The 57,671-nt window shown below is 38.9% G+C and carries 51 protein-coding genes, 1 tRNA gene and 1 other RNA gene (1 of these 53 only partly in view); 8 read left to right on the forward strand and 45 right to left on the reverse strand.

The features are described from left to right. The first annotated feature begins 99 nt into the window (after window positions 1-99). The 3 genes from ACFSY7_RS01370 (at window position 100) to ACFSY7_RS01380 (ending at window position 2,496) form a co-directional block, all read left to right on the forward strand. A complete protein-coding gene (locus ACFSY7_RS01370) occupies window positions 100-1,086 on the forward strand; it encodes a tRNA dihydrouridine synthase (RefSeq protein ID WP_380146541.1) in 987 nt (328 codons plus the stop codon). Window positions 1,087-1,205: 119 nt separating this feature from the next. After that, a complete protein-coding gene (locus ACFSY7_RS01375) occupies window positions 1,206-1,928 on the forward strand; it encodes a hypothetical protein (protein WP_380146542.1) in 723 nt (240 codons plus the stop codon). Continuing rightward, a complete protein-coding gene (locus ACFSY7_RS01380) occupies window positions 1,906-2,496 on the forward strand; it encodes a hypothetical protein (RefSeq protein ID WP_380146543.1) in 591 nt (196 codons plus the stop codon). Before ACFSY7_RS01375 ends, ACFSY7_RS01380 begins: the two co-directional genes overlap by 23 nt. A gap of 109 nt (window positions 2,497-2,605) precedes the next feature. On the opposite strand, the gene ssrA is transcribed toward ACFSY7_RS01380, so the two are convergent. The 14 genes from ssrA to ACFSY7_RS01450 form a co-directional block, all read right to left on the reverse strand. Next, window positions 2,606-2,961, reverse strand: a transfer-messenger RNA (tmRNA) gene (gene ssrA / locus ACFSY7_RS01385). Window positions 2,962-3,183: 222 nt separating this feature from the next. Beyond that, entirely contained in the window at window positions 3,184-3,816 is a 633-nt protein-coding gene (locus ACFSY7_RS01390) for a hypothetical protein (RefSeq protein WP_380146544.1), read from the reverse strand. A 275-nt stretch (window positions 3,817-4,091) separates the two neighbouring features. Next, window positions 4,092-4,556 (reverse strand): SsrA-binding protein SmpB, encoded by a 465-nt coding sequence (gene smpB, locus ACFSY7_RS01395; protein ID WP_139995528.1) that lies wholly within the window; start codon window positions 4,554-4,556, stop codon window positions 4,092-4,094. Between the two features lie 22 nt (window positions 4,557-4,578). Next, complete coding sequence (gene rnr / locus ACFSY7_RS01400; RefSeq protein WP_380146546.1) at window positions 4,579-6,954, reverse strand: ribonuclease R; 2,376 nt, start codon at window positions 6,952-6,954, stop codon at window positions 4,579-4,581. Between the two features lie 27 nt (window positions 6,955-6,981). Further along, entirely contained in the window at window positions 6,982-7,728 is a 747-nt protein-coding gene (locus tag ACFSY7_RS01405; protein WP_126991283.1) for an alpha/beta hydrolase, read from the reverse strand. Window positions 7,729-7,836: 108 nt separating this feature from the next. Continuing rightward, window positions 7,837-8,064 carry a preprotein translocase subunit SecG gene (secG, locus tag ACFSY7_RS01410; RefSeq protein ID WP_126991282.1) on the reverse strand — a complete coding sequence of 76 codons (228 nt, stop codon included), beginning with the start codon at window positions 8,062-8,064 and terminating at the stop codon, window positions 7,837-7,839. A 204-nt stretch (window positions 8,065-8,268) separates the two neighbouring features. Next, complete coding sequence (gene eno / locus ACFSY7_RS01415) at window positions 8,269-9,564, reverse strand: phosphopyruvate hydratase (RefSeq protein WP_126991281.1); 1,296 nt, start codon at window positions 9,562-9,564, stop codon at window positions 8,269-8,271. Window positions 9,565-9,597: 33 nt separating this feature from the next. Then, window positions 9,598-11,124 carry a 2,3-bisphosphoglycerate-independent phosphoglycerate mutase gene (gene gpmI / locus ACFSY7_RS01420; RefSeq protein ID WP_380146548.1) on the reverse strand — a complete coding sequence of 509 codons (1,527 nt, stop codon included), beginning with the start codon at window positions 11,122-11,124 and terminating at the stop codon, window positions 9,598-9,600. Then, window positions 11,117-11,878 carry a triose-phosphate isomerase gene (gene tpiA, locus ACFSY7_RS01425; RefSeq protein ID WP_126991279.1) on the reverse strand — a complete coding sequence of 254 codons (762 nt, stop codon included), beginning with the start codon at window positions 11,876-11,878 and terminating at the stop codon, window positions 11,117-11,119. Before tpiA ends, gpmI begins: the two co-directional genes overlap by 8 nt. Window positions 11,879-11,903: 25 nt before the next feature. After that, the gene (locus ACFSY7_RS01430; protein ID WP_380146549.1) at window positions 11,904-13,088 is read right to left on the reverse strand and encodes a phosphoglycerate kinase; all 1,185 of its coding nucleotides are present in this window, start codon (window positions 13,086-13,088) and stop codon (window positions 11,904-11,906) included. A 182-nt stretch (window positions 13,089-13,270) separates the two neighbouring features. Then, window positions 13,271-14,278, reverse strand: a complete 1,008-nt coding sequence (gene gap / locus ACFSY7_RS01435; protein ID WP_380146550.1) for a type I glyceraldehyde-3-phosphate dehydrogenase — start codon at window positions 14,276-14,278, stop codon at window positions 13,271-13,273. A gap of 27 nt (window positions 14,279-14,305) precedes the next feature. Further along, window positions 14,306-15,343 (reverse strand): sugar-binding transcriptional regulator, encoded by a 1,038-nt coding sequence (locus tag ACFSY7_RS01440; protein WP_380146552.1) that lies wholly within the window; start codon window positions 15,341-15,343, stop codon window positions 14,306-14,308. Window positions 15,344-15,590: 247 nt separating this feature from the next. After that, the gene (locus ACFSY7_RS01445; RefSeq protein ID WP_126991275.1) at window positions 15,591-15,851 is read right to left on the reverse strand and encodes a glutaredoxin family protein; all 261 of its coding nucleotides are present in this window, start codon (window positions 15,849-15,851) and stop codon (window positions 15,591-15,593) included. Between the two features lie 159 nt (window positions 15,852-16,010). After that, window positions 16,011-17,537, reverse strand: a complete 1,527-nt coding sequence (locus ACFSY7_RS01450) for a DHA2 family efflux MFS transporter permease subunit (RefSeq protein ID WP_380146555.1) — start codon at window positions 17,535-17,537, stop codon at window positions 16,011-16,013. A 228-nt stretch (window positions 17,538-17,765) separates the two neighbouring features. On the opposite strand from ACFSY7_RS01450, the gene ACFSY7_RS01455 reads away from it, so the two are divergent. Further along, window positions 17,766-18,647 (forward strand): TetR/AcrR family transcriptional regulator, encoded by an 882-nt coding sequence (locus tag ACFSY7_RS01455; RefSeq protein WP_380146556.1) that lies wholly within the window; start codon window positions 17,766-17,768, stop codon window positions 18,645-18,647. Window positions 18,648-18,691: 44 nt separating this feature from the next. Here ACFSY7_RS01455 and ACFSY7_RS01460 read toward each other — a convergent pair whose 3' ends face one another. Then, window positions 18,692-20,122: a polysaccharide pyruvyl transferase family protein gene (locus ACFSY7_RS01460; protein WP_380146557.1), complete on the reverse strand. Its 1,431-nt coding sequence runs from the start codon at window positions 20,120-20,122 to the stop codon at window positions 18,692-18,694. Window positions 20,123-20,326: 204 nt separating this feature from the next. Beyond that, a tRNA-Arg gene (locus ACFSY7_RS01465) sits at window positions 20,327-20,398 on the reverse strand. A gap of 164 nt (window positions 20,399-20,562) precedes the next feature. Here ACFSY7_RS01465 and clpP point away from each other — a divergent pair. Both clpP and ACFSY7_RS01475 read left to right on the forward strand, forming a co-directional pair. After that, window positions 20,563-21,153 (forward strand): ATP-dependent Clp endopeptidase proteolytic subunit ClpP, encoded by a 591-nt coding sequence (gene clpP / locus ACFSY7_RS01470; RefSeq protein ID WP_126991271.1) that lies wholly within the window; start codon window positions 20,563-20,565, stop codon window positions 21,151-21,153. A 165-nt stretch (window positions 21,154-21,318) separates the two neighbouring features. Then, window positions 21,319-22,089: a glycerophosphodiester phosphodiesterase family protein gene (locus ACFSY7_RS01475; protein WP_380146558.1), complete on the forward strand. Its 771-nt coding sequence runs from the start codon at window positions 21,319-21,321 to the stop codon at window positions 22,087-22,089. Between the two features lie 122 nt (window positions 22,090-22,211). Here ACFSY7_RS01475 and ACFSY7_RS01480 read toward each other — a convergent pair whose 3' ends face one another. The 25 genes from ACFSY7_RS01480 to ACFSY7_RS01600 form a co-directional block, all read right to left on the reverse strand. Beyond that, window positions 22,212-22,544 carry a hypothetical protein gene (locus ACFSY7_RS01480; RefSeq protein ID WP_126991269.1) on the reverse strand — a complete coding sequence of 111 codons (333 nt, stop codon included), beginning with the start codon at window positions 22,542-22,544 and terminating at the stop codon, window positions 22,212-22,214. Between the two features lie 209 nt (window positions 22,545-22,753). Next, window positions 22,754-29,779 (reverse strand): collagen binding domain-containing protein, encoded by a 7,026-nt coding sequence (locus tag ACFSY7_RS01485; protein ID WP_380146559.1) that lies wholly within the window; start codon window positions 29,777-29,779, stop codon window positions 22,754-22,756. Window positions 29,780-30,223: 444 nt separating this feature from the next. Further along, window positions 30,224-30,478 (reverse strand): HPr family phosphocarrier protein, encoded by a 255-nt coding sequence (locus ACFSY7_RS01490; RefSeq protein ID WP_126991266.1) that lies wholly within the window; start codon window positions 30,476-30,478, stop codon window positions 30,224-30,226. 23 nt (window positions 30,479-30,501) lie between these two features. Further along, window positions 30,502-31,452 (reverse strand): DNA-binding protein WhiA, encoded by a 951-nt coding sequence (whiA, locus tag ACFSY7_RS01495; protein WP_380146560.1) that lies wholly within the window; start codon window positions 31,450-31,452, stop codon window positions 30,502-30,504. 21 nt (window positions 31,453-31,473) lie between these two features. Then, a complete protein-coding gene (locus tag ACFSY7_RS01500; RefSeq protein WP_380146561.1) occupies window positions 31,474-32,439 on the reverse strand; it encodes a gluconeogenesis factor YvcK family protein in 966 nt (321 codons plus the stop codon). A gap of 5 nt (window positions 32,440-32,444) precedes the next feature. Beyond that, a complete protein-coding gene (rapZ, locus tag ACFSY7_RS01505) occupies window positions 32,445-33,323 on the reverse strand; it encodes an RNase adapter RapZ (protein ID WP_126991263.1) in 879 nt (292 codons plus the stop codon). Between the two features lies 1 nt (window position 33,324). Then, entirely contained in the window at window positions 33,325-33,801 is a 477-nt protein-coding gene (locus ACFSY7_RS01510; protein WP_126991262.1) for an NUDIX hydrolase, read from the reverse strand. 275 nt (window positions 33,802-34,076) lie between these two features. Further along, window positions 34,077-35,027, reverse strand: a complete 951-nt coding sequence (gene trxB, locus ACFSY7_RS01515) for a thioredoxin-disulfide reductase (protein WP_126991261.1) — start codon at window positions 35,025-35,027, stop codon at window positions 34,077-34,079. Between the two features lie 74 nt (window positions 35,028-35,101). Then, on the reverse strand, window positions 35,102-36,631 hold the full coding sequence (locus ACFSY7_RS01520; protein WP_380146562.1) for a tetratricopeptide repeat protein: 1,530 nt from the start codon (window positions 36,629-36,631) through the stop codon (window positions 35,102-35,104). Window positions 36,632-36,771: 140 nt separating this feature from the next. Then, window positions 36,772-37,389 (reverse strand): bifunctional phosphoribosyl-AMP cyclohydrolase/phosphoribosyl-ATP diphosphatase HisIE, encoded by a 618-nt coding sequence (gene hisIE, locus ACFSY7_RS01525; RefSeq protein WP_139995505.1) that lies wholly within the window; start codon window positions 37,387-37,389, stop codon window positions 36,772-36,774. Next, entirely contained in the window at window positions 37,386-38,144 is a 759-nt protein-coding gene (gene hisF, locus ACFSY7_RS01530) for an imidazole glycerol phosphate synthase subunit HisF (protein WP_380146563.1), read from the reverse strand. The genes hisIE and hisF overlap by 4 nt, the downstream gene beginning before the upstream one ends. Next, window positions 38,144-38,881 carry a 1-(5-phosphoribosyl)-5-[(5-phosphoribosylamino)methylideneamino]imidazole-4-carboxamide isomerase gene (gene hisA / locus ACFSY7_RS01535; RefSeq protein ID WP_380146564.1) on the reverse strand — a complete coding sequence of 246 codons (738 nt, stop codon included), beginning with the start codon at window positions 38,879-38,881 and terminating at the stop codon, window positions 38,144-38,146. Before hisA ends, hisF begins: the two co-directional genes overlap by 1 nt. A gap of 2 nt (window positions 38,882-38,883) precedes the next feature. Next, a complete protein-coding gene (gene hisH, locus ACFSY7_RS01540; protein ID WP_380146565.1) occupies window positions 38,884-39,528 on the reverse strand; it encodes an imidazole glycerol phosphate synthase subunit HisH in 645 nt (214 codons plus the stop codon). An 11-nt stretch (window positions 39,529-39,539) separates the two neighbouring features. After that, the gene (gene hisB / locus ACFSY7_RS01545) at window positions 39,540-40,130 is read right to left on the reverse strand and encodes an imidazoleglycerol-phosphate dehydratase HisB (RefSeq protein ID WP_126991255.1); all 591 of its coding nucleotides are present in this window, start codon (window positions 40,128-40,130) and stop codon (window positions 39,540-39,542) included. A gap of 2 nt (window positions 40,131-40,132) precedes the next feature. After that, window positions 40,133-41,410, reverse strand: coding sequence for a histidinol dehydrogenase (gene hisD, locus ACFSY7_RS01550; protein WP_380146568.1), 1,278 nt, complete (start codon window positions 41,408-41,410; stop codon window positions 40,133-40,135). Between the two features lie 4 nt (window positions 41,411-41,414). After that, on the reverse strand, window positions 41,415-42,050 hold the full coding sequence (gene hisG, locus ACFSY7_RS01555) for an ATP phosphoribosyltransferase (RefSeq protein ID WP_380146569.1): 636 nt from the start codon (window positions 42,048-42,050) through the stop codon (window positions 41,415-41,417). Beyond that, window positions 42,047-43,213 (reverse strand): ATP phosphoribosyltransferase regulatory subunit, encoded by a 1,167-nt coding sequence (locus ACFSY7_RS01560; RefSeq protein WP_126991252.1) that lies wholly within the window; start codon window positions 43,211-43,213, stop codon window positions 42,047-42,049. The genes hisG and ACFSY7_RS01560 overlap by 4 nt, the downstream gene beginning before the upstream one ends. A gap of 146 nt (window positions 43,214-43,359) precedes the next feature. Then, entirely contained in the window at window positions 43,360-43,866 is a 507-nt protein-coding gene (locus ACFSY7_RS01565) for an acyltransferase (RefSeq protein WP_126991251.1), read from the reverse strand. Further along, window positions 43,859-44,509, reverse strand: coding sequence for a pyrophosphatase PpaX (gene ppaX / locus ACFSY7_RS01570; RefSeq protein WP_380146570.1), 651 nt, complete (start codon window positions 44,507-44,509; stop codon window positions 43,859-43,861). Before ppaX ends, ACFSY7_RS01565 begins: the two co-directional genes overlap by 8 nt. A 76-nt stretch (window positions 44,510-44,585) precedes the next feature. Continuing rightward, window positions 44,586-45,389: a prolipoprotein diacylglyceryl transferase gene (gene lgt / locus ACFSY7_RS01575; RefSeq protein WP_380146571.1), complete on the reverse strand. Its 804-nt coding sequence runs from the start codon at window positions 45,387-45,389 to the stop codon at window positions 44,586-44,588. A 20-nt stretch (window positions 45,390-45,409) separates the two neighbouring features. Next, window positions 45,410-46,339, reverse strand: coding sequence for an HPr(Ser) kinase/phosphatase (gene hprK / locus ACFSY7_RS01580; RefSeq protein ID WP_126991248.1), 930 nt, complete (start codon window positions 46,337-46,339; stop codon window positions 45,410-45,412). A gap of 104 nt (window positions 46,340-46,443) precedes the next feature. Then, window positions 46,444-46,764 (reverse strand): cytochrome c551, encoded by a 321-nt coding sequence (cccB, locus tag ACFSY7_RS01585; RefSeq protein ID WP_126991247.1) that lies wholly within the window; start codon window positions 46,762-46,764, stop codon window positions 46,444-46,446. 60 nt (window positions 46,765-46,824) lie between these two features. Continuing rightward, the gene (locus tag ACFSY7_RS01590) at window positions 46,825-48,051 is read right to left on the reverse strand and encodes an EAL and HDOD domain-containing protein (RefSeq protein ID WP_380146572.1); all 1,227 of its coding nucleotides are present in this window, start codon (window positions 48,049-48,051) and stop codon (window positions 46,825-46,827) included. A 91-nt stretch (window positions 48,052-48,142) separates the two neighbouring features. Next, on the reverse strand, window positions 48,143-48,787 hold the full coding sequence (locus ACFSY7_RS01595) for a VTT domain-containing protein (RefSeq protein ID WP_139995485.1): 645 nt from the start codon (window positions 48,785-48,787) through the stop codon (window positions 48,143-48,145). A gap of 102 nt (window positions 48,788-48,889) precedes the next feature. Beyond that, the gene (locus ACFSY7_RS01600; RefSeq protein ID WP_380146573.1) at window positions 48,890-50,872 is read right to left on the reverse strand and encodes a S9 family peptidase; all 1,983 of its coding nucleotides are present in this window, start codon (window positions 50,870-50,872) and stop codon (window positions 48,890-48,892) included. Between the two features lie 174 nt (window positions 50,873-51,046). Here ACFSY7_RS01600 and ACFSY7_RS01605 point away from each other — a divergent pair, with 174 nt between their 5' ends. Together ACFSY7_RS01605 and ACFSY7_RS01610 are read left to right on the forward strand one after the other, a co-directional pair. Next, window positions 51,047-52,411 carry an amino acid permease gene (locus tag ACFSY7_RS01605; RefSeq protein WP_126991243.1) on the forward strand — a complete coding sequence of 455 codons (1,365 nt, stop codon included), beginning with the start codon at window positions 51,047-51,049 and terminating at the stop codon, window positions 52,409-52,411. A gap of 75 nt (window positions 52,412-52,486) precedes the next feature. Continuing rightward, window positions 52,487-52,771 (forward strand): DUF4293 family protein, encoded by a 285-nt coding sequence (locus tag ACFSY7_RS01610; protein ID WP_380146574.1) that lies wholly within the window; start codon window positions 52,487-52,489, stop codon window positions 52,769-52,771. A 136-nt stretch (window positions 52,772-52,907) separates the two neighbouring features. On the opposite strand, the gene ACFSY7_RS01615 is transcribed toward ACFSY7_RS01610, so the two are convergent. The 4 genes from ACFSY7_RS01615 to ACFSY7_RS01630 all read right to left on the reverse strand — a co-directional run. Beyond that, a complete protein-coding gene (locus tag ACFSY7_RS01615) occupies window positions 52,908-54,317 on the reverse strand; it encodes a long-chain-fatty-acid--CoA ligase (protein ID WP_380146616.1) in 1,410 nt (469 codons plus the stop codon). A 71-nt stretch (window positions 54,318-54,388) separates the two neighbouring features. Next, window positions 54,389-56,326, reverse strand: a complete 1,938-nt coding sequence (locus ACFSY7_RS01620; RefSeq protein ID WP_380146575.1) for an FtsX-like permease family protein — start codon at window positions 56,324-56,326, stop codon at window positions 54,389-54,391. Beyond that, window positions 56,292-57,065 carry an ABC transporter ATP-binding protein gene (locus ACFSY7_RS01625; protein WP_139995479.1) on the reverse strand — a complete coding sequence of 258 codons (774 nt, stop codon included), beginning with the start codon at window positions 57,063-57,065 and terminating at the stop codon, window positions 56,292-56,294. Before ACFSY7_RS01625 ends, ACFSY7_RS01620 begins: the two co-directional genes overlap by 35 nt. Before the next feature lie 15 nt (window positions 57,066-57,080). After that, window positions 57,081-57,671, reverse strand: partial view of a sensor histidine kinase gene (locus tag ACFSY7_RS01630; protein ID WP_380146576.1) — the 3' portion only. It continues 399 nt past the right edge of the window; 591 of the gene's 990 nt are visible here — the last part of the coding sequence; the start codon falls outside the window, past its right edge — the gene reads right to left on this strand; the stop codon is at window positions 57,081-57,083.

The raw sequence follows: 57,671 nt of genomic DNA on the forward strand, positions 1-57,671 counted from the left end.
CGTTTTGAAATTTAAAACTGTGCAACTACTCGCTAGAAATGATACTATTTAGGATGTGAAAAATTTTATCGAGTACTATAGATACAAGGAGCATACGCAATGAATAATCAAGATAACTTTTGGCAAGAACTACCGAAGCCATTTTTTATATTAGCACCAATGGAAGATGTAACGGACGTTGTGTTCCGTCACGTCGTAAGTGAAGCTGGACGTCCTGATGTCTTCTTCACTGAATTTACAAATACAGAGAGCTTCTGCCACCCTGAAGGCATTTACAGCGTGCGCGGTCGCCTAACATTTACGGAAGACGAGCAACCACTTGTGGCACACATTTGGGGCAACAAGCCCGAAATGTTTAAAGAAATGGCAATCGGCATGAAAGAAATGGGCTTCCGTGGCGTCGATATCAACATGGGCTGCCCTGTTGCGAACGTAGCTTCACGCGGTAAAGGCTCTGGCCTAATCAACCACCCAGAAAATGCTGCTGAAATCATTCAAGCCGCAAAAGAAGGCGGATTACCAATCAGCGTCAAAACACGCTTAGGCTACACAGACGTGAATGAATGGCGCGAATGGTTAACACATATTTTAAAACAAGATATCGCAAACCTAACCATCCACCTACGCACACGTAAAGAAATGAGTAAAGTCGATGCCCACTGGGAATTGATTCCTGAAATCAAACAACTACGTGATGAAATCGCACCAAACACATTACTAACAATTAACGGCGACATTCCAAACCGCCAAGTCGGCCAAGAACTAGCGGACAAATACGGCATCGACGGCGTTATGATCGGCCGCGGTATCTTCACAAACCCCTTCGCCTTCTCAGAAGACCCACGCGAACGCAGCGTTGAAGAATACCTAAACCTACTATTATTACAATTAGAGCTATACGAAAAATATGCAGACGAAACAAAACGCCCATACAACCACCTACACCGCTTCTTTAAAATCTATGTACGTGGCTTCGGCGGCGCAGCAGAATTACGCAATGCTCTCATGAACACAAAATCTGTGGAAGAATCACGCGGTATGGTCAATGACGTACTTGCGAAGTTGAAAGCAGAAGAAGTGAAATAGAGAGATAGAGCTTCCTTTTCTAGGAAGCTTTTTCTTTTGCATCATCAAAATCTTTTTACTTATTATATTTCCTTTTTTATACATTAGTTATATACTACTAAATAGAAAGGAGTAATTTTATGTTAGCTGAAATTCATGGGAAAATTAGTCGACAAGGGCGTAATTTAAGTGACCGCTTAGAAGACAATTTAACTGGTAATGTCTTCGGTGCTCTCCGCTATTTGCCCTTTAGTAAAGGATTAGGTCATATTTTGAAACAAACGCTAAAATCAAACGCAGCACTCCTCGAAAATTTAGAGGATGACTGGGCTCCTTATATTCGTTTCTGGCCCTATCATGCCGAAGGAGAAATTGATATTTTAATTCATTTCCCTGCATGTATCATTGGCATTGAAGTGAAGCTTTTTAGTGGATTAAGCTCGGTGGACGAATCTACTGATGCTGAAATAAGTTGTAATCAATTATCTCGTGAGGCACGAATTCTACATTCATTAGCACCTGAAAAAGAAAAGCTATTGATTTTCCTTGCCCCGGACTCCTTATGCAAAAATGTAGATGCACCTATTTTATCCACTGTAGCATTTGAAAAAATAAGTTGGGAGGACTTCCTTCAAGCCACACAAACAATACAAGCTGAAAATCCTTATATGACAACACTTCTTACAGATATTACACAACTTTTAATACGCAAAGGTTTTGAGCGCTTTAAAACGATGAAGATAGCTACACCTATCGTTCATGCGTCAGATTATTTTTCATTCAAAAATCCAAGCGTACATTTTAGAATTCAAACAACGCCTATTGAAAAGGAGTATTTTTATGACTTCAACAAATATTTATAATGCATTTTACGTCGTTAAAAAAACGTATGATAACATCCATAAGTTAATGGAATATTGCGCTGCAAATGGGCAAACAGAAAGCCATTACGTACAAGCTGTTCCTAAATTTTTACGCTATAAATCAGATAATGATGTACAGGGCTGGTTTATTAAAAACTTCATTATGCTGTTCCAAGATGTTCAGGACCCAGAACTTGAAAATGGGTGGCGTAACGGTTCTGTTTATATACTTGAAATCGAATTATATGATGAAGAATGCACAGACCTTCCCCTAGTGTACCTTTCAAAATATGATTATAAAGATATTGAAAACTGGTCAGCTGGTTGTAGTCCAACAAACCATTGGCGTTTTTCAGATCCACGCCACAATCATGATGCCCTACATATAAAAGAAAAAGATGACTATTTGTACGCTACCGCGAAAAACATGGAAACATGTGACCAAAGTTACTGGGGACTGCGCACGATTAGAAGCACCCATTTTTCATTACTAGACCTTGCAAGTAATAATGCAATCGAGAAAGTATTTGGTGGATTTGAAAAACTGGACAAAAAAGAAGCATTATAAAATAAAACCCCTGTAGGAGATGAATTCCTACAGGGGTTTAGATTGAAAAAGCGCCAAAACCCTTTTATATCAAGGATTTTGACACTCTATGAAACCGTATGATTTCGTCTTATGGAGACGGCGGGAGTCGAACCCGCGTCCAGAAACTCCAGTACTTAAGCCACTACGTGTGTAGTCTATCTACTTACGTTTCGCACTGCATTATGCCGACAGACAGGCGTCTTGAGCGCTAACCTACTAATCTCTTCTTACAGACTCAGGTTGCACCTGTAAGCGTATCCCACTAAAGTTGGGCCTCAGTCACTACTACATGGGCGATAGAGCGGTGAGGCAGTTGCAGAACTAGGCTGCAGCTAATTGATTGTTTGTTTTGCCAGTTATTATATAACTTCCGTTGGTAACGAAGCCGAGGCCTCCGACACGCGACTTAAGCCCAGACATCCCTGTCGAATCCGTAACGTCCCCCTATTCACTATGACAAAGAGCATGGAGCCACATGAGCTCGTACTAGCTGTCTGAATTGGGTAAGTTCGGAAATCGCGCGGTGGCGATAAACGAGACTGGCTTAAATCTAGTACTATTATAGCGCAATACTGTGGACGTCGCAACTAAAAGACCTGGACATAAGACAAAAAAGGCACGGCACAGTTATCATGCCTTGCCCTTTTCATATCACGCGACGATTAATTAATCGTTGTCGTTATCGTCATCTTGATCATCATCGTCATCTTGATCATCGTCGTCATCTTGATCATCGTCGTCATCTTGATCATCGTCGTCATCTTGGTCTTTATCTTCGTCGTCCTGATCGTCGTCATCGTCACAGTCCGCTTTTTTAGGTTTGTCATGTTTTTTATCAAGCTGTTTTTTTACGTCTTTCAAAGCTTCTTGTAGTTTTTCCATATCCGCCTTGATTTGCGCTTCTAGCTGTGTGATTTGTGCTAGTAGTGCTGTGTATTCTTCTTTTGTTAAGGCATCTTTTTTGTTAAGTGCTTTTAAATGCTTTTTAACTGCTTTTGCTTCGTTTAATTTTTTATTTAATTGGCCTTTATAGCTGTGATATTTCTTGTTGGCTTTTGCTTTTGTGACAGCTTTTTTCGGTTGGCCTTTTTTATCTACTTTAAAATAATCATTTGCAGATTTTTTCACTTTTTTCGCATCTGATGATACGGCTGTTGTTTTTTTAGCGATTGATTTGCCTGCTTTTGATTTTACTTTTACTACTTTTTTTGTTTGGTGTTTTGCTTCTTGTGCATTTGCTGATGTTGCAGCACTGAATGTTAACGCTACAGCTGTCACAGCGACGATTGCTTTTTTCATTTTGTATAATCCCCTAACAAATTTTAAGTTACTCAAGACGTTTTGCACTGAGTAATCGTAGTATACGAGGGATTTTTTACAGAAGTATATCAAAAAGATATAAAACTTATTACTTAAAATAGGCAAAATGACAATTACATGTTATTTATTAAATTTAAAATGACAAAAGAATCATTTATTCATAAAGATAAATACAATTACCCAGCTAACTTTTAGGTGATTTCATTTAAAAATAAAAAAGAAACCATACATCATCGTATGATTTCTTTTTGAAATTAACGCGCGCGGTCTTTCATTGCACGTGCAATGTCTCGTTTTGCGTCTTTTTTCTTCAGGTCCTGGCGCTTATCGTAATTTTTCTTACCTTTACCAAGGCCGATTAAAAGTTTGGCGTAACCATCTTTAATATACATTTTAAGCGGTACGATTGTGTAACCGTCGCGTTTAATGTCGTAATTAAGCTGTTGGATTTGGCGTTTATGCAGTAAAAGCTTACGTGTACGAATTGGGTCATGGTTGAAGATGTTCCCTTGTTCATACGGGCTAATGTGCATATTGGATACCCACGCCTCACCGTTACGAATTTGAATATACGAGTCTTTTAGCTGCACTTTACCTTTACGAATCGATTTGATTTCTGTACCATCTAGCACTAGGCCCGCTTCGATTGTATCCTCGATAAAGTAGTCATGGCTCGCTTTTTTATTTTGTGCGATTGCATTACCTTTTCCCTTTGGCATGTGGCATCACCTCAATAATTTCTTATTTTCGTTTGCCGTGGTCTTTCTTTTGAGAAGCTTTTGCCATTGCATCGTAGAAGCTGCCGCCTTTACGTGGCTTACCGCCGCCCTCACCGCCGCGTTTGCGGTCTTGTTTGCGTGTACGGCCGTTTACTTTCGGGCCGCTTGGCGTACGTTTGCTACCGTCTTTACCACCGCGTTTGAATTCTTTATCTTTGTCTTTCCCTTTGATGACACGAGGGCCACCTGTACGACGACGTGGTTGTGGCTCTGGCATATCTGTAATGATAAAGTCCACTGCCGCTTCGTCTACATTGACGTTGAATACTTTGATTTTCACACGATCACCGATACGGAACTGGCGCGCCGTACGTTCACCGCGCATCGTCATTGAGCTTTCATCAAAGTTGTAGTAGTCATCTGTTAAGTTGCTAATGTGTACAAGACCTTCAATTGTGTTATCAAGCTCGATAAACATACCGAAGTTCGTTACTGAACCTACGATACCTTCAAATTCTCGACCCACTTTATCAGCCATGTATTGTGCTTTCTTGATTGCTTCTGTATCACGTTCTGCATCAATGGCACGACGTTCACGAGAAGATGTATGCGTCGAGATTTCGTCCATATGCGCGCCCCAATAAGACGTTGTTTTTGGTGATTTGTCACCTTCAATTAAGTACGTGCGGATTAAACGGTGCACGATTAAGTCAGGATAACGACGGATTGGCGACGTAAAGTGTGTGTAGTACGGCGCCGCTAAGCCGAAGTGACCAAGACATTCTGGGCTATATTTCGCTTGTTGCATTGAGCGTAGCATCATTGTTGAGATTACTGGATATTCTGGTTTACCCTCAACTGATTTTAAGATACCTTGTAGCGCGCTTGGATCGATTGAATCTGTCGCACCTTTTACAGTAATACCGAAGTTTGTAATGAACTCGAAGAAACGTTGTAGACGCTCTGGAGATGGGTCTTCGTGAATACGGTAAATGAATGGTAATTCCATTTTACAAACATGCTCTGCTACTGTTTCGTTCGCTGCAAGCATGAAGTCTTCAATCATTTTTTCAGCGATGGTACGTTCACGGACAACGATGTCTACAGGCCAGCCGTTTTCATCAACAACCACTTGAGATTCTTTTAAATCGAAGTCTACTGCACCACGTGCGTCACGACGATTACGAAGAATAGTTGATAATTCTTTCATTGTTTCAAACATTGGGACAAGCTCTTTGTAACGCTCGATTAATGCTTCGTCTTTGTGTTCTAAAATTTTGTAAACATCTGAGTATGTCATACGTTCGTTTGTGCGGATGACACTTTGGAAAATATCATGTTCCACCACTTTACCTTCTGGGCTAATGACCATTTCACAAGATAATACAAGACGGTCTACTTGTGGGTTTAATGAACAAATACCATTTGATAAACGGTGTGGAATCATTGGGATTACGCGATCTGTTAAGTACACAGAAGTCGCACGCTCATATGCTTCCTTATCTAAAATCGAATCAAGTGTCACATAGTAGCTGACGTCTGCAATGTGAACCGTTAATTTGTAGTTCCCGTTGTCTAATTTCACAACACCTACTGCATCATCTAAGTCTTTTGCAGATTCGCCATCAATTGTTACGACCATATCCTCGCGGCAATCGCGGCGTCCTATGCGGTCCTCATCTGAAATTTCGTCTGGCACTTGTTGGGCGGCCTCTACGACTTCTTCAGGGAATTCTACGTCGATATTATGCTTATGGATGATTGATAAAATATCTACACCTGGGTCATTTTTATGACCTAAGATTTGTGTAATCATACCAGATGCAGAGCGTTTTTCGTCTGGCCATTTTGTAATTTCAACAACAACTTTATGCCCGTCAACAGCGCCTAATGTGTGGCCTTGACCGATGAAAATATCTGTACCAAAACGTTTGTCATCTGGCAGTACGAAACCGAAGTTTTTATTCGCTTGGAATTCACCAACGATACGTGATGTCCCACGTTCTACAACCTCGATAATTTGACCTTCACGACGTTCACCTGTTGAGTCAGAAGATACTTTCACGATGACTGTATCACCGTTTAAAGCGCCACCTTTCATTGTTGGTGGAATGAATACATCATCTAAGCCTGCTTCTTCTGGTGCTACGAAGCCAAAGCCTTTTGCATGGCCGATAAAGCGACCTTGGAATGTGTTCATACGTTCAGGTGTACCGTATTTGTCATTGCTGCCGCGTACGATTGTACCTGCTTCTTCTAATTTCACTAATACTTTTACTAGGTCTCTGAAGTCATCTGCCTCTGTAAGTCCTAAGTTTTCTTCTATCTCCGCCACCGTTAGCGGTTTAATTTCTGGTTCTGTGAGTAACGCAAGTGTGCGTTGTTCTAAATTACTCAAATGTTTTCCTCCTACGTTTTCTGACGATTATTCCTGCCAATCTAATGTATTTAGAAATGCTAAAATATCCTCATGTAATTGTTTTTTCTCTTTATCTAACGTAATGACATGGCCTGATTCCTCATACCATTTTATGTGTTTGTCAATTGACTCTACTGTATCATAAATAATCTGCGCTGACTTCGGATTTATGACATCGTCTAATCGTCCTTGTACAACAAAGATCGGTGCATACACTTCATCTACGTGACTGCGCACATCTTGAATCAGTTCAGGAAGTTTTGGCAATGAGGGCATTCCTTCACGCTTAATGTCTTCCTTTAGCGCTACTCGTTGCTCTTCAGTATATCCAAATGCGCGACTAAAATCGTTCGCATATTTTAAAATGCCGCTAAACATTGTGTCGGTTGTACGCATCGTCATCGGCGCACACATCGTCACAATGCCTTTTAGCGGTTTTGTATAACCTAAACGAAGAGAAAAGACGCCGCCAAGCGATAGGCCCGCTACAGCAATTTCTGAGTAACCAGCTTCCACTAGCTCCTCATACGCCCTTTCAACATCCTGCCACCAATCTTTTGGTCCAGTTTGAATAAGCTCCTTAGGTGATACACCATGGCCCTTATAATGCGGAGCTTTAACGGTATATCCTTCCTTTTCTAGAAAGCGCCCTAAAATACGCACATCCGCTGAACTCCCTGTAAATCCGTGTAGTAATAATACTGCTCGTTTCCCAGCCTCAAAAAAGAATGGCTCTGGCAAAGATACCTTCACTTCAAAAACCTCCTGATGTGTCATTCGTTGATAAATATGTCTTTCTCTATTATATCCTTAATAAATATAAAATGCCTAACCTTTTGGTGGTTAGGCATCAATCGTTTATTAGAATTTTGCAATTAAAATTGCTACCACGAAAAATAATACTGAAAGGACCATTGTTACGCGGTGTAAAACAAGTTCAACACCACGCGCTTTTGACTTACCAAATAGCTGCTCAGCACCACCTGAAATGGCGCCTGAAAGACCAGCACTTTTTGGTTCCTGCATTAATACTGTCGCAATAATTAACACTGATAAAACGATTAATGAGATTAGTAAAAATGTATGCATCATGCCACCTCCTGCTCATCTACATCACAACTTTGCCTATTTTATCATAGACCCAGCAAGCAATGCATAATTTAAACGTAATCATACATAATGCCATTTTAACATGAATACGTGCAACTATATAGCAAAAAACGGTATTTTTTTAAATCCACATAATGAAAAAAGGAATTGCGCCTAAGCACAATTCCTCTTTCACTCACTCAATTATTTGTTTAAATTATAGAATGATTTAAGACCTTCGTATTTTGCAACGCTTTCTAATTCGTCTTCGATACGTAGTAATTGGTTATATTTTGCTACACGGTCTGTACGAGATGGTGCACCTGTTTTGATTTGACCAGCGTTTGTCGCAACGGCGATATCCGCAATTGTTACGTCTTCTGATTCACCAGAACGGTGTGAGATAACAGCAGTGTAACCTGCGCGTTTTGCCATTTCGATAGCGTCTAATGTTTCAGTTAATGTACCGATTTGGTTTACTTTAACTAAAATTGAGTTACCAACGCCTTCTTCAATACCGCGAGATAATTTTTCTGTGTTTGTTACGAATAAATCGTCACCTACTAATTGTACGCGGTCGCCGATTTTTTCAGTTAATAATTTATGACCAGCCCAGTCATTTTCGTCAAGACCATCTTCAATTGAGATGATTGGGTATTTAGAAGTTAATTCTTCGTACCAAGCAACCATTTCCTCAGAAGTTTTCGCAACGCCTTCACCATCTAAGTGATATAGTTTGTCGTCGTCGTTGTAAAGTTCAGAAGAGGCAACATCCATTGCAAGCATTACTTCTTCGCCTGGTTTGTAACCAGCGCGTTCAATTGCTGTAACAATTGTTGATAATGCTTCTTCGTTTGATGTTAAGTTTGGTGCGAAACCACCTTCATCACCTACAGCAGTGTTGTGGCCTGACTCTTTTAATACCGCTTTTAAAGAGTGGAAGATTTCAGTACCCATGCGTAATGCGTGGCGGAAGTTTTCAGCGCCTACTGGCATTACCATGAATTCTTGGATGTCCACGTTGTTATCAGCGTGTTCACCACCGTTTAAGATGTTCATCATTGGTACAGGTAATTGTTTCGCGTTTACGCCACCGATATATTGGTAAAGTGGTAAACCTAAGTAGTTCGCACCTGCGTGCGCTACTGCTAATGATACGCCTAGGATTGCGTTTGCGCCTAGTGCACCTTTATTTGCAGTGCCATCAAGCTCGATCATTTTGTTATCAACTGATACTTGATCTAGCACTGAAAATTCACCGATTAATGCAGGAGCGATAATGCTGTTCACGTTATCAACGGCTTTTAATACACCTTTACCTAAGTAGCGAGATTTGTCACCATCGCGTAATTCTACAGCTTCATATTCACCAGTTGATGCACCAGATGGTACGATTGCGCGACCATAAGCGCCTGCTTCTGTGAATACTTCAACTTCTACTGTTGGGTTACCGCGTGAATCTAATACTTCGCGAGCTAATACGTTTGTAATAATTGACATTGTTTGAACTCTCCTCGGTTTGTGAAATTAGTTTTAATCGAATAATGGTTTACCTGTCATTTCGGCAGGTTGTGCAACATCTAACAATTTAAGCATCGTTGGCGCTAAATCCGCTAAGATACCATCATGCATAGTGATGCCCTCTTTTGTAACAATTACTGGTACTGGGTTTGTTGTATGTGCTGTCATCGGGTTCCCTTCAAGCGTCACGACTTCATCAGAGTTACCATGGTCTGCTGTAATAATCGCATGACCACCTTTTGCTAAGATTGCGTCTACAACATCACCTAAACATTCATCGACCGCTTCGATTGCCTTAATCGTTGGCTCTAGCATACCGCTATGACCAACCATATCAGGGTTCGCGAAGTTTAAGATAATCGCGTCTACTTTGTCGCCGTTAATTTCTGCAACAAGTGCATCACGCACCTCGTAGGCACTCATCTCAGGTTTTAAATCATATGTCGCAACTTTTGGTGAGTTGATTAAAATACGATTTTCGCCGTCGAATGTATCCTCACGTCCACCGCTCATAAAGAACGTCACATGTGGGTATTTTTCTGTTTCTGCGATACGTAATTGACGTAATTTCGCATCTGATAACACTTCGCCGATTGTATTTTTTAAATCGTCGTCGTGGAAGGCGATATCACCGATTACACTTTCACTATATTTCTTAAAGCAAACAAATTCAAGGTTTTTTGGTTGTTTTTCTGAAATTTCAAAACCATCGAACTTCGGATTTGTGATAGCTGTTGATAATTGGATTGCACGGTCTGGACGGAAATTGAAGAAAATAACCGCGTCATTATCATGAATTTTTGCAACAGGTTGCCCGTCTTCTTCAACAACAAATGGGATGACAAACTCATCTGTTACACCCTGCTCATAAGAAGCCGCAAGACCAACGCCTGCTGATGGTTGCATTGGGCCTTCGCCTTCTACAACGGCATCAAATGCTAATTTTACACGATCCCAGCGTTTATCACGGTCCATCGCATAGTAGCGTCCGCTAACTGATGCGATTTTACCGATGCCGATTTCTGCAATTTGTTTTTCTGTTTCCGCAAGATACTGTGGTGCTGTTTTCGGACCCACATCACGACCATCTAAAAATGCGTGAATATACGCCTCCTCAAGACCTTGCTGTTTTGCTAGTTTTAACAGCGCAAATAAATGCTCATAATGGCTGTGTACACCGCCATCTGAAAGTAATCCTAAGAAATGCAACTTCGAATTATTTTCCTTCACATGGTTGATTGCTTTTAGAAGCACCTCATTTTCAAAGAAATCACCGTCTTTAATCGACTTATCGATACGTGTTAAGCTCTGATACACGATACGACCTGCGCCAATATTTAAGTGACCTACTTCGGAGTTCCCCATTTGACCGGCCGGAAGACCAACTTCCTCGCCTGACGCAAGTAACTGCGCATGTGGGAATTGTTTGTAGTAGCGATCAAAATTTGGCTTATTTGCTTGTGCTACTGCATTACCGAAAACTTCTTTACGACAGCCGAAGCCATCTAAAATGATTAGTGCTACTGGTGTATTAGGCATTTGCCCCCGCCTCCAATAATTTTAAGTATGAATCTACTTCTAGGCTGGCACCGCCGACTAAGGCGCCGTCAATATGTTCCATCGATAACAGCTCTTCAACATTCGCTGGTTTTACAGAACCACCGTATTGAATACGTGTTTTTTCAGCCACTTCTGCACCGATTTCCTCAGCGATTGCATGACGCACCTCGCCGCATACTTCATTTGCATCGGCTGCTGTTGCTGTTTTACCTGTACCGATAGCCCAGATTGGCTCATACGCGATAACCGCTTGTGCCACTTGCTCACTTGATAAATCTTTAATTGCCGCTTTTACTTGTGAAGAAACTTTTGAAACCGTTTGACCCGCTTCACGTTCCTCTAAAGTTTCACCCACACAGATGATTGGCACTAAATTATGTGCAAATGCTGCATGTGCTTTTTTATTAACGGCTTCATCTGTCTCGTTGAAATATTCACGACGCTCAGAATGACCTAACACAACGTATTGCACGTGAATATCTGCTAGTTGCGTCGGGCTGATTTCACCAGTAAATGCACCCTCTGTTTCAAAGTGCATATTTTGTGCGCCGATGGCTAAATCTGTTCCTTTTGCAGCTTCAACTAACGTTGGTAAAAAGAGCGCAGGTGCACAAACAACTGCCTCTACTTTATCATTCGCAGGTACTTGTGATTTGACTTGCTCCACAAAATCTACAGCCTCAGAAAGTGTTTTGTACATTTTCCAGTTGCCAGCAATAATTGGTTTACGCATGTTTCAATCATCCTCCAAATATAGTTTATTTATCGTTTAACGCGACAACGCCTGGAAGCTCTTTGCCTTCCATGAATTCAAGTGAAGCACCGCCACCAGTTGATACATGTGACATTTTTTCTGCAACACCGAATTTTTCAACCGCAGCAGCTGAGTCGCCACCGCCGATTACTGTATAGCCTTCTGTTTCTGCCATCGCATTGGCTACGGCTTTTGTACCGTTTGCGAAAGCATCCATTTCAAATACACCCATTGGGCCATTCCAAATGATTAATTTTGAATTTTTAATAACGTCCGCATAGATTTCAGCCGTTTTTGGACCAATATCTAATCCCATATAATCTGCAGGAATTTTATCGATATCCACTACTTTTGTATTGGCATCTTTTGAAAACTCGTCCGCTACAACTGCATCGACAGGCATATAGAAGTTTACGCCTTTGTCTTCTGCTTTTTTGATAAATGATTTTGCTAAGTCAATTTTGTCTTCTTCAAGAAGAGATGTCCCAACTTCGTGACCTTGTGCCTTTGTGAATGTGTAAGACAATCCGCCACCGATAATTAAGTTATCCACTTTTTCTAACAGGTGGTTAATCACGTCGATTTTATCTTTTACTTTAGCGCCACCGATGATCGCTGTGAATGGACGCTCAGGATCTGCTAGTGCTTTCCCTAAAACATCTAATTCTTTTTGCATTAAGAAGCCTGATACAGCAGGTAAAAATTCTGCGATACCTGCTGTTGTTGCGTGTGCACGGTGAGCGGCACCAAAGGCGTCATTCACATAGACATCTGCAAGCTCCGCAAATTGTTTTGCAAGTGCTGGATCATTTTTTTCCTCACCAGCGTGGAAACGTACATTTTCAAGTAATACGATGTCGCCATCTTCCATAGCTGCGACAACCGCTTTCACGTTTTCACCTACAGATTCGTCTAACTTCTTCACTGGCTTACCTAGCAATTCTGCTAAACGCTCGCCTGCTGCTGTTAAACGAAGCTCTTCTTTTACTTCACCTTTTGGACGGCCTAGGTGACTTGATAAAATCACTTTGGCACCTTCATCGACTAAATATTGGATTGTTGGTAATGCTGCGCGAATACGTGTGTCATCTGTTACTTTTCCATCTTCCATTGGCACATTAAAGTCCACACGTACAAATACGCGTTTACCTTTCACATCAATATCTTTTACCGATTTTTTCTCATTCATCTACAGAATGCCTCCCTTTAGCGCGTGTAAAACGCTTACTTGCTATCAATAAAAAAGGAGAAGTAACCGTCTCGCTCTTCTCCTCTTTTTTCAAACTCATTATATACGCTAACTACTTAAAAGGCTAATTATTTTTTCAAAATAAAGATTTCTTTTAAAAACGAGCGTTTCGTATTCAATTATTAGAATCCTTGGTTTGCAACATATTCAGCAAGGTCTACAACACGAGTTGAGTAACCTGTTTCGTTATCGTACCAAGCAAGTACTTTCACTAAGTTGTCTTCAAGAACCATTGTTGATAATGCGTCAACTGTTGAAGAAGAAGTGTTACCGTTGTAATCAATTGATACAAGTGGTTCTTCAGAATAAGAAAGTTTACCCGCAAGTGATCCTTCTTCAGATGCTGCTTTGAATGCGGCATTTAATTCTTCAACTGTTACGTTTTGATCTAACTCAGCTACTAAGTCAACAAGTGATACGTTTGGTGTTGGTACGCGGATTGCCATCCCATCTAATTTACCTTCAAGTTGAGGTAAAACTTTTGCTACTGCTGATGCTGCACCTGTAGTTGTTGGGATGCTAGACATAGCAGCTGCACGCGCACGACGGTAATCTTTGTGTGGAAGGTCTAAGATTTTTTGGTCATTTGTGTATGAGTGAACTGTTGTCATCATACCGCGTTTGATACCGAATTTTTCGTCTAACACTTTCGCTACTGGCGCTAAGCAGTTTGTTGTACAAGATGCGTTAGAGAATACGATATCTTCGTCTTTGTTGTATGTTTCTTCGTTAACACCCATTACGAATGTTGGCATATTTTTACCTGGAGCAGACACGATAACTTTTTTAGCACCTGCATCAACGTGTTTTTTCGCATCGTCATAGTTTGTGAAGCGACCAGTTGATTCAACTACGATATCAACGTCTAATTCACCCCATGGTAATTTCGCTGGGTCTGTTTCTGCGTATACACGAACTTTTTTGCCATTAACAAGTAAGTTTTCGCCTTCGTAAGATACGTCAGCGTCTAATTTACCGTGTACTGAATCGTATTTTAAAAGATGTGCTAACATTGCTGAGTCCGTTAAGTCATTTACTGCGACAATTTCGATGTCCTCGCGTTGTAATGCTGTGCGGAATACTAATCGTCCAATACGTCCAAATCCGTTGATTGCTAATTTAAAAGTCATGTCTATTTCCTCCAATAGTATAATTAATTAAATTTCTTCTCGAATTATTTTTAACATTTCCTGTGCAGCAGATAAATCTGTGATGAAGTTTGTTTGTTCTGGTGCATTTGTAAAGTACGCTAAAATCGCTTTGGCTTTTGAAGCACCACCCGCTAAGGCGATAACAGTGGGACATTTTTTGACCTGCTCTAGTTGTAGGCCAACTGTCCGGATGCGCTGTACAGCTTTCCCTGTTTCATCAAAGTAATAACCAAATGCCTCGCCGATCGCACCATGCTCTCGTAACTTCTCTACTTCATCAGAGGTAGAATTACGACGCCATGCCATCTCGTCGGCAGAACCAACACCGTGAACGACGATATCTGTGCGATCATATAAATCGAGCATGTCCTTTACAATAGGTTCGTGAATCATCGCATTATATGCGGCTTCACTTAGATGCTCTGGTAAGTACAATGTGCGATACTCATTGCCAGTATTGTTCGCAAACTCTGCGGCAATCGTATTCGCTTGCATCTTCACATCAACACCCATGCCTCCACGCGCTGCAATAAATGTCGCACCGTGTATCTTCGAAGCTGTCGACAACTGTTCACCTACCGCCGCAACCGTACTACCACCTGTAACGGCGATAATATCACCTTGCTTCGCTTCACGTTTTAAAAGATTCGCCGCTTCGACGCCCATCATTGCCTTCACTGAAGGTTCCTGATCGACATTCCCATCGACAATCGTCATACGTTTCACGCGTAAATATTTTTGCAGTTGTCGTTCCAAATCTGTAATACCTGACCATTCATACACAAGCGGCTTCAGCACATCTAAAATTTGAATTCCTGCCTCTGAAATCGACATCCCTGTACGATTTGCAACGATTAACCCCTGCTCACGCATTAGGTCTGTTTCTTTCCTCACTTCTCGCTCTGCTAGAGAGAGACTATCTGCTAAAGCACGACGACCGATTGGCCCAAGCATTTGGACCATATTTAAAATACGGTAGCGTACTTGTAGCAAACCTGACATCTCAGGCAGCATTTTCAATTGTGCTTCCGTTAATGAAGGCATACTCTCTCTCCTCTCAGTGGGTTCTTTTTTATCCCATATATACATTTTCTATCCCACTCACTATAAAAAAATATTTCTTTTGTTCCTACGTCCATTATAGCAGGTTAAATATTGCTTTGCAAACATGGGCTAATTATGTCCCACCGAGAGTGGCTAATTAAATGTTTACATTAATTTGTATTCCCACTTAGCCATAATTAAAACATTTTTTAATAAAAAAAGAAGAATTGCTCGAAGCAATTCTTCCCTAAAGTGCTTGTTCAAATGATGAATCCGTCTGTTCTGTCACTGCTTCAATAATCGTCTCATAATCTAAGATACCATATTGAATCATTTCGCCGTCTTTTTCGAGAACCGGAATCATCATCATGTACCTCTCATGCAAGTCTTCATCCTGTTCGATATCTACGGTCGCAAATTCAAACGGAACTTCCTGCTGGACGAGGCGCATCATGTTCATTCCTTCCTCACAAAGACGACAATTTTGTCGACTGTAAAAAGTGAGCATGTGAACACTCCTTTGCTGTTTTATATTGATTCTCTATATTATAGAAGAAACTCAAATAAAATGGTAGCGTTTACCCCCCGCTAAAGATAGAAAAAAAAGCAGTCAAACAAGAAATTCGTTGACTGCCCTTTTCTATTTCTTCCTATTATAAAGGAATGTTTATTTACCCATTTTCATTGGCGCTACTTGTACGCGTTTTAAGAAGAATGATAAGACAAGCGCGACAATTGTAACAATCATTGCGATAAAGAATGAGAAGTTAATCCCTTCAACCATCGCTTTGTTTGCCATTGTTTCAGCAAGCTCTTTCCCGTATTTCGCTAATTGAACTTCTGTCATTTGCTCACCATTTTGAGCAGCTTCCATTGCTTTTTCTTTCACTTTATCTGCAACAGTTGCTTCAATGTCTAGATCTTCTGCTGCTGATTTTGTACGGTTTGTCATAATTGTGATCATCACGGCTGAACCAATTGCACCTGCAACTTGCTGAAGTGTGTTGTTGATTGCTGTACCATGTGGATTTAAACGCATTGGCAATTGGTTTAAACCATTTGTCATGATTGGCATCATTACCATTGACATACCAAACATACGCACTGTATACGCTACGATTAAATACGTGTAAGACGTATCTAATGTTAATTTAGATAAATAGTAAGTTGATACTGTGACGATTGCTAGACCTACGATTGCTAATGGACGCGGCCCAACGCGGTCAAATAATTTACCTGTAATTGGTGACATGAAGCCCATCATTAGAGCACCTGGTAACATCATTAAACCAGCATCTAATGGTGAAATACCGCGAACATTTTGTACATATAAAGGTGTTAAAATCATACCAGAGAACATCGCCATTGAGATGATAACGGAAATGACACTACCCATTGCATACATTGGGAATTTATATACTTCTAAGCTTAGAAGCGGTTTTTCTAGTTTCAGTTGACGGAAGACGAACAAGATAAGTGCGATGGCACCGATTGTGATCGTTCCCCATACTTCGATTGCGTCCCAACCTGCTGATGAAGCAGTGGAGAAGCCATATAATAAACCACCAAAACCAATTGTTGATAAGATAATCGAGAAAACATCGAGTGTTACTGGTTTTGTTTCCATAATATTATCAAATTTGAAGATCGCTAATAATAATGAAATGATAGCGAACGGTAAAATGATAATGAATAGGTAATGCCATGAGAAGTGCTCAACTAAATAACCTGATAATGTAGGTCCGATAGCTGGCGCCATGATCATTACAAGACCAAAGATACCCATTGCTGCACCACGTTTTTCAACTGGGAAGCTGACTAACATGATGTTCATAAGAAGTGGTCCCATAACAGAAGCACCTAATGCTTGAATCATACGAGCGGCTAATAAAATACCAAAGTTTGGTGCGACAATTGCTAATGCTGTACCAATTGTAAAAATCGCCATTGATGTGACGAATAATGTTTTGTTTTTAAAACGTGTAATTAAAAATGCACTGGCTGGTACAAGTACCCCAGTTACAAGCATATAACCTGTTGCTAACCATTGAACCGTTGATGCTTCAACATCAAAATCTTTCATGATTGAAGGTAATGCTACGTTTAATAGCGTGTTATTTAAGAACGCTACGAATGCCCCAACGAATAAAATGGCAATCATTAAATACGGGGGCTTTTTAAGTGGTTGATCCATGTTCAATTCCCTCTTTGCCTAATATTTATATTTACTTCGATTTCAAAGTTTACTTGATACATTTTATACTCGCAGTCCAATTTTTGCAAGAAAAATGTTTCATTCGAGAATAAACCGCCATTTAAAGCGTTTTCTTCACTATAATATGAGTCCAATTCACTTGAAATTAATCCGAACTATGATTAAAATTATACTGCTAGTCCAAAATAGAATAAAAAAGGTGACTAAATGAACAACCGTAAAAGACAAATTATTCAGGCCTGTATTAAGCTCTTCTCTGAAAAAGGCTTTGTAGAAACGTCCATTCAAGAAATTATTGAAGAAGCTAAAATTTCAAAAGGCACATTTTATAATTACTTCCCATCAAAAAAAGACTGCCTAATCGCCATCTTAGATATCGGGCGAAAAGAAACGACAGTCCGTAAAGTTAAAGCGATTACTGGCAAAGAAAAAAACGACAAGTCTGTCCTTGCCGCTCAACTTATCGCCACGATGCAAGTGAACCACGAACATAATCTGCTACCGATTTTTGAGTCCATCCTGCATTCGGGTGATAAAGATTTAAAGCGCCTCGTCGATCAAAATCTCCTGCAAGAGATTGATTGGACCGCGCGCAGATTACTAGACGTCTATGGCACAAAATTAGTTCCCTATCATTATGATGCATCCATTCTATTATTTGGTATGATGCATCAAATGTTCCACATCGGGAAGTTAATTAATTACCCACGTGGCAATGCGATGGAATTTATAACATTCGCATTAGACCAACTAGATGCCATTACCCCAACATTAATTAGCAACCAAAAGACGCTGCTTGGACCGACTTTTGAGGAATTTATTAATGAAAATATTGAAGCGCGCGTCATTGATAAAGAGGAGCTACTCAAGCAACTCCATGGCTTTAAATCGTATTTAAAAGATTTATCAAACCAGCAACAAGAATACATTGCTTATTTAATCGAAGAATTAGAACGTGATACACCACGCTACCATGTGATTAATGCCGTTGCTTTCCAGTTTTATAATAGCTTCCGTGATACACCGCACGCACCAGAAGCCATTGAAATCACGAATCAGCTATGGCAACTTTCAAAAAATAATAGTTAATCAAAAAAAGGTCAGGACAGTTACGTCCCGACCTCTTTTTTTTATTATTTTTTATTACCACGTAATTTTGCGACTTTATCCGCTAAGCCTAAAGTTGCTTTTACCGCTTTACGATTTAATGTATTTTCTTGGAATTTTACTTTTTTATTCAGACGCTCAATTTCCTGCTTGTACGCCGCAATTTTAGCTGCATCATTTTTCTTCGCAGCCATTTCACGTTTTACACGACGTTCTGTACGTGCATTTTCTGCGTCATTAAATGCTTGCCAACGACGTACTTGCTCATCAATTGGTGCTGTTACATATGGTGTCACAACGCCTGGAATATCAACATTTTTGATTTTCTCATCAAAAGGTGTCGTTTTTGGATACATTGTTTTCTTATACGCATGGTCTAAGTTATTTTTATTTAAGAAGCCAATAAAGCGGTCAAAGTTCTCATTCGCCACTTTCTCTGGTTTATGGAAGTCACTTTGTTCGATAATATCCCAGATGTTTGTGTCCTCTGTAATATCTGGACCCCAGTAATTATTTAATTGGTGATAGTCCGTTAATTCACGCATACGACCATCTTTCGGTAAGATGATGCTTGGTGTCCCTGCAATCGTTGCAGCAATATTCCCGTGAAGACGTGCACCAAAGCTTAAATCTACTTCTTGTAATAACTCCATCCATGTTGGAATATTTACTGGGTAGCGCACATGATCTCCTGTGTAATATTCATCTAATACAGATTCCGGATACACTTTATTTTGGCTAGGTAGGTCCGGTCCACCTAAGTAGGTCATTTTCAGTTCTTTTAGCCACTGTGGAATATAGTAGTAGTTACCAAATTCATGACGGCTACGATCAATAAAGTTTAATACATTATCTGGTGATAAACGTGAGTTGTTAATTGACACTAACGAATCCTTTGTAATGTTCGTATCTCGAATTTTCAAATCACGACCGAAACTATACATCGACGGACAGCCAATTGGCATATGGTCTACGCCTTCTTGGAAGCCAAGTCCTGTTAAGTAGTCTGAAGTGATTTGACCACGTACCCCAATCATTGCTGATTTATTTAATACAGCTTTTACGAATTTTTTCGTTGCATCGTCAAATTCATATTTCGCACCTTTTTGTGCATCAAATGGCGTACGAGCCCCTACACCGATTACATAAACCGGAATTGTTAATTTATTAATCAGCTCTGCATAACGCTCTAAATGCCCGATGAAATCTGGACGGAATGCATCCGCTAACGGAATAATATAGCCGTCATAATTTGCATTAATCATATCTGCATCTTTCGGATTTAATCGATAATAATCCGGCACAATCATGACATCCTCAGTCGTTAATGTGCGGTAAATCCCATAAGCATAAACTAAGTTCCCTACATTCCCTCCAATAGAATTCGTAGAAGCGATATGTGCTGGGTCAAAGTTGTTTAGTGGGGACATCCCAGAACGCATTAAGATTTTTTTCATATTTGTTCTCCTTTCAATTACAATCACTTTATTAGTTGTCCGTACAAGCACTCTACTACATAGTAGTTAATTTATATATGAAATGTCAATGAAATCACTTGCTCCATTGTAAATGCTCTAAAATATAAAAAAACCGCACAAATGCACAGTTTTTTTAAAAATTATATGTTTCAATTGACCTATCAAAAGGTATTTAAAAATGGATGCCCCTGGAGGGAATCGAACCCCCAGCCTAAGAACCGGAATCTTATGTTTTATCCATTAAACTACAGAGGCATAGCTATATGACGACCTTACTATTATACTAGGTAAAGAGCGTATTATCAACTTTCTATTAAATGATTCATTTCATTTGACCTTTATTGACCAAAAAAGTTATGATATGTTTACAAGGCAACGAAACAGTGCCAATTTTATGGACATATAAGGAGGAAATACTTATGAACTTAATTCCTACAGTCATCGAAACAACAAACCGCGGCGAACGCGCATATGACATCTACTCTCGTCTTTTAAAAGACCGCATCATCATGCTAGGTAGTGCAATCGACGATAACGTAGCAAACGCAATCGTATCTCAACTTCTATTCCTAGAAGCAGAAGATCCAGAAAAAGATATCTACCTATACATCAACTCTCCAGGTGGCTCTGTAACAGCTGGTATGGCCATTTACGATACAATGCAGTTCATCAAACCAGATGTACAAACAATCTGCATCGGTATGGCTGCTTCAATGGGTTCATTCTTATTAACAGCTGGTACAAAAGGAAAACGTTTTGCATTACCAAACGCTGAAATCATGATTCACCAACCACTAGGTGGTGCTCAAGGTCAAGCGACTGAAATCGAAATCGCAGCAAAACATATCTTAAAAACACGCGAAAAATTAAACCGCATCTTAGCTGAACGCACTGGTCAACCGATCGAAGTAATCGAAAAAGATACAGATCGTGACAACTACATGTCAGCTGAACGTGCGCTAGAATACGGTATCATTGATAAAATCATGGAACGTAACGAAACAAAATAGTTTTTCATCCCTAACACTAAACAACCATTTCTCATTGGTTGTTTAGTGTTTTTTTATGTTTTTTAGTATTCATTTGCCAAAAAAATGCAGTATGATAGAATCATATACTTAAGGGAGGGATTTTAATTGACCTATTTCAAAAGAATTTTAGCTATTTGTCTGAGCATGAGCTTAGTTTCACCTATGGTTGCTTCTGCTGATACAAATACAGCTTCCTGGCTAAAATGGAAGAATACAAAACTCAGTGCTCACCGTGGTGCACAAGTGGTCGCACCTGAAAATTCATTAGCTGGTGTACAAGGCGCAAAAGAACTTGGCTATGCCTTTATTGAAATCGATGTGCGTAAAACAGCAGACAATCAATATGTATTAATGCACGATAAAACAATCGACCGTACAACTACTGGATATGGTTCTGTCGCTAGTCGAAAATTAAAACAACTTCGTGTATATCATCTTGTAGATAAAAATAATAGGCTAACAACAGAAAAAATCCCAACATTAAAGGACGTATTAGCTTCAGCCAAAAAATATAATGTTGGCGTCAATATTGATGGCTCAAAAGGTGATTTCGGTGATCAAAAATACGCCAAAGGCATCGTGACCCTTGTCAAAAAGGCCAATATGTACAATAAAACATTTTTCGTCATCTCAGATAGTAAAGCACGTGCGAAATTCAATAAAAATTACCCAAATGCCACAATTTCATTTATCGGCAATCCTAAAAAAAGCGTAGCAAGTGATATTAAAAAGCTTAAAAAATACAAACATGCCATTTATACAACCCATATTAATAATCTTGATGCCGCGACAGCAAAAAAAATCCGTGCTAGCGGACTGCGTATTCATATTTATGGCGTCAATACAAAAAGCGCCTATAAACGCGCCAAAAGCTATAAGCCACTACTAGTCGAAACCGATAAACTGAAACCATAAAAAAAGAGAGCTCCCAATCGGAAGCTCTCTTTTTGTGTGCCATTCGGCAGCACTCTCTGTAACAACAAGAAATGACCTAAAAGCGTTCGTTTAGACTTTTTCTTACTACCACAAAACAGTGGTTATTCTACAACATTGTGTAATTGTTTTAATTCGTAATAGAAGTCACCTGATTTACTACCAACGTTACCAGCGCGTAATGCTGTAGTGTAGTGAATAGTTGTTGTTACTTCTTTACCTTCAAATGTAGAAGTTGTTGTTAAGTTATTCATTTCTTCGCCATCAGTAATTTCTGGGCGTTTAACGTTTGTGTGACCTAATTCTTCTAAAAGTTCTACAGCTTTGTTTTCACGACCGATGTGGAACTCGATTAATTCAGGGATTTTTAAGTCGACGATTTGTTCTTTTTGACCTTCAGTTTTGATATGTGCAATGTACGTAATATCTAATTCCATGATGAAAAATCCTCCATCCAAATGTATAAGTTTTATTTATACTTATTCTATCATTTAATTACCCCGCTTCACACTTTCAAAACTTACGCCACCGCATAAATTGCATCTAGAAAAAGAACAATTCCGACCTAAAGAGCGTTTTTGAAATTCGATATAGTAAAAAAGAACAAAAAAAAGAAGGAACCACCAAAGCGGTGATTCCTCTCTTTTTATGCTTTACGACGATTACGCTTAAATAACATAAACGCTGCGCCAATTAACAGCATCCCTACTAAGCTATAAAGCGCTACCTGCTCCCCTGTTTGAGGTAGTAGGCTACTTCCTGTTGAAGGTGCTTTATTGCCATTTGAACCATTCGTATTTGTATTGTTATTGCTACCGTTTCCTGGTGTGTTATTGCCTGCGTTACCAGCGTTGTTATTATTATTGCCTGCATTGCCGTCATTACCTGTATTGCCATTATTTCCAGTATTACCATTGTTACCTGTGTTTCCATCGTTACCATTATTACCGTTGTTACCTGTGTTTCCGTTATTGTTGTCGTTATCATCGCCATCCACATCCGGATATTCTCCGTCTGGGTACTCTTCATCTGGCGTGTTGCCATCATTTGGATCTTCACCATCGCCACCATTGTCCGGGTCTTCGGGATCTGTTCCTGGTTCTTCAGAGTCATCCTTTTTCACTAATGTTACTGTGACTTGACAATCATCGCCAACAATTACTGTTTGCGTTTTATAACCATTTTTCTCAAATGTTACTTTTGTTCCTGGTGCAACAGCTTGGTCAAATGTGTACGTACCATTTGTCGTTTTTACTGTTGTACCATCGATTGTTACGCGTACAGTGTTAATTGTATCGCCATCTGAATCTTCTACCGTTACTTCAAACTTATCACACGCATTTTTAGGTGTGATTGTCACCGTTGTATGACACTCTTTATCGTTGACAGTTGTTGTCGTTGGTTCATAACCTTCTACTTCAACTGTTACTTTTTTGCCTGGTTCTAATGTTGGTTCTTTCCCTGGCTCAAATGTAATAGTACCGTCTTCGTTAACTGTGCCTGTTCTCGTTTTACCATCTTCTGTTGCGACAGTTACTTTCGTTCCTTTTTCTGGTTTATCGCCAGTTAAAGGTGCCACTGAAATTGTTGGATTTTCACATTTATCATTCGGTGTAATAACAATGGTTGTATCACAATCTTTTTCATTCATTTCAGATGTTGTTTCTTTATAACCATCCACTTTCACTGTTACTTTCTTGCCTGGTTCTAGTGTTGGTGGTGTTCCTTCAAATGTTACTTTACCATTTTCGTCTACTGTACCTGTTGTCGTTTTACCATCAACTGTTACAGTCACTTTTGTTCCTTTTTCTGGTTTATCACCATTCGGCGTAATTACAGAAATCGTTGGGTTTTCACATTTGTCGTTCGGTGTAATTGTAATTGTTGTTGTACAATCCTTTTCAGAAATTGTCGTTGTTGTTTCTTTATAGCCATCCACTTTCACTGTTACCTTCTTACCCGGCTCTAGTGTTGGTGGTGTTCCTTCAAATGTTACTTTACCGTTTTCATCTACTTTACCTACTGTTGTTTTACCATCCACTGTTACGATGGCTGTTGTCCCAGCTTTCGGTTTATCACCAGTTGAAGGAGTCACTGAAATTGTTGAGTTTTCACATTTATCAGGATTGATTGGCGGTACGATTGGTGGCACTGGTACTTTCGTATTTGTTACGGTAATACCTGCCGCACATTTATCGTCTGCTACTGTAATCGCCACATCACCCGCTGTACGGTAACCGCTCGGCGTAGACGTTTGTTTTAATGTGTATTGACCTGGTTTAAGCGTTGCATCTAATGTGTACACTGCTTTACCAGTCGCATCTGTTGCTACTGTAATTTCTTTGCTGTAGCCTTCACCTGTTAATGTGAACGCTGCAGTAGAGTTTGCTGGACCTTGGTAAGATACTGTGAAGTCTGGGCAAGCTTTCGCAAAATCAATGACAATTTCACAATTTTCTACTGTGAATGCGACCACATTACGTGTTACACCCTCAACTGTTAATTGTAAATAATATTTTGTGTTGTCACCATATTCATTCGGAACAATCACTTGTCCATTTACATCTGTTGTTAAAATTGTTTGTCCATTAATTTCTTCTACTGCCCCTGTTGCTTTATTTATTACTTTAACAGAAGCACCACTTGCTACTTGACCTTTATTGCTAACAGTTACTGTTGTTTGAACACAAGCAGCTTCAGTTGTTTTAAAATCAATTGTTAATGCACAATCACTCACTGCATAACTTGAGATTTCTTTTGTTACACCATTCACTGTAACATCAATTACGTATTTATTTACATCTACATATTGCCCTGGAATTTTTACTTGGCCATTCTCATCTGTTGTTAACGTTGTTTGTCCATTAACTTCAACTACTTGTTCTGTATCTTTATCAATAATTTGAATTTCTGCATCTTCAGTAGCAATTCCATTATTATTAATTGTTACTGTCGTTTCAATACAAGCTGTTGATAAGAATTCTACTGTACCCTGACAATGTTCGATTGTTATTTCTTGTTCTTCATAGTTTGGAATAGAAACGATTACTTTTCCATCTACAACTTCTGAGGCTGGAAAGGTAACTTTCCCATTTTTAACTACATATTTTTCTGTCTTTGTATCACTAAATTTGACCGTAACTTCTGTACCATCAACTACAAGTACACTACCTGTTTTTACTGTTAATACATTATTCGTACATGCTGCAGTATTAATATTCACTTCTACTTCACATGTTGTTAAATCAGTGTTTGAATAATCTACTATTGCTTTGGTAATACCATCAACGGTTACTTCAATTGTGTACTTCTCTTTGTCAATGTATTTCCCCGGAACCGTTACCTTACCAGCATCATCTGTTGTTACGGTTGTATTGGTTCCATCAAGTGCTACTGCTTGTTTCGTTTCATTATCAATAATTTGAATTTCTGCATTTTCGACAACATTATCGCCATTTTTCACAGTGACTGTCGTTGTTGTACAAGCAGTTGTTGCAAAATTAATTGTTACATTACAATCTTCACTAGCATATGTTGTAATTGTTTTTGTAATATCATCAACAGTTACTTCAATTGTATACTTCTCTTTGTCAATGTATTTCCCCGGAACCGTTACCTTACCAGTAGCATCTGTTGTTACGGTTGTATTGGTTCCATCAAGTGCTACTGCTTGTTTCGTTTCATTATCAATAATTTGAATTTCTGCATTTTCTACAACATTATTGCCATTTTCCACAGTAATTGTTGTTTCTTTACAAGCAGACGTTTTTAAATCAACTTCTACTGCGCAATCCCCTGTTAAATCTGCAAAGCTATATTCTTTTGTTACATTGTTTTGTTCCACAGTGAATGTATAATCGGCTACTGCATATTGCAACGGAATTTTCACTTGACCATTGCCGTCTGTTTTTACTGTTGTTTGAGCCGGATTGGTATCATCTGCGTCTTTTAGTGTTACAACTTTACCATCTTTATCTTTAATTGTAATGATTGCCCCATTAACTGCAGTGCCATTTTCTTTTACGGTAATTGTTTTTTCTACACAGGCGCCCTCTTTGTAGTTAGCAACCGTTTTAGTGATAACTGAGTTGCCGCCTGGCACTACGAGTGTATTCGCGTCTTTCAACAATTTAAATTGTGTTTGTTGTTCATATGTTGAACCTGTCGTCACAAATCCATCTGGTGCTGTTATTTCTTTTAATTGATATGTTCCTTCATAATAACCTTTGAATACAACATCGCCATTCTCATCTGTTGTACCTGTTGCTAATTTAACTTTACCTTTACCGTTATATAACTCAAATACAGCACCTGCTAATGCTTTATTATTATCCATTGGATCTATTTTATGAATTTTTAAATCTACTTTTGAACGTGTAGCACCAGCATTTGAATCTGAGTAAGCAATATTGTATTGCTTTGCTTGTCCCTTATCATCTTTACCAGCACTAGCTTCTTCATCATTATTATATTTTAATGTTGCTGTATTTGTTGTGTTTGTACCTGTTGCATCATTGTAATAAGCATCATACTCAATTTCATATGCCTTTGTAATAGTTTCTGGGAATTTTACGATAAAACCATTTGAAATAGCTTCACCACTACCAATAATATTTTGTGTGACCGTGAAGTCATTTTCTGTGTATACATAGTTACCGTTTTCATCTGGTATTGATGTCAGCTCTTTACTATTTAATACAAGTTTCTTATTATTCTCAAAATCAGTACCATTTGTTGTAGCAAGTTCATAAATTTTAAATGTTTCTGGTAAAATCATTTGATTAGACCCCGGAGTATCGGTGATCGTTGCATTGCTTAGTTTAGATTGCCCTTTATTAATAATCATTGACCAAGTTAAGATTTGATTCTTATCATCAATAGAAGGTTTTCCTTTTTCAACTGTATGCGTTGCATTAGTTACTTCAACAGAAGCATTTTGATTATACTTTTCATTGCCACCAACTGTTAGCTTGGCATTATTCGTATACTCCCCAGCTTCCATTTGTTCGTCTTTATCTTTTGATTGATATTTGAATTTATAAGCGTCAATATTTGAGGCACTATCTTTAAATGTAAATGTAAAACCTGTTCCATCAGTTTTATATTTAAGTTCACCAACATTTCCCATATCTATTGGGTTACCATCTTCACCATTTACATTATCATTACTTAATGTAACTTTATATAACTTTACTGAATCAGCAATTAGTTCCTGATTATCACCTAATGTATCTTCAAATACGCCACTTTGAATTTCTTGACGTTTATAGTTGAAACCAGCTTCCCAATTAAATACACGGTTTGTGTAATCATAGCTACCCGATTTATAACCATTTTTAGTTGATTGTTTTTCATCAATATTTACTGACTTATCAAATGAAGTTGATTGTGATTCTGTTTTAGTTGGAGTTTTATATGTGTAACTAACATTATTTACAATAGGATCTTTACCAATTTTATCGACATCATATGGTGTTGAATACTTGATGGTTTGTTTTTTCTCAATGTTGCCTAACCCAAGTATAAATTCACCTAATACATTTTTAGTAATTCTAGAAGAATCTAATGTTGTAGACTCTCCATTTCCCACTTGAATTTCAAATTCCGTTGGTGCTGTTAGCGAACGGTCTATTGGATACGTATCTGTCACCACAACGTCGTTTAACTTCAAGTCTGATGGATTAATAACAATTGTCCAGTCAATTTTTTTATTTACATAATCAATGCTACCATTTTTATAACCTAAGTTATAGCTATAATCAATAGTTGAATTATCTTCTTTTTTCGTTTCTTCTTCACCAAACGACACTGTATTTTTAAGGGTGCCACTTTTAGCAACAATACCATCTTTATCTGCTAATTTTGTTTTATATTGAATGTGATAAGCTTGCCCATTTACAGCTTCATCATTAAATTTAATAGTAAAACTATTTTTTCCATCTTTATTTGTAACTTTACTAATAGTATAAGTTGATGGATCTGCTATAATGGCGTTTTTCCCAGTTGAATCCACTTTTTCAATAACAAAGCTATTTTCTACTAATTCATGGATATCATCAAAAGCATCCGTCAAAGTCGCATCTGCATCTTTACGATCTTTTTGATTATAATTATATTTGATATTCCATGTAGCTTCACCATTTCCATCGCCAGTAACTGTTTTCTCTAAAGGCGTACCATATGTTACATCTACAGATTTAGTTGCCTCTCTAGCTACAGTCCCTTCAATCTTTGCTGTATTCGAAATTGTTTCTTCTGCAGCATCAGATGTACTAACATTTTTTGTGACAAGCACAAATTTATATGCTTTTGATGCATCTGGTAAAACATAAGAGAAATTTTTCTTATCTGTAGGAACGGGTAAAGACTGAACTATGCCTTCACTTGCTTTTCCTATTAAATTATACGTAATTTCTGTAGCACTAATTGATTCATATTCTAATTGCTCTGGTAAGTTATCTGTAAATGTGTTTTCACCTGCTTTAGCTGATAAATTACCATTTACAATAACTGTCCAAGTAAGTTTTCCTGTTGCCGGATTTACTTGACCATCTTTCGTAATTAACGTAGCATCTTTTGCTGGCTTCGGTGTAAATGTTAATGGAATTGTTACTTCTTCATTATTTTTACCTTTTTCACCAAAAACAAGGCTTTGATCTGGATCAGAATCGCTACCAGATTTTAATGTAGCTGTTAAATTCACAAAACCTTCTTCAACTGCTTTTGGTTGACCAATTTGTTCATCATAAATATCTATTAAAGTGATTTTTAAATACTCTCCACTTATCTCGTAGTTACCTAGTTCTTCATCTCCATTTTTAATAATTCCACTAGCGGGCTTAACATCTGCTAGCATCCCCACTGGCAATTTAATTAAAATATAGTCACCGTTTCCATAACCATTTTTTTCAATCGCAATAGACGTCAAATTAAACTTGACGTTCATACCAATTGAATCACCGTCTTGTACCTCAGCATTTTCTGCTAAAACATCACCATTTTTCGTAACTTCTACGTCTAAACCCGCATCTTGAGTAATTTCTTTAGGCTCTGTTTTCTCATTTACTGCTTTCGCTTTCACAGCTACTTTTTCCACTGATGTTGTTTCATTTTTTGTGATTTGTTGTTCTTTAGCTACTGCCTGTTCTTTCACTTCGGCTTTTACTAAAGATTTTTCGACTAATGCTAAACGCTCAGTCAGAACTTGTTTGCCTTCTGTGAAAGAATCATCAACAAGCGCAACTGCATTTTTAGCTGTAGCAAGTTGTTGTTCATCAAAGTCTTTTACGATTGCTGTTTTATCATCATTTAATAATGCATTTACAGCAATGAAAGCTTTGACTAAAACAATTGTATCTGTTAATAGTTGCTGATCTTTTTCAGCGACTGTTTCAACGTATGCTTCCGCTGTTGTCACTTGTGGCTGACCAACTGTTGACTTGATATCGCTCTTTGTTTCATCGGTAAATAAATCAGCGATAAACTGTTGAGCATTATCAAGCTTGTCTGCTTCCTCTGCCGCAACTTGTGCTTGCTCTTCATCCGTTAGCTCCGTTTGCTCAACGGGCGCAGTGTCTGTCGCAGACGCCGTCATCGGAATAAACAAGCCATTTGAAATGATTTGCATGACCAGCATGAAAGACATTAGAAAAATACTAAACTTCTGTTTCATGTACGTTCCACTCCTTATTATTCATATAATAGGTCTTTATTAAGACCTATCAATATATCGTCATTCTACCGCTATTATTTAGTGATAGCAGTACGGATTATAAAGCAAAAATACTATATTATAGGCATAAAGACTTCTAAATGATGATATTTTAAATGTTTACAGCTTATTTTTAATAAAAATTAACAAAATCACTTTTTTATTAATTCCACTGCGCTACTATTTAGCTAATTTTTTTTTATTATTTTTCGATTATCCCTTTATCTAAAAAACAATTTATTACTATTTTAAAGTTCTTCCGTAAATCCTTATTCTGGTAATTCATTATGTTATTTCTTAAAAGGTCGATTCTGCGAAATTTTTATAGGCCTAAAGATTTGTTTTTTAATATCTTTTCAACAAAATAAAAAAGCCGCACATTTTGTACGACTTTTTACGCTATGTTTATTTACTCGTTAAAAATTTACTCAATTTTTCAATTGCCTGTTGTTCATCTTCGCCATCAGTTGTGAGCGTAATGCTTTCACCTGATGAAATGGCTAAACTCATCACTCCCATGATGCTTTTAGCGTTAATATGCTTGGTTTCTTTTTCAATAAAAATATCACTCATAAAGCTATTGGCCTCTTGTACAAAGCTTGCCGCTTGGCGTGCCTGTAACCCTGCCTCTAGCTCAACCGTTAGTTGTTGTTGGATCATTTCTTTCTTCCACTCCCCTATGACTATTTTAAATTTACCTTTTGGCCTGCTCGTAATGAATCGGCAATCGAATCAATTTTACGCAGGCGATGATTAACCCCTGATTTACTAACAGTGCCCGTAGACACCATTTCCCCAAGTTCTTTCAATGTTACCTCTTGATGCTCGACACGTAAACGCGCAATTTCACGAAGCTTATCAGGTAATTGTTCAATCCCAATCATATTATCGATGAATTTAATATTTTCGACCTGACGTAGTGAGGCACCAATCGTTTTATTTAAATTGGCTGTTTCACAGTTTACAAGTCGATTTACACTATTACGCATATCTCGTAAAATACGAACATCTTCAAATTTCATCATAGCAGAATGCGAGCCCACTAGGCTTAGAAAATCGGAAATTTTTTCCGCTTCCTTTAAATACGTCACAAAGCCTTTTTTACGCTCAATCGTTTTCGCATTTAAGTCAAAGCCATTCATTAAATCGGCTAGTGCCTCACCGTGCTCGCGGTATAATGAATAAATTTCTAAATGATAGGCAGATGTTTCTGGATTATTGACAGAGCCACCTGCTAAAAATGCACCTCGTAAATAAGCGCGGCGTTTATTTGATGTATCGATTAAATCATGTGATATTTCATGGTTAAAGAGGAAATTACCCGATAAAATTTCAAGGCTTTCAAGCAACTCTTTCGCACCTTCACGCACGCGGCAAATGTACACATTATTTTTTTTCAAGCGCATTTTTTTACGCACCAATAGCTCGATTGGATAATCATATAAACGCTTTAAAATGGTATACATGCGACGAGCAATCGCTGCATTTTCCGTTTGCACATCTAAACTCAGTTGACGATTTGCAAAGGATAATGAGCCATTCATCTGGATTAGCGCAGATAGCTCGGCCTTGCAACTTGCGTCGTCCGCTTCAATTTGCGTCAACTCTTTTTTCATTTCTGAAGCAAATGACATATCGATTTCCCCCTTTCGTTTTTACATTCGTTTTTCATTCGTATAGTTATATAGCCACTCGGCCACGCGTATCGCTTTATGACGGACTGTCCCGTTTTTCACGGTCGCAATGTCTGCTTGAATCACTTCAAGTCCCAGTCCTTCTAAGCGCTCTATATCGAAAACAACGGGTTCCGCACGTTCTTCTTTGTAATTTTCTTCTATATCATCCGGTACTTCCGAATGATTATTTAATAAAATGGTTTCAATAAAGGCTGTCCCTACATGATCATAAATCGCTTGCACATGATCTGCAGCTGTGTAATACGATGTTTCTCCGTCTTGCGTCATCAGGTTACAAATATATACTTTACGTCCACTCGCTGCAATGACAGCATCACGGATTTCTTTCACAAGGAAGTTTGGAATAATACTTGTATATAAGCTACCTGGTCCCACAATAATTAAATCCGCCTCTTCAATTGCTTCAATGGCATCTGGTAGAGGACGCAGGTTTTCTTGCTTCAAAAAGACTTGTTTAATCTTTTTATGTTGTTTTGGAATAATCGATTCACCTTCAATAATCGAGCCATCTGTAAACTCCGCTAATAGCGTCATGCTTTCATTTACTACTGGAATGACACGCCCATGGACGTTTAACACACGGCTTAATTCACGAATGGCATGCGAAAAATCACCGGTAATCTCAGTTAATGCCGTCAGCATCAAATTACCAAGTGAGTGGCCTTTTAGCGCTTCTTTTCCTTTAAAACGATATTGAAACATTTCTTCGACAAGTGGTTCTACCTCTGACATTGCAGCAATGACATTACGCACATCGCCTGGTGGTGGAATGTCATAGTCATCGCGCAAACGACCAGAGCTACCACCATCATCTGCTACCGTCACAATCGCTGTCAAATCAAGAGGATACTGCTTTAATCCACGAATTAACGTAGATAAGCCCGTACCGCCACCGATAATGACAGCTCGCTTGTTAGTTCCCATAAGCATTAGCCCTTTCTTTTCTCGACATCTCGGTGAGTAATAACCGTTGGTAACTCTTTTTCAAGAAGATGCCCAAAATATTCCGCTAATGTCACAGAACGATGTTGACCACCCGTGCAACCAAACGCAATTACTAATTGGCTTTTTCCTTCTTCTTGATAACGCGGTAGCATAAATTCAAATAGATCCGTTAACTTGTTAATAAGCGTTTGCGTATCGTCCATTTTTAATACATAAGAGGATACTTCCTCATCTAGCCCCGTCATTGGACGCAGTTTTTCAATATAATAGGGGTTCGGTAAAAAGCGCACATCAAATACGAGATCCGCATCAATTGGCATCCCATGCTTAAAGCCAAATGACATCACATTTACATTAAAGCTTTTGGACATTTGCGCTGAAAACTCCGTAATAATGCGCTCACGCAATTCTTTTGGTTTCATGCTTGATGTATTGTAGATGTACTGCGAGCGTTCTTTTACTTCTGTTAATAATTCACGCTCATGACGAATGCCATCTAATGGACGTCCTGTTGATGCCAATGGATGTGAACGACGCGTTTCTTTATAACGACGTACGAGTACCTCATCATCTGCATCCAAGAATAAAATTTTCGTTTCCACAATATCCTCATCCGCAATTTGATCAATCGCATCAATTAATGATGAGAAGAAATCGCCTCCACGTAAATCCATGACCGCAACCATTCGAGTAATGCCTTTTGTTGATTCTTTCATGAGATTGACAAAAGTAGGGAGTAATGTCGGTGGTAAGTTGTCGATGCAATAAAAACCTAAGTCCTCAAAGCTGCGTACTGCTACCGATTTTCCCGCCCCTGACATTCCTGTAATAATAATTAACTCGTTCGATTGTGGGTTTGGCATGTTAATTTCCATTCCTTTCGACAGACGTCTGAACTGTGCTATTTAGTAATTCATATTCTTCCGTATATGTGAATGTACCGTATTGAACACCAGGCTCATTTACAGCAAATAATAAATCAATTCGGTCGCCTTCATTCATTGGCAATGTTTCTAAGTCCTTCACGTCGCGCCATTCTAAAACGCCTTCACGTGTTTCCCCGTATGGTGTACCTTCAAGGTCATTTGCTAAAAATGTATAAAGCATCCACTCATTAATGACCTCATCACCGCGCTTGATAACCATTGTAAAAACACCTTTTAAATGTGCATCAATGGCCTTCGTACCAGTTTCTTCAAAATATTCACGTGTGGCTGCCTCAAAAATTGATTCGCCATCTTCCATTTTGCCTCCTGGTGCTACATACCAGCCGCGTCGTGGTTTTTTTAATAGAAGAACTTTTCCATCCTTCTTTACTAATAAGTTCGCAATTCGTTGCACAACACGACACCTCATTTCTCTATTGTTCTATCCTTCATTATACAATGGATAGCTAAAAACGTATATCTTTCGGATTGCGCTAGTGGCATAAAATGTCGCGAAAAAGGCCCTGAATACAAAAAAAGACCCCTTCTCGCGTGCGGTCGAGAAGGGGCTTATCAATATTCTAAAACTCAAAGGGGTTATTACATGTACTACTATAACTCATATGTGTAACAGAGCTGTTACGCACATATTTGAATTTTATTTCAACTATTTCAATTCGATTGCAAAGCCTACTTTTGTACGGCTAATTCTTCGATTAATTCTTCGATATATGCTTGTGCAGCTTGTGCAGCGATACTACCATCACCTGTTGCCGTAACGATTTGACGAAGTGTTTTTTCGCGTACGTCACCAGCAGCGTAAATACCTGCTACAGATGTTTCCATTTTTTCGTTAGTTGGAATGTAACCAGCTTCGTTTGTGATGCCTAGTTCTGCGAATGGTTTTGTTAATGGATTCATACCAATGTAGATGAATACACCATTTGCATCAACAGTTGATTCCGTACCATCCACTGTATTTGTTAATGTTACGCTACCTACTTTACCATCTTGTTCATTGATTTCTTTTACTGTGTTATTCCAAATAAAATCAATTTTTTCGTTTGCAAACGCACGATCTTGGATGATTTTTTGTGCGCGCAATTTATCACGACGGTGAACGATTGTTACTTTGTCAGCAAAGCGAGTTAAGTAAATTCCTTCTTCTACTGCAGAGTCACCGCCACCTACAACGATTAAGTTTTTGTTACGGAAGAATGCGCCATCACATACAGCACAGTAACTTACGCCGCGGCCACCAAGTTCTGATTCGCCTGGCACGCCCATTTTTTTGTACTCAGCACCTGTTGAGATAATGATTGTGCGTGTTTTGTATTCTTTTTGACCAGCAACGATTGTTTTATATTCTTTGCCGTCTGTGATTGAAGAAACGTCACCGTATGCATATTCTGCACCAAATTTTTTCGCGTGCTCGAACATTTTTGTTGAAAGGTCTGGACCTAAGATTGTTTCAAATCCTGGGTAGTTTTCAACTTCCTCTGTATTCGCCATTTGACCGCCTGGAATCCCACGCTCGATCATTAATGTTGAAAGGTTTGCACGAGATGTATAAACAGCAGCTGTCATACCTGCAGGGCCTGCACCGATAATGACAACATCATAAATTTTTTCTTCTGACATTTCAAATTCCTCCTAAATAGTTCCTCTATACCCTAGATAGTATAGTATCTTTTCTTTTTTCACAACAAATCTGCCTAGTCAAAAATCGGCAGGAATTGCATAAGTTCATCTACATATTTGGTAAGTGTTTTCGTTGTAGTACCGTACCATTCGGCAATTTCTTTTTTCGTAACTTTTTCACGTACAGCATAAAACATGTATTCTGTCGCCGCAGCTAATGCCAGCGGATTTTTAAATGCATATTCTTCGTGCAATCCTTTTTCAAAAAGCACAAGCCATAGCTGTAGTAAAAATGTTGTATCCATTGTTAGCGGCTCATGTTGCGCATATAATTTCTCAAGTACTTCTACAGCACGATAAAAGTTTGCTAACGCAACATCCTCTGAAAAATCGTGGTTCATAGCGTACGCTAATAAAAGCTTTTCAATGGTCGAATAATTATCGATATTAATCAGTGTAGGATGCGCTAGTAGCTCTTGTTTAAATGGTGATTTACCGAGTAAGAATAAGCCAAGTAAACGCTCCTGTAAAATTTCATGCTCTAAGCGCCCAATCAAATAATCGCGGTCGCTTAAAATATCGTCACTGTCCGGCACTTCCACGACATTTGCCCATGGTTCTAAGCCTTCTTTTGACGGGTCAATTAGCATCAATTCATCCCATACTTTATGAGATTCCTCTTCGCATCCTGAAAAATAGGCTGCATGAGACAGCCAGAAGTAGTAGCCCGTATCCCCAACATAGCCAAGCTTTTTCAAGCTACGAAGCCACTTATATGCTTGCTCATATTGGCCAATCAATGCCAGTGTCGCACCTAATTTGTAGCGATGCTCGACAAAATAAGGTTGTAGCTTTAACAAGGTTTCTGTTAAGAGATGTAATTCATCAGCATCATTTTGTTCATAATAAGACATCACCGTTAAGTTGCAAAGTGCATGAATATTGCCGTAATTGCCAATGAGCACCTCATGTAGCAGTGCACGTGCCTGCTCATGCTCGCCCTTATAAAAATACGCAAGCGCTAAATTATTATAGGCTGACCAAAAATCTGGATATTCCGCAATTAAGTTTTCCAAGATTTCAATTGCTGGTTCAAAGTCGCCCTTCTCCATTAAATGCCGTGCGCGCTCTTGCTCATAATTCTTCTCAGCAGAACCCTGACGATTCTCAAGTGGTTCTTCTTTTAAAAGCTCCGTCACAATCTCAATAATCTCTTCTGCCTCTTCGCGGTATTCACCAGCCGGTTCAATTTCTAAATAATGCGTTGCAAAATTAATTGCATCTTCTGCAAGCCCCATATTCGCCGAAACCTCTGCTAAAAAAAGCACCGTCTCCGGGTCATTTGGCTCCACATTATTCGCATGTCGTAACAGTTCAAGTGCCTCTAAAAACGATTCTTCTTCCATTTTTAAATAAGCCATCTGAACAAGAATTTTTGCATCATCAGGACTTAACTCTAATGCGCGTTTTAAATATTTTTTTGCTTGGTCAAAATGGTTCTGTTCCAGTGCTTTCATCGCCTTATGATAATAAAAATCACCTGTTGGGATGAATGAAACAACATTATTCGCACTAGTTTCCATCGTTGTATGATTTTTCTCCAAGAAATTTTCCTCCGAAAAGCATGAAGGAACGTCGTCGCGTCCCTGTATTTTAATTCTTTTAATTATAGCATACCTACGATTATAGCAATGTTTGCACCAGAAAAAAAGAAGCTTAGCTTATGCCAAACTTCTTCATTTCATTATTCATGTGAATCATGACGTTTTTCTAGGACACCTAAGACATCATATAAATCAACATTTTGCTCTTTAAGTAAAACAAGCAAGTGATAAATCAAATCTGCCACTTCCCATTTTAATTCTTCTGCATCACGATTTTTTGCGGCAATAACCGATTCTGTCGCTTCTTCGCCAACCTTCTTGCAAATTTTATCGACACCTTCATTGAAAAGATATGTCGTGTATGCCCCCTCTGGCATTTCAGCTGCGCGTGTATCAATGACACGTTTTAGTGTTTCTAAAATGTCGAGTGAGCCCGTCTCAGCAGGCTTCTCTTGAATGACATTATAAAAGCATGACTCCGCACCCGTATGACAAGCAGGTCCTGCTGGTAAAACTTCAACAACAAGTGCATCCTCATCACAATCCGAGCGCATTGCAACGACCTTTTGCGTATTGCCACTCGTTGCACCCTTATGCCATAATTCCTGGCGTGAACGTGAGTAAAACCACGTTTCCCCCGTTTCAAGCGTCTTGTTATACGATTCTTCATTCATATAAGCAACAGTTAATACTTCCTTTGTTTGCGCGTGTTGCACAACAGCTGTAATTAACCCTTTATCATCAAATTTTAAGCTCATCGTACAGCGACCCCTTTACTACGCAAATAATTTTTCACTTCAGCAACCGATGTTTCCTTGTAGTGGAAAATCGATGCTGCAAGTGCCGCATCCGCATCTGCTTCCGTTAAAGTTTCATAAAAGTGCTCCGCATTCCCTGCACCGCCACTTGCGATAACTGGCACATTCACTGCTGTGCGAATTTCTTTTAGTAATGCATTATCAAAGCCCGTCTTTTCACCGTCTTTATCCATACTTGTCACAAGTAATTCCCCTGCACCTAATGCGACGGCTTCCTTCGCCCACGCAACGGCCTCTTTCGGGAATTTATTACGACCTCCATGGGTATAAATCATCCATGTGCCGTCTTCCTCACTCCATTTCGCATCGATAGCAACGACGATACATTGTGCGCCGAAATAATCCGAGCCTTCTTTAATTAATTGCGGATTTTGTAGTGCCGCCGAATTTACCGATACTTTATCAGCACCCGCACGCAGCATACGCGTCATATCTGCTAACGTACGAATCCCACCACCAACAGTGAATGGAATCGATAACGCAGACGCCGTTTCGCGAACAACATCAACCATTGTTTCGCGTCCTTCATGCGTTGCAGAAATATCTAAAAATACAAGCTCATCCGCACCTTGCTCATTATAAAATTTTGCAAGCTCCACAGGGTCTCCTGCATCACGTAATGATACGAATTGAACGCCCTTTACAACGCGTCCTTCCTTCACATCAAGGCATGGAATAATCCGTTTTGTTAGCATTATTTCGCCCCCTCAAGTGCCTCTTCTAGCGTAAATCGTCCTGTGTATAAAGCTTTTCCGATAATTACGCCGCCGATTGTTGAGTCGGTTGCCGCTTCTTTCACTGCTTCGATATCCGCTAATGAGCTCATCCCACCACTGACAATTACTTCTGCACCTGTTGCGGCTGAAAGTTCTTTGTTTGCAGCAATATTCGGTCCTTGTAATGTACCGTCTGTCGCAATATCTGTGAAGATGAAATGCTTCGCACCGCGCTCCACGAAATATTTCGCTACATCCGTCGCTTTTTGGTCCGATGTTTCAATCCAACCATGTGTTGCGACCATACCGTCTTTCGCATCTAAGCCAATGACAATACAATCTGCGCCAAATTCTTCGATAAATGTTGCCACAAGCTCTGGCTCACGAATCGCCAATGAACCAATGATCACGCGGTCTACATCATGTTCTAAATAAAAGCGTACATCCTCAATTGAGCGAATACCACCACCGATTTGTACCTTTACAGGAAGCTCCTTTGCAACGCGAATCACGTCATTTGCATGCACGCGCTCGCCGTCCTTTGCTCCGTCTAAATCAACCATATGTACATATGTCGCACCTGCATCACTGAACTGCTTTGCCATATCAAATGGAGAATCCGCATAGACTGTTTCCTGCGCATAATCCCCTTTATATAAACGTACGCATTTACCGCCACGCATGTCGATTGCTGGATAAATTTGAATAGTTGTCATCGTTAAGCCTCTCCCTTTTCAATGCCTTTTAGCCAAGCCGTTAATAATGCCACACCGCAGCTACCTGATTTTTCTGGGTGGAACTGCATCCCTGTAATCGATCCTTTTTGAACGATACCCGGTACAATTTCACCACCGTAGTCTGCATAGGCGACTAAATCTGCGTCCTCTAAATCCGTCGCATAAAATGAATGCACGAAATACACATACTCATTATCTAATGCTTCTTTTGACAGCCATACTGGGTAGCGTTTAAATTGTAAGTTATTCCATCCCATATGCGGTACACGATATGCTTCACCTGTAGCATCTTTCCCGCTAAATTCGGCAATGCGTCCTTTGAACAAGCCAAGACCTTTGTTGTCGCCTTTCTCTACGCTTGTCTCAAATAATAATTGCATCCCTAAGCAAATGCCTAATAGCGGTTTTTTAGTCGCGACGACTTCATCAAATAAAGAAACTAGATTCGTTTCCTCTAGACGCGTCATGGCATCCGGAAATGCGCCAACTCCTGGTAAAATTAACGCATCTGCTGCTAGTAGCTCTGCCTTATCCGCAGAAATAATTACATCTGCACCAAGACGTTTTACCGCTTGCTCCACACTAAATAAATTGCCCATGCCATAATCGATAATCCCAATCTTCATCAAGTTTCCCCCTAGCCTAGCAAGCCTTTTGTTGATGGTACACCTTTTACGCGTGGATCGATTTGAACAGCATCATCTAGTGCACGTGCTGTCGCCTTAAACATCGCCTCGATAATGTGATGTGTATTGTGACCATACGGAACAATAATGTGTAAATTAATACGTGCTTCAAGCGCAAATTTCCAGAAGAATTCATGCACAAGCTCTGTATCAAATGTGCCGACCTTAGCTTGTGGTAGCTCTGCGCGGAATTCTAAATGTGGACGGTCCGAGCAATCAACGAATACTTGTGCAAGCGCATCGTCCATCGGAACGAATGCATGACCATAGCGACGAATGCCCTTTTTATCGCCAAGCGCTTGACGTACAACCTGACCTAGCACAATGCCTAAATCCTCCGTAGTATGGTGGTCATCGATTTCTGTATCGCCATTCGCTTTAATGACACCATCGTATAAACCATGCTTCACGAATAAATCAAGCATATGGTCCATGAAAGGTACACCCGTATCAACCGTAGCTTTCCCTTCACCATCTAGGTTTAATTCGATTTCAATTTGTGTTTCATTCGTTTGACGTGCAATTTTTGCTGAACGTGTCATCATTAGTCCTCCTTATTCCAGCCGCGAGATTCTACTGCGCGGGCATGTGCTTCTAAGCCTTCAAGTCGTGCAAGTCGCGCAATTTTAGGCGCATTCTCTTGCCATGTTTGTTCTGAATAATATACAACGCTCGTACGTTTAATAAAGTCATCTACATTTAAGCCTGATGCAAAACGTGCTGTTGAGTTCGTTGGTAAAACGTGGTTGGTCCCCGCAAAATAATCCCCTACTGGCTCTGAGCTATAGCGTCCTAAGAAAATCGCACCCGCGTTTTTCACTTGTTCCATAATAGCCTCTGGATTTTTCGTGACAATTTCTAAGTGTTCTGGCGCTAATGTATTAATCGCGTCCACTACTTGTGTCATCGTTTCACCAACATAAATCGCACCATAATTTTCAATCGCTTTACGTGCAATCGCTTCACGAGGTAATGTTTGCAGTTGTTTTTCCACTTCATCAGATACCGCTTTCGCAAGCGCATCACTTGTTGTTACAAGTACCGCACAAGCCATCGGGTCATGCTCTGCTTGGGATAATAAGTCAGCTGCCACTTCATCAGCATGTGCTGTTTCATCCGCAATAACCGCAATCTCGCTTGGACCAGCAATCATATCAATCGCTACTTCACCGAATACTTCACGTTTTGCGAGTGCCACGAAAATATTCCCTGGACCGGTAATTTTATCGACACCGTCAATTGTTTCCGTCCCATATGCAAGTGCCGCAATCGCTTGTGCACCGCCCATTTTATAAATTTCTGTTACGCCTAAAATAGAGGCTGCTGCAAGTACCGCTGCTGGTAGTTTGCCGTCCTTATCACAGGGTGTTGCAATAACAATGCGTTCAACGCCTGCTACTTGTGCGGGCACCACATTCATTAATACAGAAGATGGGTACGCTGCAGAGCCACCTGGCACATATAAACCAACCGATGCAATCGCCGTAATGCGCTGTGCAAGCCATGATCCATCTGCTAGCGGTAATTTATAGCCATCGCGTTTTTGTTGCTCGTGATAATAACGAATATTCGCTGCCGCTTCTGTTAAATCGGCAATGATTTGAGGATCCATTGAAGCAACGGCTTCGTCGATTTCCTGTGCAGTTACACGTAACGCATCAAGTGCTACACCGTCCCATTTTTCACTATATGCCTTTACCGCTGCATCGCCCTTCGCTTTGACATCGGCTAATACTTCACGCACCGTACGAAGCTGTTCTTCATTGCCACCTTCTAACTGACGTTTTAATGAAATGTCTGCTGTTAATTGTTGAATTTTCATTATTTTAGCCTTCTCTCACACATTTTTTCAGACGTTTTACAAGGTCTTGGATTCGGTCATTTTTCATGCGGTAGCTCGCTTGGTTTGCAATTAAACGCGATGATACATCGACCACAAATTCATACTCTACTAAGCCATTTTCTTTTAATGTTTGACCCGTTGATACAATGTCGACAATACGATCTGCTAGACCAATCATTGGCGCCAATTCAATTGAGCCATTTAAACCAATAATTTCGACCTGCTCGCCCTTTTCACGGTAATAATCTGAAGCGATATTTGGATATTTCGTTGCGATACGTGGTGCAATGTCGTTTAGCTCTGTATTTGGTAAACCAGCTGAAGTCACATGACATTTTGAAATATTTAAATCTAATAACTCATGTACATTGCGACGTTCCTCTAACAGAACATCTTTTCCAGCGATGCCAATATCCGCTACGCCATGCTCTACATACGTTGGTACGTCCATTGGCTTCGCTAAAATAAAACGAATATTTTCTTCTGGTATTTCAATCATCAGTTTACGTGACATTTCGACGTTCGCTGGTAAGTTGAACCCCGCTTCGATTAACATGTCATATGCTTCTTCAAAAATACGACCCTTTGGCATCGCGATTGTTAATGCTGTATTACTCATAGTGAAGTTCCTCCTTGACCAATGCGTACGACGTCGCCAAACTGTTCTTCAAATGTAGCTAAGTCATCTAAGCCTTCAATTGCTTGTAATGTTGTGCGTTTTCCTTGTGCACGCAGTGTTTCTGCTGTTTCTAATGCTTCTTTTAATTGTGTAGAGACGAATAATACAAGTACATCGTCTTTTTCGATTTCCTGCTTCGGCATTACTTCAACTAAATAATCGATACGCATTCCAAATCCAATCGCACCGACATCTTTACCAAAGTCACTTAATAAGCCATCATAGCGCCCACCATTTCCTAGTGAGAAACCTGACCCTGCTGCATACACTTCAAATAGCATCCCCGTGTAATAATTCATATGACTTGCTAATGTAAAATCGAATGCGATATATTTTGCAACATCTGCTATTTCTAAAATCGATGCTAGCTGTTCCATATAAAGTAGGGCTTGTTTTTCTGATAAGTATTTTGAAATTTGGCGAATACTTTTTAGCTCTGTCGCTTCTTCTAAGAAAGCAAGTAGCGTTTCCTCTTCACTACGTGGCAGACGATAGCGCGCAACTGCTTCTTCAAATCCTACAAGGTTTTTCTGCACAAGTAATTGATGTAATTCTTCAAATTGCTCATCTGTTTCAACATTTTTACGAAGAATGGCATCTAAAATACCGGCGTTTCCAATCGTAATTTTGAAATCTTCAATGCCTAATTGTTTTAAGAAATCAATCGCTGTTAAAATCACTTCCGCATCTGCATACACAGAAGAATCTCCGATAATTTCAATACCCATTTGACTAAATTCTGCTGGGCGGCCTCCTTCATGCTCCTGTGCACGGAAAACATTCTCAAAATACGCCAGACGCAACGGAATTTTTTCCTTCAATAATTTTGATGATGCAACACGTGCAATCGGCGTTGTCATGTCCGGACGAAGTACAAGCGTATTCCCTTGTGTATCGACTAATTTGAATAATGAAGATTCGACAATAGCCGACGCTTTACCGACTGTGTCGTAGTATTCAAGTGTAGGTGTTTTTAAAAATTCATAGCCACGTAACTGTAGAAATTCGCGCCCCTTACTGCGAACGGCTTCTTGCTTTTCAAATATTTTTGGGAATGTATCGCGCATTCCTAGCGGTTTTTCAAATTTACGAATTGATGACATGTTGACACTTCCTTATCCAAAATACTTTAATACACTAGAGTATTAGAGAACTAATATGTTGAAGATATTTTAACGCAATCATGTTAATTCGTCAACCTTATTTCAGATTTGATTGAATAAACAGACTATTTGAATCAAAAACGAGGTTATCTCCTCCTCGCTTCACGCTCTTCTTTCGTATAAATAATACGCATCGGATTGCCACCAGCCATTGCACCTGCAGGAACATCTTTATTCACTAATGTCATCGCAGAAACTACTGCCCCGTCGCCAATTGTCACACCTGGTAAAATTGTGGAGTTGGCTCCGATCATCACATTATTTCCAATGATAACATCACCAAGTCGGTACTCATCCACTAAATATTCATGCGCTAAAATCGTTGTGTTAAAGCCAATAATGGCGTCATCTCCAACTGAAATGCGCTCTGGGAACATCGTATCAGGTGTCACCTTCAGCGCGAAGGCTGTTCGTTTCCCTACCTTCATCCGAAGAAACGTCCGATACATCCAGTTCTTCCATGATAAAAATGGTGTAATGCGTGCAATTTCAATAACGATAAAACATTTAACAATTTTCCAAAAAGAAACCGTTTTGTATACCTGCCATAGCGACGTCGATCCTTCTACTGGATAGCGTGTCGTTTTACGCATGGCTTTTAATTCCTACGATGTCGTATAAATCCGTCATATCATGTAGGATATAATCCGGATTAAATTGCTCTAAATACGCTATACCTTTATATGACCATGCCACACCGGCTGCTTTAACGCCTGCATTATGCCCACCTAAAATATCATGTGAATTGTCGCCAATCATTAAAGTTTTTGATTTTTCAACACCAAGAAGCGCAACTGCTTTTTCAACTGGCTCTGGATGCGGCTTTGTATGCGTTACTTCATCCTGTGAAATAATAACTTCAAATAATTCCGTAATGCCCATTAAATCTAAGCCTTTTCGTAGTGTATCACCACGTTTCGTTGACACAACAGCTAAACGTACCCCTGCTTCTCGCAATGCTACTAGCACTTCTTTTACATGTGGAAACTCTGTTACTAGCTCATCGTGATGCTCCTGATTCCATAAACGATACTCAGCGACTAATGACTCCGCATTACTTGCATCTACCTCTGTAAAAGATTCCACGAGTGTTGGCCCGATAAATTTCAAATAATCTTCACGTTGATAACGTCCTGGAAATTTTGGATCAATAACATGCGCAAACGTTTCAATAATTAAATCATTCGTGTTTAACAATGTTCCATCAAAATCAAATAATAATGCTTCAAAATTCATAAAGCGGCACCTCTCTCTTCTTTTCTTTATTATAACGAAAAAAAGAGCATCGCGTTATCCGCAATACTCTTCTTCCTCAATCTTTATAACGTACTGGTTTCATTTTTACACGACGATAAATAAAAACAATCACCGCGATCACTAATGCAATTAATGAAACAAGCTGTGCTGTACGGAAGCCCATAATTAATAGACTATCTGTGCGAAGGCCTTCAATAAAGAAGCGACCGAATGAATACCAAATAACATACGTTAAGAAAATTTCGCCACGGCGGAGATTCACTTTGCGTAATAATAGTAAGACAATCAGGCCTAAAATATTCCACAGTGATTCGTATAAGAATGTTGGGTGGTAATAAATACCGCCAATATTCATTTGATTAATAATCCAATCTGGAATCATTAAGTTTTCTAAAAATTCTTGTGTCACAGGGCCACCATGCGCTTCTTGGTTCATAAAGTTACCCCAGCGACCAAGAATTTGACCAATTAAAATCGATGGCGCTAAAATATCTGCCACTTGCCAGAAGCTAACCCCACGCTTTTTACAAAATACATAAACTGTAATACCGCCACCGATTAATGCACCGTGAATCGCAATCCCACCATTCCAAATTTGAATGATATCCCCAGGATTTTGACTGTAATAAGACCATTCAAAAATGACATAGTAAATGCGCGCGCAAATGATGGCGATTGGCACTGTCCAAATTAATAAGTCGGTTAAAAATTCATCTCCAAAACCGCGTTTTTTCATTTCGTTTTGTGCAACAAAATATCCGAGTAAAATTCCGCAAGCAATAATAATACCATACCAGCGGACATCAATTGCTCCTATTGAAAAAGCTACCGGATCAATTGCCATTAAAGCTAAATCCATGTTGTTCTCCTTTCACAACGTTACATATCTGATTTTTCTTGAATAACACTTTCAAGACGTTGTGTAAATTCTTCAGCCGAGTTAATTCCTAGATTTTTCAAACGATAGTTCATCGCTGCTACTTCAATAATAACGGCTAAGTTTCGTCCTGGACGCACCGGAATCGTTAACTTTGTCAGTTCTGTATCAAGGACTTTCATCGTTTGTGTTTCTAGGCCTAGTCGGTCATATGTTTTTTCAGCATCCCATAGTTCTAAATCAATGACAAGCGAAATGCGCTTATTACGACGTACGGCACTAGCACCAAACATTGTCATAATATTAATTAAACCAATTCCACGAATCTCTAACATATGGTCAATTAACTTTGGTGCATTGCCGACCAACATATTTTCCGATTCTTGACGGATTTCTACGCAATCGTCCGCCACCAAGCGATGGCCTTTTTTTACAAGCTCTAGCGCCGTTTCACTTTTACCTACGCCGCTTTTACCTGTCAATAAAACACCAATACCATAAATATCAACTAACACCCCATGTACTGCTGTCATCGGTGCAAGACGACTTTCCAAATAGTTTGTTAACATACTTGAAAATCGTGTCGTTTTTAACTTTGTCATTAATACAGGAACATGATTTGCCTCTGAAGCTTCAATCAACTCTTTTGGCACTTCCATGTTATGTGAAATAATAATTGCCGGTGTATTTGCGGCACATAATTGATTCATACGGTCACGCTTCGCTTCAACCGATAATGTATTAAAAAATGATAACTCTGATTTTCCTAACAACTGTACGCGTTCGGCCGGGTAATGATGAAAGTATCCTGCCATCTCTAACCCTGGACGTGAAATATCACTTGTTAAAATGTGACGACCAATACCTTCTTCTCCGCTTTCTAGCGTCAAATCAAACATTTCCATTACATCTTTTGTACTCACTTGATCCACTTCATACACACTCCTCTCATACCTTCCTATTTTAGCAACCTAACACATAAAAAGAAACTGTTCCAAACGCGTAACTTTGCGTTAAGAGCAGTTTCGTAGAACAATTATTTTTTTTCAGCCAACCATTTCGCTAAAGTATCTGCTTCCTCATCTTTTACAAGACCTGCTGGCATGCCGCCTTTTGTACCTTCTTTAATAATTTTCGCAATTTCCTCTTCTGATTTTTCAGCACCAATTTTAGTAAGTGCAGGTGCTGAGCCACCTTCTAAGTTTTTACCGTGACAACCCATACATTTTTGCTCTGCTAATTGCGCTGCATCCGGTTCTGCTGAAGTACCATTTTCTTTTCCTGATTCATCACTACTTCCACATGCTGCTAACAATAGTGATGCTCCCATCATGACGCCAAAAAATGCTTTTTTCAATGTGACTCCCCCTCCAATTATTAATCCTTGCAGTCGCTTTCAGTATAGCATGAAATCTACCTAATGAACTTGCTTTGCCCATTTATTCGCTTCATAATGCATGCGTAAAATAGTACTTGCCGGTACTTCTATTTGCTGCGCAAATTGACGAATACGCTCGATTTCCATATTTTCTAACGAAATAACAAGTTGTAAATAAGGCTGTAATGGCGTAGCTTCTCCATTAAGCGTTGCAACAACACCTTCTGACAATGGCAACTGCTCTAAAATTTGATGCAACGGTCGCCCTAAAATAACATCTATCAACGAAAACATACCGACTAAAAAATATTCCGAATGCAATTTCCCACCATTATAGCGCGCTAGTGATTCACACATTTTTGCACGAATTAATGACGTCCGCATCACTTCCTCCATACGCCCCGAAACTTTCGTGTCCCGCATTTCTCGATACGTTAAAATATGCAACCACTGCTGTAAATCACGTAGTCCAAGTGAAATAATCGCCTCTTTAATCGAACGTACTTTATTCAAACGTCGTTTAGGGGAACTATTAATCAATTTTAATAATTTATAAGATAAAGACATATCACGCTCGATTGTTTCTGCTAAGTCATTAATGTTTGGATCTGTTTCACGTAAAAGAGCGATCACACGGTAATACTGTAAAATGTTCGCAGGAATTTCCTGCGTCACAATAATCTGTGGACGTTTAAAAAAATAGCCTTGGAATAACTTATAACCATGTCTACGCGCCCATGTATATTCTTCAACAGTCTCTACTTTTTCAGCTAATAATGTAATATGCGGATAATAGCTGCGCACTAAATATTCTATTTTTAGGCGTTCCTCCTCAGATGCAAGTAAGAAATCCACCTTAATAATATCAACATACTTAAAAATTTCAGATTCTAGTAAATCATCGTTTAATAAAAAATCATCTAATGCGATACGATATCCTAAACCCTTTAATTCCTGCACACGCTCGATAATATCCACTGTAATGACGATATCTTCTAGTAGTTCAACAACGACAAGTTGGGCTGAAAGTTGCTCAAATATGGGGCTCATCAAAAGATTCTCTGTGAAGTTAATAAAGCATGGCCGTCCTTGCGATAATTCATCTACACCAAATGAAACAAACGTTTTCGCAATGACATCATAAGTAGCTACATCTGCATCTGGCATCTCAAAATAATTTTTTTCATTATGGCGATACAGTAGTTCATACGCATACACTTGCTCTAACTCATCAAAAATCGGTTGCCTCCCAATATACGCTTCCAAAAGCAGCCTCCCCCTCTAACGTTGTTTCCCATTATTTTACACAAAAAAATAGCTGTAGGAAACGTATTCCCTACAGCCTTAAAAAATATGCTTATTTCTTTGAAAATTTTGCCCTAATCGCAGCAATCAAAGCTGGTAAAACCGAGATAAAAATAATCGCTAAAACAACAATTGAGAAATTATCCTTCACAATCGGAATATTACCGAAGAAGTAACCCGCTAATACGCAAACTGCTGTCCATAATGCGCCACCGATAATATTATACATAAGGAAGTAGCGATAATTCATACGACTAGCGCCTGCTACAAATGGAATGAAGGTACGGATAAAAGGCATAAAGCGCGCAATTAAAACTGTTTTACCACCATGTTTATTGAAAAATAGTTGTGCTTTTTCAACGTTTTCTTGGCTAATAAAACGCCCTAAAAAACTTCCTGGCTTGATTGTTGTTCCAACACGTTTCCCAATTTCAAAATTCAAGCTGTCGCCTAACACTGCTGCAACGAAAAATGTTAGCAACACGAGTGGTAATTTTAATCCACCTATAGCTGCTAAAGCACCGCTTGCAAATAATAATGAATCACCAGGCAAGAATGGGAAAATAACGACGCCGGTTTCAATAAAGACGATTAAAAACATCAATCCATATGTCCAGAAACCAAAGTCTTTAATCAATTCAACTAAATGTTCATCAATATGCATAATAAAGTCGAATAAAAATTTAATAATATCCAAATTTGTCACTCACAATCTTTCAAAATACGTAATGTATCATACGCCTATTGCTACTTACAAGCAACGTTTTATTGCTTTTAAAGTTGCGTATTTACATAATCTTTACAAATATTTTTCAAACCATACGACAAGTTGTTTCAGACGTTCTTGTCGTAAATTTGGGAGTCCGGTACGTGATAAATCATGATTTGCTCGTGGGAAGCGAACAAACTTCGTCGTTTTCCCCATTGATTTAAGCGTCATGTAAAACTGCTCTGCTTGCTCAATTGGACAGCGATAATCTTGCTCGCTATGTAAAATCAGTAAGGGCGTTTCAACTTTTTCCGCATATTTCAGCGGCGAATGCGCCCATAATTTATTTACATCCGTCATATCGCTACCAATTTGCCATTCTGTAAAATAATAGCCAATATCTGATACACCGTAAAAGCTTGTCCAATTGGAAATAGAGCGCTGTGTTGCCGCTACCTTGAACCGATTTGTATGACCAACAATCCAATTCGTCATAAATCCTCCGTAGCTACCACCTGTTACAGCTAAGCGATGTTCATCAATCCACGGATTTTCTTCTAAAACGATGTCTACAGCTTGCATTAAATCACGATAATCGCCACCACCATAATCATTGCGACAGCCATTGACGAATGCTTGACTATAGCCATGACTACCTCTTGGATTAACATACACAACACCATAGCCTTTTGCCGCGAACAACTGCATTTCATGAATAAAGGTATTGCCATACATCATATGTGGTCCACCATGAATATTTAAAAGTAGCGGATACTGCTTGCCCTCTTCATATGCTGCTGGTTTCATTAGCCAGCCAAATACAAGCTCACCTGCATCATTTGTAAAATTAAATGCTTCAGGCTCTACAATCGTTACCTCTTTTTCAAAAGCTGTATTAAAACGTGTTAACTGTTCACGTTCACCTGTTGAAATATTAAGTGCATATAATTCACCAATATGCGTCGAATCACTAATTGTCGCAATCGCATGGATTGCATCGTGATTAACATCATAGCCATAGACATGCTCATTTTCAGGCGTTGCTGGATAAATTGCTCCGTCAAGCGTCGCGTAATAAAGACGTGTATCACCCATCGAAGACATTTGGAAATAAAGCGCATTATCATCACACCAAACAACACCTGGGGCTACAGCACCTTGTTGTACATCCGCTGTTTGATAATCTCCTACTGGTAAGTCCATTGCTGCCGTTAAGCTGTAATAATACTGTTCTTTCACATCATAAATATATACTTCTGCATGTGCTGCATTTTTAAACGGCTCTAAAGGCGAGCCAACAAACGCTACATACCGATCATCTAAAGAAAAATACGCCTCTCCGAAATACCCTTGCATATCCGTAATCAATGTTTCTTCCTTTGTCTCGATATCTACAATATAAAGTGGTGAGCTAAAATCATGGTCCCGTTGTTCTTCATCCGCGCGATTCACAGCATATACTAGCTTCGTTCCATCATTTGATAAAGCTGCAAAATGGTAGTCAAATGTGTCATTTGTAAAACGTGTAATGCGCTGTGTAAGTACATCAATTGAGCCAATTTGGCTATGACGATTTTTAGCGAGTAATCCCATCCCATTTAATTTGTAGCGCATGCCGCTAACTTCATATACGTCTGGGCGCTTAGGATTGATTTTCGTTGCCATATCTGTAAATTCTTTATCTTCTTCTACATTGGCACTAAACCAAATAGATTCTGAATTCGGTGACCATTCATAGTTTGTTAGACCGTACATAAAGTTCGTTAAGCATTGTGCTTCGCCACCTCGAGTTGGCAAAATATATAGTTGATTCTTTTTAGAACGCGTCGCTAAAAAACTTACATAACGTGCATCTGGTGACCACTTAATATTTAAAATACGTTCCTTAAGATGTGTCCATTGCGTAATTTCTTTCGTTTCTAAATTAATATGATACAAGTAGCCATAATACGTATTGTCGCGATCATTCATCTCTGTACGGACAAAAATTGCTTCTTTTCCATTTGGTGATAATACTGGACTTGTAACTGAATGTAATTGATATAAATCCTTTGCTTCTATTAAACGTGTCATCTCAAATTCCCCCTCGAAATTCTTCGTATACCATATCTTACCATACTCACTAAATTATCTAAGTTTTCTATTATGTTCTGAAAATTTATGTAAAAACCCTTGTCTTTGTCATGTATTTGTCACAGTTTTATGATAACATTGATAATGCAATTTCATAGCATCGGAGGCGTTTTTATGTCAAAACAGCAACCTGAACTTCAGCGAGGTCTGGAGTCAAGACACATCACGTTAATGTCGCTCGGTGCCGCTATCGGGGTAGGATTATTTTTAGGTTCTGCGGGAGCAATTAAGTTAGCCGGACCTGCCGTCTTACTGACTTACGCACTCGGGGGTATTTTCATTTTTTTCATGATGCGTGCACTTGGTGAAATCGCAACAGATCATCCTGTTGCGGGTTCATTCAGCCGCTACGCACAGGAGCTACTAGGCCCACTCGCTGGATTTTTAACGGGCTGGAACTATTGGTTCTTATGGATTGTCACATGTATGGCGGAAATTACTGCAGCAGGAATTTACATGCAACTGTGGTTCCCGGATTCGCCAAAATGGATGTGGGCATTATTTGCACTTATCCTAATGACGATTATTAACCTAATCGCTGCAAAAGCATTTGGTGAACTGGAATTTTGGTTTGCAATGGTTAAAGTCGTAGCCATCATCTTTATGATTGTTCTAGGCCTTGGCTTAATCTTATTTGGCCTTGGAAATGGCGGAGATGCAATTGGTTTCAGTAATTTATGGTCACATGGTGGATTTATGCCAAATGGATTTGGTGGTATCATCGCCGCACTACCAATTGTTATGTTCGCTTACTTAGGAGTTGAAATGATTGGTGTAACGGCTGGAGAAGCGAAAAATCCGAAAAAGATAATTCCACGTGCAATTAATACCGTATTAATTCGTATTCTCGTATTCTATATCGGGGCATTAACGGTCATTATGGCTATTTATCCGTGGGATCAAATTACAGATGGTAATAGCCCATTTGTCATGATGTTTGAAAACGTTGGTATTCGTTACGCAACCGGAATTATTAACTTCGTTGTATTAACCGCTGCCCTTTCAAGCTGTAACTCAGGAATTTTCAGTACGGGTCGTATGTTATTTAATTTAAGTCATCAAAAGCAAGCTCCAAAAATTTTCGGAAAAGTTGGTAAAACAGGTGTACCTACAAATGCGATCTATATGTCTGCAATTGTTTTACTAATTGGCGTTGTATTAAACTACTTTGTCGATGAAAAGGTCTTTACATATATCACAAGTGTTTCAACATTTGGAGCTGTCTTTACATGGATTATGATTTTGATAACACAAATTAAATATCGTAAAACCTTATCGAAAGAACAAATAAATAAGTTATCATTTAAAATGTTCCTTTATCCATTTACGTCGTATATTTCGATTATTTTCTTCTTATTCGTCGTTATTTTAATGGCATTTAACGAAGGCACTCGTATCGCATTAATTGTCGGTCCAATTTGGATGATTTTATTGCTTGTTCTATACTTCGGTTACTATAAAAATAAAATGATTAAATAATCATTCATAGGCCCACAGCGCAAAAAGAACGACTGAGTTTACGCTGTGGGTTATTTTGTCTAGGAGGGTAAAGTTGTGCAAGACACTTTTACATTATTCGAACCATTATTTTATTTTATTTTAGCACTATCACTTATCATGCTTGTACTGGCGATTATTCCAAAATATCGCTCGCGCTTTTATCAAACATTCTTTGGGGTTAGTAACTTAGTATTCATCATATTACTATTTTTCACAGAGGGTATTGTTGTTGAAGAATTTGATTTAAAAGGTGATGAGGTAACTTTTTCACTTGGTATCATCGCTGTTACAATTAATATATTAGCTGTATATTTTGCCTTTCGTAAAAGAAAAGTATAAAAAGAGACTGGGACAAAATACGTCATGTTCCTTTTTTAGCGTTTGCCACGAAAAACCGGAACCGCGCCGTAGCGCGATTCCGGTTTTTCTTATGCCCATAGGAGAGGTTGCTTTTACACGTATTTCTCAATCTCTTTTATAATTCATATTTTAAAATTTTTCCTGTACTATTTTTAGGTAACATCTCAATTTGTTGAATACGTACCGGACATTTATAGCGTACTAAACGTTTCGCACAATATGCTTTTAAATCTTCTTCATCTAGTTTCGTATTACTTACAACAAACGCTACAACTTCCTCATCTAGTTGCTTACTACGTTTTCCGACAACTGCTACCTCTGTTATATCTGGATGACGATATAGGACTTCTTCCACTTCTTTTGGGTAGACATTGTATCCACCTACCAAAATTAAATCTTTCTTTCGATCTACAATCGTCACATACCCTTCCGAGTCGATAAATGCTAGATCTCCTGTTCGTAGATAATGCCCTGTAAAAGCCGCAGTAGTTGCTTCAGCATTTTTATAATACCCTGCCATCACATTTGGTCCACTTACCGCAAGCTCGCCGATATGCCCTGTTGCTACTTCGCTTAATCCTTCATCTATAATTTTAAGCGACACATTTGGAATAGCCGTCCCTACTGTACCTATTTTAGTGCGCCCTACAGGATTAAAACATGTAACAGGAGAAGCTTCTGATAAACCATACCCTTCTGAAATTTGTATATTAAAGATATTGGCAAACTTTTCGTGAATGGCAAGTGGAAGTGGTGATCCTCCAGAAATAGCTAAACGCAAACTACTTAAATCTCGTTTCGTAGCTGCTTGTACCATATAGTTATACATTAATGGAACGCCTGCAAATAATGTTGCTTGTTCACGTTCAATTGTATCGAGTACAGTAGTTGGACTAAACCGTGGTAAAATAATTAACTTCGCTCCAACAAATAACGGCGCATTCAAAGCTACAGTTAATGCAAACACATGAAATAACGGTAATGCGACAATAACGATATCCGTTGTCTTATATAAGAAAAACTGTGCAACATCTCGCGCATTACTATATAGATTTAAATGACTTAACATAGCTCCCTTTGGCTTACCTGTTGTGCCTGATGTATATAAAATTAGTGCGGTTTCTGTATCCGTCACATGCCAATTTGTAGGTTTACATCCTTCTACGTGATTAATCTCCTCAATCGTTGTATATGGTACTTTACCAATTCCATCCGTTGAAGCAACAATAGCATACCTAACGTCTCCATTATCTAAAATGTACGATAGCTCCGCTGCTGTATAGTCTGGATTTAAAGGCACCGCTACTGCTCCAATTACCCAAATAGCATATAGACTTTCCACAAATGCTCGATGGTTATCCATGATTAATGCAACATGATGTCCTTTTGATACACCTTGTGTACGTAAATGAACGGCAATCCCTTCAACTCGCTCACATAAAGCCTCGTAATTCACTGTTTGCCCTTCAAATATGAGCGCAGCGCGATCTGGCTGCTGACTTGCTAATCGCTGTAGTAAATTCAACATGCGTCACCTCTTCTACCCTTTATTATACAAAAAAGGAATCGTACCCGAAACAGGCCGATTCCTCTATATTATTTTAAATGCGCTAAATAACGCCAACGAATCAAATAGAAATACAATAATTGTAGTCCAGTCATAATTCCCACTACCATAATAAGCGTTTTTGCAATCGATAAATCCGCAATACCTTCCCAAAATACTTGAAGGCCAATAAAAGCAAAACTGCTGTTAACTACTGCCACACCCCATGGTAAAAAGAATTGTGGAATAAGTTGGCGGTTTACCAGTTTACGTATTTCTCGATCTGTTACGCCCATTCGTCGAAGTGTCGTATACTGAACTTTGTCACGATCTAAGTTTGCATATAATTTAAAGTAAATAAAACTACCTGCTGCTAAGAAGAATACTGCAGAAGCTAAAATACCGATAAATAAAATGAGCGCAAAGGTTGAGCGTAGAATCTCGTAATCAATCCCATTATTTTTATAATAAAACGGCGTTGTTCCTTGGCTGTTCGTTAACGATGCCTCTGTCATAATATTATCGAGTGCATGCCCAACATATTGTGTAGCAGTCCAATCCTTAACAGTGAATGCGAAGATTTTATCAATGCGACTACCTGTATGATAGCCTTCTTTTAAATTATAAAGACGCGCATAATCATTACTCTCTACAACAATCGCATTAACACCCAATTGATCTTTTGAAAAGAAGCTGACAGGATACGCACCTTGAATACGAATATTCACATCATTTTCAACCAATGTTGTCTTTATATCTAATGTATTCAATGTTTTATACGCTTCATCTGAATATGGAATAAACATTGCATGACCGCGTTTCAAATCGATGGTGGGTTCATCTAATGCTTTTGCTAACTGATTAAATTGTTCCTCACTAACAACTTGAATTGCCTTGCCCGTTTTTGAAGACGTCTGTGGTTTCACTTCGAGCATCGATAGTTGATAATCTAAATTGCGATCATTTAACTCATCTTCTAAACTCATCAAATGCTGATATTCATACGGATTATCAAGTTTACTAATATAAATCATACTAATTGGATTAATTTGATGATATTGATGTGTAAATGCCGACATCGAACTCAATGTACCTATCGCTAAAAATGATAACGTTGATACAATCGACGAAATAAAAAACATACGAGAATTTGCTTTTAGCATTTTTGCATACTCTGACCAAGCAAGTAAGCGATATTTACGCCAATAAATTTTCTTAGACTTCCTTAACAAATCAATTATAAATAACACCGCATCACTAAAGAAGAAATACGTCCCAATCATCATAATCGGTGGCACAACGAGCGCTAAAAACAGCAAATTACTTTTATCTACATTCAACATAATATAATAGGTTAAACCAAGTAATAAAAATCCTGTAATAGCACCCATTTTCGAATAAAGCTGTGGTTGAATATTTTTATCTGTTCCACGTAATAAGTAAATTAACTCTTGGTCTTTAATTGTTAGAACACTTAAATGTGACACTACAATAAAGAGCGTTGCAAATGTCAAAATCGTTAGCATAAATGGTTTCCATGAGAAATAAATTGGCAATGCGGAAATCTGTAAAATTTCACGAATGACCATAAAGAAAAATTTTGAAAAAGCAAAGCCAAATAAAATCCCCACAATAATCGATGCAAAACCAATTAGCATCGTTTCAAGCGTTACTAGTTTATTGAGTTGCTGCTTCTCCATCCCAAGTTGCATTAAAACCCCAAATTCTTTCGAACGCGCTTCTAAAAAAGCACGCATCGAATAAAAAAGGAAAAAAAGCATAAACAACACTAAAATGATTTGTGCAAAGTACATACCACGAAATGCAATATCAATCATAAACTCATTTTCAACCTTAGGATGATACATCAACATCGAATAAATAAAAAACACCATTACCGATGATACACTAGCTAAGAAAAAGGCTGCATAAATACGATGATTTCGTACAACATTACGATAAGCGAACTGACGAAAACTCACCGACATGACCTCCTAATAGGCTCAACACATTTAAAATGCGTTGGAAAAAGGTTTGACGATGGTCTTCACGGTAAATTTCATTGAAATATTCGCCATCCTTAATGAATAACACACGGTCACAGTAACTAGCTGCAATCGGGTCATGTGTCACCATAACGATGGTTGTATTATCTCGTTTATTAATTTTCCCAAGTAACTCAAGCACATCCTTCGATGAATTTGAATCTAAATTACCTGTTGGTTCATCTGCTAAAATAAGCGTCGGTTTATGAATAAGCGCACGCCCAATCGCTGTTTTTTGCGCCTGACCTCCTGAAATTTCATTAGGCAGACGATGTAAAATATCCTCCATGCCTAAATGATGTGCAAGCTCTGCAACGCGAGCTTCCATCTCTTTTACATTCATATTATCAAGCGTTAATGGCAACACCATGTTTTCTTCGACATTCAATGTTTGGAGTAAATTAAAATCTTGAAAAATAAAGCCTAATTCTCGACGACGGAAAAAAGCCAATTCATTTTTTTTCAATGTATGCGGATTGACACCATTGACTAAAATTTCCCCGGCTGTTGGTCGATCAACTGTTGAAATCATATTCAAAAGAGTTGTTTTACCACTGCCAGATGGCCCCATGACTGCGATAAATTCACCTTTTTCTACTTCGAAGCTTAACTGATTAATCGCACGATGCGTTACTTTGCCCTCATATACCTTTGTCACATCATTAATTTCTAAAATCGCCATTAAAAATCCCTCCACTTATGACAAATTGAATGTCACCGTTACCGTTGTACCAGCGTCAACTGCTGAATCAATCGTTAATGTATGGCCTAGCTTGTGACAAATCTCGTCTGCTAAATACAGCCCCATACCTGTTGATTCACCAGATTTACGACCATTTTCACCCGTAAAGAACGCTTTTTTTACACGTTTTAAATCGGTGGACGGAATACCTATCCCTTCATCACGCACATGCAACTTCACTTCATTTGCGGATGTTTCTGTTGTAATATACACTTTCTTACCCTCTTCAAATGTATACTTCACAGCATTCGTAATAAACTGGCCAATAATAAATTTCATCCATTTCGAATCCGTCATGACGAGCGTTTCTTCCGCGATCTCGACGTTTGGAAAAACTCGATTCGTAATAAATAAACGTTTGTTTTGATTGACGACTTCCATGACAAGATGTTTCAGATCAACCTTTTCAATATGCATATCTTCTTCAAATGTATCAAGACGCGCATTCATAAGTACCATTTCAAGCCCATGCTTTAAGCATTCTACTTCTTCTTGTACACCTTTTTTATCAAGCTCATCTGGATCTTGTAACATCAACTCTAATAC

The organism is Kurthia populi (assembly GCF_042686175.1).
GTDB classification, from domain to species: Bacteria; Bacillota; Bacilli; order Bacillales_A; family Planococcaceae; genus Kurthia; species Kurthia populi.

Coding starts and splice junctions, on each gene's coding strand:
- ACFSY7_RS01500 (WP_380146561.1), bottom strand. CDS start 32,439: ATGGGAACTAACAAGCGAGCTGTCATTATCGGTGGCGGTACGGGCTTA.
- hisG (WP_380146569.1), bottom strand. CDS start 42,050: ATGAGTAATACAGCATTAACAATCGCGATGCCAAAGGGTCGTATTTTT.
- secG (WP_126991282.1), bottom strand. CDS start 8,064: ATGCATACATTTTTACTAATCTCATTAATCGTTTTATCAGTGTTAATT.
- ACFSY7_RS01430 (WP_380146549.1), bottom strand. CDS start 13,088: ATGAATGAGAAAAAATCGGTAAAAGATATTGATGTGAAAGGTAAACGC.
- rapZ (WP_126991263.1), bottom strand. CDS start 33,323: ATGCCAAACCCACAATCGAACGAGTTAATTATTATTACAGGAATGTCA.
- ACFSY7_RS01375 (WP_380146542.1), top strand. CDS start 1,206: ATGTTAGCTGAAATTCATGGGAAAATTAGTCGACAAGGGCGTAATTTA.
- ACFSY7_RS01625 (WP_139995479.1), bottom strand. CDS start 57,065: ATGGCGATTTTAGAAATTAATGATGTGACAAAGGTATATGAGGGCAAA.
- ACFSY7_RS01450 (WP_380146555.1), bottom strand. CDS start 17,537: ATGGATCAACCACTTAAAAAGCCCCCGTATTTAATGATTGCCATTTTA.
- eno (WP_126991281.1), bottom strand. CDS start 9,564: ATGTCAATTATTACAAACGTATTAGCTCGCGAAGTATTAGATTCACGC.
- lgt (WP_380146571.1), bottom strand. CDS start 45,389: ATGGATTTAGCTTTAATGGCAATTGATCCGGTAGCTTTTTCAATAGGA.
- ACFSY7_RS01370 (WP_380146541.1), top strand. CDS start 100: ATGAATAATCAAGATAACTTTTGGCAAGAACTACCGAAGCCATTTTTT.
- whiA (WP_380146560.1), bottom strand. CDS start 31,452: ATGTCATTTGCTTCAGAAATGAAAAAAGAGTTGACGCAAATTGAAGCG.
- ACFSY7_RS01475 (WP_380146558.1), top strand. CDS start 21,319: ATGAGCTTAGTTTCACCTATGGTTGCTTCTGCTGATACAAATACAGCT.
- ACFSY7_RS01455 (WP_380146556.1), top strand. CDS start 17,766: ATGAACAACCGTAAAAGACAAATTATTCAGGCCTGTATTAAGCTCTTC.
- trxB (WP_126991261.1), bottom strand. CDS start 35,027: ATGTCAGAAGAAAAAATTTATGATGTTGTCATTATCGGTGCAGGCCCT.
- hisF (WP_380146563.1), bottom strand. CDS start 38,144: ATGCTAACAAAACGGATTATTCCATGCCTTGATGTGAAGGAAGGACGC.
- ACFSY7_RS01445 (WP_126991275.1), bottom strand. CDS start 15,851: ATGCTCACTTTTTACAGTCGACAAAATTGTCGTCTTTGTGAGGAAGGA.
- ACFSY7_RS01620 (WP_380146575.1), bottom strand. CDS start 56,326: ATGTCGGTGAGTTTTCGTCAGTTCGCTTATCGTAATGTTGTACGAAAT.
- hisD (WP_380146568.1), bottom strand. CDS start 41,410: ATGAAAATTCAACAATTAACAGCAGACATTTCATTAAAACGTCAGTTA.
- ACFSY7_RS01560 (WP_126991252.1), bottom strand. CDS start 43,213: ATGTCATCAATTCGTAAATTTGAAAAACCGCTAGGAATGCGCGATACA.
- ACFSY7_RS01390 (WP_380146544.1), bottom strand. CDS start 3,816: ATGAAAAAAGCAATCGTCGCTGTGACAGCTGTAGCGTTAACATTCAGT.
- hisA (WP_380146564.1), bottom strand. CDS start 38,881: ATGACAACTATTCAAATTTATCCAGCAATCGACATGCGTGGCGGTAAA.
- ACFSY7_RS01490 (WP_126991266.1), bottom strand. CDS start 30,478: ATGATCCAACAACAACTAACGGTTGAGCTAGAGGCAGGGTTACAGGCA.
- hisIE (WP_139995505.1), bottom strand. CDS start 37,389: ATGAGCTTAAAATTTGATGATAAAGGGTTAATTACAGCTGTTGTGCAA.
- ACFSY7_RS01460 (WP_380146557.1), bottom strand. CDS start 20,122: ATGAAAAAAATCTTAATGCGTTCTGGGATGTCCCCACTAAACAACTTT.
- gap (WP_380146550.1), bottom strand. CDS start 14,278: ATGACTTTTAAATTAGCAATCAACGGATTTGGACGTATTGGACGATTA.
- ACFSY7_RS01600 (WP_380146573.1), bottom strand. CDS start 50,872: ATGACACGTTTAATAGAAGCAAAGGATTTATATCAATTACATTCAGTT.
- tpiA (WP_126991279.1), bottom strand. CDS start 11,878: ATGCGTAAACCAATTATTGCTGGCAACTGGAAAATGTACAAAACACTT.
- hisH (WP_380146565.1), bottom strand. CDS start 39,528: ATGAAGATTGGGATTATCGATTATGGCATGGGCAATTTATTTAGTGTG.
- ACFSY7_RS01440 (WP_380146552.1), bottom strand. CDS start 15,343: ATGCCTTCATTAACGGAAGCACAATTGAAAATGCTGCCTGAGATGTCA.
- ACFSY7_RS01565 (WP_126991251.1), bottom strand. CDS start 43,866: ATGCGTAAAACGACACGCTATCCAGTAGAAGGATCGACGTCGCTATGG.
- smpB (WP_139995528.1), bottom strand. CDS start 4,556: ATGCCAAAGGGAAAAGGTAATGCAATCGCACAAAATAAAAAAGCGAGC.
- ppaX (WP_380146570.1), bottom strand. CDS start 44,509: ATGAATTTTGAAGCATTATTATTTGATTTTGATGGAACATTGTTAAAC.
- ACFSY7_RS01485 (WP_380146559.1), bottom strand. CDS start 29,779: ATGAAACAGAAGTTTAGTATTTTTCTAATGTCTTTCATGCTGGTCATG.
- clpP (WP_126991271.1), top strand. CDS start 20,563: ATGAACTTAATTCCTACAGTCATCGAAACAACAAACCGCGGCGAACGC.
- ACFSY7_RS01480 (WP_126991269.1), bottom strand. CDS start 22,544: ATGGAATTAGATATTACGTACATTGCACATATCAAAACTGAAGGTCAA.
- ACFSY7_RS01605 (WP_126991243.1), top strand. CDS start 51,047: ATGTCAAAACAGCAACCTGAACTTCAGCGAGGTCTGGAGTCAAGACAC.
- gpmI (WP_380146548.1), bottom strand. CDS start 11,124: ATGCCTAATACACCAGTAGCACTAATCATTTTAGATGGCTTCGGCTGT.
- hisB (WP_126991255.1), bottom strand. CDS start 40,130: ATGACACGTTCAGCAAAAATTGCACGTCAAACGAATGAAACACAAATT.
- ACFSY7_RS01380 (WP_380146543.1), top strand. CDS start 1,906: ATGACTTCAACAAATATTTATAATGCATTTTACGTCGTTAAAAAAACG.